Below are 57,671 nucleotides of genomic sequence, written 5' to 3' on the forward strand. Positions count from 1 at the left end.
GCGCGAATCCCCGCCACACCTTGAGCGCCGTGGCCCCAGGCTTTTTCGCGCTCCGCCGGGCCAACCCCACCCAACAGAAAAACCGGCTTACTAAAGCCTTCGATCAACGTCGAAGCCTGCTCCCAGCCCAGCGGCTGCGCATCCGGGTGAGTCAGCGTCGGTTGCACCGGCGACAGCGTGACGAAATCCACACCCATCTGCTCGGCGAGGGCCAACTCTTCAGCGTTGTGGCACGACGCCGCCAACCAACGCTCCGCCGGTAACGGCCGCCCCGCCGCGGCGTATTTGCGCAGCTGCGCAGAGGTGATGTGCCAGCCGGCAGAGGGGAAATCACCGAGCCATTCGAACGGCCCCTTGATCATCAGTTGCGCCTTGCCCGCACACAGCCCGGCCGCATCGACCGCCAGATCGCGATACTTGGGGTCATAGCCGTTCGGTGCGCGCAGCTGGATCAGTTTGATCCCGCCGGCAATCGCCTTCTGGATACCGCGCAGCAGAGCCGGGGTTTCCAGATCCTCAGGGGTAATCAGGTACTCCGCCGGCAAACGCGCCGCCGCAACGATCGGCTGGTTGGCGGCCGGGAACTCGTAGTTCGCCAGTTCTTTCGCGGTAACCCAGGCCAATGGCTGGCCTTCGGCACCGTGGGGCTCGCCGGTGAATGCCGAGACTTCCCAGACATCCAGCAACACCTGCTTGTCCGGATAGTCGTGACGGACTTTGATCAACGGCCGTGCAGCGCCAACGACGATGCCCAACTCTTCGTGCAGCTCACGGGCGAGCGCGCTTTCGACCGACTCGTCGGCCTCGACCTTGCCGCCGGGAAACTCCCACAAGCCGCCTTGATGCTGGGTGTCGGCACGGCGGGCGATGAGGATCTTGCCGCTGTCGTCACGGATGACAGCAGCGGCGACGTGTACGCGTTTCACGGAATCAACTCCTCCAGTCCAGCCTTTTGCCACGCTTTGAAGGCGGGCCATTGGTAGACGGTTTCAACATAGGCTTGGTCGGCGGCCGGCAGCTGCACTTGGTAGGTGCGCAGACGCACGGCAATCGGTGCGAAAAAGGCGTCGGCCAGACTCAAACGACCGAACAGATACGGCCCGCTCTCGGTCGCGGCGGCGCGGCATTCGGCCCACAGCGCGAGCATGCGCTCGATGTCGACCTTCACTTCTGGCGGCACCGGGTTCAGCGGCGCGTCATGGTTGAGGTTGAACGGCATGTGATTGCGCATGGCGAAGAAGCCGCTGTGCATTTGTGCGCAGGCGGACCGGGCTTGGGCACGGGCGAAAATATCGTTCGGCCAGAGCTGTTCGGACGGGAACTGTTCAGCGAGGTATTCGGCAATCGCCAGGGAGTCGGCAATCGTGCCGCGCGCCGTTTGCAGCAGCGGGACTTTAGCGGTTGGCGAATGCTTGAGCAGCAACTCGCGGGTGTCGGGCTTGCCGAGTTTGATCAGTTCTTCGCTGTAGGGTGCGCCGGTCAGCTCGAGTGCCAGTGCGGCACGCAGGGACCAGGAGGAAAGCAGTTTGTCGCCGATGATCAGGTGCAGGGACATGGTGTGGCGCCTTTTCGTCAGAGGAGAATCCTGGAGACTTGCATTCTTTGAGCTGCCGTCTTCGCGAGCAGGCTCGCTCCCACATTGGATTGTGTTGCCACAAATCCCCTGTGGGAGCGAGCCTGCTCGCGAAAGAAGCGACCCGGTCTTGGATCAAGTGCGGTATTCAGCGTTGATCTTCACGTATTCATGCGACAGGTCGGTGGTCCAGATGGTTTCGCTGCAATCGCCGCGACCCAGTTCGATGCGGATAGTGATTTCTTCCTGCTGCATCACCGCCGAGCCCTGGGCTTCAGTGTAGGTCGCCGCACGGGCGCCACGGCTGGCGATGCACACGTCACCGAGGAACACGTCGATCTTGCTCACGTCCAGATCCGGCACGCCGGCACGGCCGACAGCGGCGAGGATACGGCCCCAGTTCGGGTCAGAGGCGAACAACGCGGTCTTGATCAGTGGCGAGTGGGCCACGGTGTAGCCGACGTCGAGGCATTCCTGATGGTTGCCGCCGCCATTCACTTCAACGGTGACGAACTTGGTCGCACCTTCGCCGTCACGCACGATGGCCTGGGCCACGTCCATGCACACTTCGAACACCGCTTGCTTCAACTTGGCGAACAGCTCGCCTTCAGCGCGGGTGATTTCCGGCAGTGCGGCCTTGCCGGTTGCGATCAGCATGCAGCAGTCGTTGGTCGAGGTGTCGCCGTCGATGGTGATGCGGTTGAACGACTTGTTCGCGCCATCGAGCATCAAGTTGTGCAGGACGTCACGGGAGACTTTGGCGTCAGTGGCGATGTAGCCGAGCATGGTCGCCATGTTCGGGCGGATCATGCCTGCGCCTTTGCTGATGCCGGTGACGGTGATGGTCACGCCGTCATGCTCGAACTGGCGGCTGGCACCCTTTGGCAGGGTGTCGGTGGTCATGATCCCGGTAGCAGCGGCTTCCCAGTTGTTTTCCGAGAGGTCGTCCAGCGCGGCTTGCAGCGCGCCTTCGATCTTCTCGACCGGCAGTGGCTCGCCGATCACGCCGGTGGAGTACGGCAAAATCTGCTCGGCAGCAACGCCGGTCAGCTCGGCCAGTTTGGCGGTGGTACGTTCGGCAGCGGCCAGACCCGGCTCGCCGGTGCCAGCGTTGGCGTTGCCAGTATTGGTCAGCAGGTAACGCACGGCATTCTGTACGCGTTTCTTCGCCAGGATCACCGGTGCGGCACAAAAGGCGTTCAAGGTGAACACACCCGCCACGGTCGAGCCTTCGGCGCAGCGCATTACGACAACATCTTTGCGCCCGGGGCGCTTGATGCCGGCCGAGGCGATACCGAGTTCAAAACCGGCAACCGGGTGCAACGTTGGCAAAGGACCAAGACCAACAGCCATGAATGCGCTCCTTACTCAATGATGTCAGCACCGCCACGCGCAGTGACGGTGGTTTAAATGGCAAAACGCCGCGACGGCAGGAGCCGGTCGCGGCGCGGGTATTTCAGCGATTGAAACGGGTTTTACTGGATCTGCCCGTGGCAATGCTTGAATTTCTTGCCCGAACCGCAGTAGCACAGTTCGTTGCGGCCCAGCTTCTGCTCGTTGCGAACCGGGGCGGTGGCGAGGGCCACATCGACCTCTTCACCCAATACTTCCGGTTGCTCCAGACCTGGCGCTTCGGCGTGTTCGAATTGCATGCGGGCGGCCAGTGCTTCGGCTTCCTGACGCAGGCGTTGCTCTTCGGCTTCCGGATCTTCGCGGCGAACCTGAACGTGCGACAGCACACGGATCGAGTCGCGCTTGATCGAATCGAGCAGTTCGGAGAACAGCGTGAACGACTCGCGCTTGTATTCCTGCTTCGGGTTCTTCTGAGCGTAGCCACGCAAGTGGATACCGTGACGCAGGTGATCCATGGTCGACAGGTGGTCTTTCCACAGGTCGTCCAGCACGCGCAGTACGATTTGCTTCTCGAACGAGCGCAGTGCGTCGGCACCGGCCTGGTCTTCTTTCTCGTTGTACGCCGCCATCAGCTCGGTCATGAGCTTCTCGCGCAGGGTTTCTTCGTACAGGTGATCGTCTTCGTCGAGCCATTGCTGGATCGGCAGCTTCACGCCGAAGTCGCTGGCAATCGTCGCTTCCAGACCGGCCACGTCCCACTGCTCTGGCAGCGATTGCGGTGGAATGTGTGCGCTGACGGTGGCGTTGAGCACGTCCTGACGGAAATCGGCAATGGTCTCACCGATGTTGTCAGCGGCCAGCAACGTGTTACGCATGTGATAGATCACTTTACGCTGTTCGTTGTTGACGTCGTCGAACTCGAGCAGTTGCTTACGGATGTCGAAGTTGCGGCCTTCAACCTTGCGCTGCGCCTTCTCGATCGCGTTGGTCACCATGCGGTGTTCGATCGCTTCGCCCGGCTGCATGCCCAAGGCTTTCATGAAGTTCTTCACCCGATCAGAGGCGAAGATACGCATCAGGCTGTCTTCCAGCGACAGGTAGAAGCGGCTCGAACCGGCATCACCCTGACGACCGGCACGGCCACGCAGCTGGTTGTCGATACGACGGGATTCGTGACGCTCGGACGCGATCACCTGCAAACCGCCGGATTCCAGCACTTGCTGGTGACGCTTCTGCCAGTCGGCCTTGATCTGGGCAATCTGCTCAGGGGTCGGGTTTTCCAGCGACGCGACTTCAACTTCCCAGTTACCGCCCAACAGAATGTCGGTACCACGACCGGCCATGTTGGTGGCGATGGTCAGTGCGCCCGGACGACCGGCCTGCGCGATGATCTCGGCTTCTTTTTCGTGGAACTTGGCGTTGAGAACCTTGTGTTCGATGCCTTCCTTCACGAGCAATGCGGACATGTGCTCGGAGGTTTCGATGGTCGCAGTACCCACCAGCACCGGACGACCGGCAGCCATGCTTTCCTTGATATCCGTAACGATCGCCGCGTATTTCTCTTCGGCGGTCAGGAACACCAGGTCGTTGAAGTCTTTACGCGCCAATGGTTTGTTCGGCGGAATGACCATGACTTCCAGACCATAGATCTGGTGGAATTCGAACGCTTCTGTATCGGCCGTACCAGTCATGCCGGACAGCTTGGTGTACAGACGGAAGTAGTTCTGGAACGTGGTCGAAGCCAGGGTCTGGCTCTCGGCCTGGATGTTCAGGCCTTCTTTGGCTTCGATGGCCTGGTGCAGGCCTTCGGACAGACGACGCCCCGGCATGGTACGGCCGGTGTGTTCGTCGACCAGTACGACCTGGCCGTCCTGCACGATGTATTCGATGTTGCGATTGAACAGTTTGTGCGCACGCAGACCGGCATACACGTGGGTCAACAGGCCCAGGTTATGTGCCGAGTACAGGCTCTCGCCTTCAGCCAGGAGGCCGACGCGGGTGAGCATGTCTTCGATGAACTGGTGACCGGCTTCGTTGAGTTCGACCTGACGGGTCTTCTCGTCAACGGTGTAGTGGCCAGCCTTGGTGACTTCGCCTTCGACTTCTTCAACGTGCAGTTCCAGCTGCGGGATCAGTTTATTGATCTCCATGTACAGCTTGGAGCTGTCCTCGGCCTGACCGGAAATGATCAGCGGGGTACGCGCTTCGTCGATGAGGATGGAGTCGACTTCGTCGATCACGGCAAAGTTGAGTTCGCGCTGGAATTTTTCTTCCATGCTGAACGCCATGTTGTCGCGCAGGTAGTCGAAACCGAATTCGTTGTTGGTGCCGTAGGTGATGTCGGCGGCGTACGCCAGACGTTTCTCTTCCGGCGGCTGGAACGGCGTCACGACGCCGACGGTCAGGCCGAGGAATTCATACAGCGGACGCATCCAGTTGGCGTCACGACGCGCCAGGTAGTCGTTCACCGTCACAACGTGCACGCCCTTGCCGGACAGTGCGTTGAGGTAAACGCCCAGCGTTGCCACGAGGGTTTTACCCTCACCGGTGCGCATTTCGGCGATCTTGCCTTCGTGCAAGGTCATGCCACCGACGAGTTGCACGTCGAAGTGGCGCATACCCATGATGCGCTTGCCGGCTTCGCGGGCGACCGCAAAGGCTTCTGGCAACAGCTTGTCGAGGGTTTCCCCTTTGGCGATGCGGGCCTTGAACTCATCGGTCTTGGCGCGCAATTGATCGTCCGAAAGGGCCACCATTTGCTCTTCGAAGGCATTGACGAGCTGCACCGTCTTGAGCATGCGTTTGACTTCACGCTCGTTCTTGCTTCCAAAAAGTTTCTTTAACAAAGGCGCAAACATATCGGCAGGATCTTCCACACTAAAGGGATGGAGGGCGGCCCCGTGAGCGTCGCCCGTGCAGCCCTCATGGCCGCATGCGAACGAGCATTCTACCCGGAAACGGAAGTGAGGAAAGTGGCGATGTTCCACGATGCTGGCACTGCGCTTTGACGGGGCTCACTTAAAATAGGGGCGTTTTGCTCAACTTCAAGTCATACAAGGCAGAAGTTAGTCGTTGATTTAATGGGTAAAGCGGGGGCAAAAGCAATGGGCGAGTGATTTCGGCCTTTCTGCTACCATGGCGTTTCTGTTACTTCAGGTGTTCGATCATGGCATTTCGCCCTCTTACGGCCAGAGCACCCGCCGTTCTCCTGCGCGAAGCCAAGCCGCTCAAAGCCATCCTCGGCCACGCCCAGCGACTGGGTCATTTGCAACGCCTGCTCGAAAGCCAATTGCAACCTGCAGCCCGCGAACACTGCCATGTAGCGTCGTGGCGCGAAGGCAGTCTGTTGCTGATCGTCACTGATGGCCACTGGGCCACACGCCTGCGTTACCAGCAAAAACGCTTGCAGCGGCAATTGCAGATGTTTGATGAGTTCGCCAGTCTGACGCGGATTCTGTTCAAGGTGCAGCCGGCTACAGTGCAGCGCGGGGCGGCCGGGCACACGATGGATTTGTCCACGGATGCGGCGGCTACGATTCAGGCCACGGCGGACGGGATCAGTGATCCGGGATTGCGCGCGGCGTTGGAGCGCCTGGCGGCGCACGCCAAAAACAAATCCTGACAGCTATCAATAATTGTAGGAGTGAGCCTGCTCGCGATAGCGGTGAAACAGTCGACATTGTCGTGACTGGCATACCGCAATCGCGAGCAGGCTCACTCCTACATTAGATCAGCGGCGTTTGCTGCCACCGAGCAATGAGCCCATCAAGCCGCGCACCAATTGCTTACCGAGGTTATTGGCAGCCTGACGCATGGCCGACTTCAACGCCTGCCCTGCCGCCGTACCGAGAAACTCCCCTGCCCTGTCGGCAAGGCTTGGCTCTTCAACCGCTGGCTTGCCGGCGGGTGCCTCGGCCTCAGGCGCCAGGCCTTTACGGCCCATGAGAATTTCATACGCCGATTCACGATCAATCGGCTTGTCATAGCGCCCCTTGAACGGCGAGCCGGCGATCAATACCGTGCGCTCGGTTTCCGTCAGCGGCCCGATCCGCGATTGCGGTGGCGCCACCAGCCCGCGCTGAACCATTTCCGGCGTGCCTTTCTCGGTCAGCGTGCCGACCAGCGCTTCGCCAATCCCCAACTCGGTCAGCACCGACAAACTGTCAAACGCCGGATTCGGCCGGAAGCCGTCCGCCACCGCGCGCAGGGATTTCTGCTCTTTGGCGGTAAAGGCGCGCAAGCCATGCTGGATACGCAGGCCAAGCTGCGCGAGCACGTCATCGGGCAAGTCCGCCGGCGACTGGGTGACGAAATACACGCCAACACCTTTGGAACGAATCAAGCGCACCACTTGCTCCAGCCTTTCCTGCAAGGCCTTCGGCGTATCGCCAAAAAGCAAATGCGCCTCATCGAAAAACAGCGCCAGCAGCGGTTTATCGGCATCGCCGCGCTCCGGCAACTGCTCGAACAACTCAGCCAGCAGCCACAACAGGAACGTCGCGTAGACCTTCGGCGCCTCGTGTACCAGACGACTGGCGTCGAGCAAGTGAATGCGCCCACGGCCATCGGCGGTCGGCTGCAAAATGTCTTCAAGTTGCAGTGCCGGCTCGCCAAACAATGCTTCGGCGCCCTGCTGCTCAAGAATCGCCAGGCGGCGCAACAGCGCCTGACTGGAACCGGTGGTCATCAGCGCCGCGTCTTCGCCCAACAGTTGCGGGTTGTCCTTGAGGTGATTAAGCAGCGCCTTCAGATCTTTCAGATCGAGCAGCAACAGGCCTTCGCGGTCGGCAACTTTGAACGCTGCGTAGAGCGCTGACTGCTGGCTGTCGGTCAGCTCCAGCAGACTGCCGATCAGCAGCGGGCCCATTTCGCTCAACGTGGTGCGCAACGGATGACCGGACTCGCCGTGGATATCCCACAAGGTCACCGGGTACGCCTGCGCTTTGTAATTGAGCCACGGCATCCCGGCAATGCGCTCGGCAACCTTGCCCTGCGGGTTGCCGGCCGCACCGAGGCCGCACAGATCACCCTTGATATCAGCGGCAAACACCGCGACGCCGGCGTCGCTGAACGCCTCGGCCAAACGTTGCAAGGTGACGGTTTTACCGGTACCGGTGGCGCCGGCGACCAGTCCGTGGCGGTTCGCCAGGCGCATGGCCTGACCAATCTGTTGCCCCGCGAGGTCGGCGCCGATTACGAGTTGCGATGAGTCAGGCATTTTGTCACCCAATGGTTAATCTTTGATTCTGCATGGCCGATAAAGAAGAGTGAGAGACCCGACCACAAGTCAGGCCGGACATTTCCCTAAGGAGAGACGGAAATATCAGCTTGTTTTCACCCTTGCCCATTTCGCGCGCCTCTATAAAAGCACGCCCTGGACATTAAGACCTTAGCGGAACCCCAAGCCATGAACAAAAATCTGCGCTTCAGCCATAAAATTTTGCTTGCCGCCGCCCTTATCGTCATTGCCGCCTTCGCCTCGTTTACCTTGTACAACGACTGGCTACAGCGCAACGCGATCCGCGATGACCTGAACAACTATCTCAACGAGATGGGTGAAGTCACCGCCGGCAATATCCAGACCTGGCTCACCGGTCGCATTCTGCTGATCGAGAACGCCGCCCAGAACATCGCCATCAACCCGGAACCGGCCAATGTCGCCAGCCTGCTGGAACAGAAAGCCCTGACGTCGACGTTCATGGCTTCCTACCTCGGCGATGCCACTGGCCACTTCACCATCCGTCCTGATGCGAAGATGCCCGACGGTTTCGATCCACGCGTGCGCCCTTGGTATAAAGGTGCCGAGAGCAGCAGCACCTCGACTTTGACCGAACCGTACATCGACGCTGCCACCGGCCAGTTGATCATTTCCATCGCCACTGCCTCGAAGAAGGCCGGTCAGAGCGTCGGTGTGGTTGGCGGTGACCTGAGTCTGCAATCGCTGGTCGACACCCTCGCCGCGCGGGATTTCGACGGCATGGGTTATGTGTTCCTGATCAGCGCCGATGGCAAGATCCTCGTGCACCCGGACAAGGCTTTGGTGATGAAATCACTCAAGGAAGCCTATCCGCAGGATACCCCGCGCATCAGCAGCGACTTCAGCGAAGTCACCGTTGACGGCAAAACCCGCATCGTCACCTTCGCGCCGATCAAAGGCCTGCCGTCGGTGAACTGGTACATCGGTCTGTCGGTGGACAAGGATCAGGCGTTCGCAATGCTCAGCGAATTCCGCACCTCCGCAGTGATCGCGACAGTCATCGCTGTAGCGATCATCCTCGCGCTGCTCGGTATGCTGATCCGCATTCTGATCCAGCCGCTGCACGTCATGACCCGCGCCATGGAAGACATTGCCGATGGCGAAGGCGACCTGACCAAACGCCTGACCATCGTTAACAACGATGAGTTCGGCGTGCTGGGCACCGCATTCAACCGCTTCGTCGAACGTATTCACGGCTCGATCCGCGAAGTGTCGTCGGCCACCGGGCAAGTCAACGAAGTAGCGCTGCGTGTGGTCGCTGCGTCGAACTCGTCGATGTACAACTCCGATCAGCAAGCTTCGCGCACCAGCAGCGTTGCCGCCGCGATCAACCAGCTCGGCGCCGCCGCGCAGGAAATCGCCCGCAATGCAGCACAAGCGTCGAATCAGGCCAGTGATGCACGCGGCCTCGCCGAAGACGGCCAGCAAGTGGTGGATCGCAGCATCAAAGCGATGAATCAGCTGTCGAGCATGCTCAGCGCGTCGAGCAGCAACATCGAATCGCTGAACAGCAAAACCGTGAACATCGGCCAGATTCTCGAAGTGATCACCAGCATTTCCCAACAGACCAACCTGCTGGCGCTCAACGCGGCGATTGAAGCGGCGCGTGCCGGTGAGGCCGGTCGTGGCTTCGCGGTGGTGGCCGATGAAGTGCGCAACCTGGCGCACCGCACCCAGGAATCGGCGCAGCAAGTGCAAACCATGATCGAGGAGCTACAAGTCGGCGCCCGTGAATCGGTAAGCACGATGAGCGACAGCCAGCGCCACAGTCAGGACAGCGTCGAGATTGCCAACCTCGCCGGGGAGCGCTTGAACAGCGTGACGCAGCGCATTGGCGAGATCGACGGGATGAACCAGTCGGTGGCCACCGCGACCGAGGAGCAGACCGCCGTGGTTGAGTCGATCAACGTCGATATCACCGAGATCAACACGCTGAACCAGGAAGGCGTGGAGAACTTGCAGGCGACATTGCGCGCGTGTTCGGATCTGGAGCAGCAGGCTTCGCGTCTGAAGCAACTGGTTGGCAGCTTCCGTATCTGAAGATCAAGAGCCTTACCCCCTCACCCCAGCCCTCTCCCCCAGGGGGGCGAGGGGAAAGGGAGCCGATCTTCGTGCTGTTCAAAACCTGAGTTCGACTCGGTATTGCACGTCGGCGTAATTCGCTCAAACACCTCGGTCAGTCCCCTCTCCCTCCGGGAGAGGGCTAGGGTGAGGGTGCTCTTCAGCTCTACCGCGCAATCCCGACCGAACATCTATTCTTGATAAAGGTCAACCAAGGGAGAACCACGCAGCGGAGGGATGATCACCGTGCATATCGCCGACATCACCATGTTCTACGCCCCGGCCAGCGGTGGCGTGCGCACTTATCTGGATGCCAAGCATCGCCGGCTGGGAGTCAAACCCGGCATTCGTCACAGCCTGCTGATTCCCGGCGCGCACTTCGGTGAACACGATGGCGTTTATACGGTTCCCGCCCCCGCCCTGCCCTTCGGCAAAGGGTATCGCTTCCCGCTGCGCCTCGCGCCTTGGCGAAATGTCCTGCAGGATTTGCAGCCCGATCTGATCGAAGTCGGCGACCCTTACCTGACGGCCTGGGCCGCACTGGATGCGCGGCGACAACTGGATGTGCCGGTGATCGGCTTTTATCATTCGGATCTGCCGCTGCTGATCGGCAATCGTATGGGGCATTGGGTCACGCCGAATATCGAGGCGTATGTCACCCGGCTCTACGGCAACTTCGACCGGGTACTGGCGCCAAGCCAGGTGATGGCTGACAAACTCAGCGGACTTGGCGTGCGCAATGTCTTCGTGCAGCCCTTGGGCGTGGACCTGCAAACCTTTCATCCTGAAGCGCAGGACCGCAATCTGCGCGCAGAACTGGGCATCGCCGAGGACACGCGCCTGCTGATTTTCGCCGGACGCGGCTCGAAAGAGAAAAACCTGCCAGTGCTGCTCAACTGCATGCGACGCCTCGGCCCGCGTTATCACCTGCTGCTGGTCGGCTCATCGATGCCCGCCGTGGTGCCGGAAAACGTCAGTGTGATCGACGAGTTCTGCCCTGCCTGGCGAGTCGCGCAGTTGATGGCCAGTGCCGACGCACTGGTGCATGCCGGTGATCAGGAAACTTTCGGGCTGGTGATTCTTGAAGCCATGGCCTGCGGCATTCCCGTGGTCGCCGTGGCCGCGGGAGCCTTTGAAGAAATCGTTACTGAGTCATGCGGCCTGCTCTGTGCGCCGAACAACCCGCAGGCGATGGCCAATGCCGTGCGCGAGCTGTTCAGTCGTGGCTGCGTGAGACTTGGCCAACAGGCGCGCGAACATGTAGAGCAGCATTACGCGTGGGATGCGGTGGTCGACAGCCTGCTCAGTCACTATCACGCCGTCCTCGGCCACGCACTGCCACGGGTGGCCAATGGCTGAGTCGATGAATCACCCTGCCGTGTTGCTGGTGCTGCACGATGTGGCGCCCTCGACATGGACGGATTACCAGCCGTTTGTCGCGGCCGTCGACGCAATGGGTCATGTGCCGATGACCTGGCTGGTGGTGCCGGACCTCCATCGACGCAACGCCCTTCAGGCTCACCCGTCGTTTCGTCGAATGCTCGATGAGCGCATCGCCCGTGGCGATGAACTGGCTCTGCACGGCTATTTCCATGACGACCTGGAGCCCGGCCCGACAACCCCGCGTGACTGGTTCATGCGCCGGATCTACACCCATGAAGGCGAGTTCTACGGTCTGCCCCCTGAAACCGCCCTCGCCCGCCTGCGCGCTGGCATCGAGTTGTTTCAGCGCTACGACTGGCCACTGCACGGCTTCGTCGCCCCGGCGTGGCTGATGAGCGACGGCACACGCCAGGCACTGCGCCAATTGCCGCTGAGCTACACCAGTGATCCGCAGTATCTCTACCGCTTGCCGGACTTCACCGCCATCAATGCCCCGGGCCTGGTCTGGAGTGCCCGCAGCGCCTGGCGCCGTGGCTTGTCAAAAATAGTCAGCGAGCAGCGGCAGCAGCGCTGGCGTCAGGCGCCGGTAATTCGGCTAGGCTTGCATCCGGTGGACATGCGCCATCGTTTCTCTCGTGATTACTGGTTGCACACCCTTGAACGATTGCTGGCGGAAGGACGCGTACCGATGACCAAAATGCACTGGCTCGCTCAACAGCGCGGTCTATTGGAACGCGCCGCATGAGTCGCGGCATCCTGTTATTGATCGGCCTGCTCGCGGCAGTGCTGATTCCGGTTGTGCTCGGCGGCAGCGAAACCTGGGTGCGCCTGCAAAGCTTTCCGTTGCAATGGTTGCTGGTGATGTTCGGCATGATCCTGCTGTGCTGGGGCATCAATACCTTGCGTTTGCGTTTGTTGCTCGGCGATCAACGCGACCGCGTCACGCCGCTGAAAAGTCTTGGCGTGGTCATGGCCGCCGAATTCGCTTATTGCGCGACACCCGGTGGCAGTGGCGGGCCGCTGACGATCATGGCCCTGCTGGCCCGATCGGGCGTGCGCCCGGCGCGGGGCAGCGCGGTGTTTGCCATGGATCAGCTCAGCGACTTGCTGTTCTTTCTCTGCGCCCTGAGCGGGATTCTGATTTATGCGCTGTTTCAGCATCTGAGCGATCGACTGGAGTGGCTGCTGACCGTCAGCGCCGTGTCGTTGTTTGGCGGCCTGTTCAGTTGCGTGTTGGTCGCGCGCTACCACCGCGCGTTGATTCGACTGAGCGGGCGTCTGTTGGCAAGGGCCAACGTCAAGGTCAGCACCCGGCGGCGCTGGGCGCGCAAGTTGCTGCACTTTCTCGCGGCTTTTACCGACACGCTGAAGTTGCCCTGGCAGACACTGATCAAGGTCTTTGCGCTGACGTGCGTGCATTGGCTGCTGCGCTACAGCGTGTTGTATCTGGCGGTACGCGGTCTGGGCGCAGACTTGCAGTGGGCCTGGAGTTTTCTGGTGCAGATGCTGTCGCTGGGCGCCGGACAATTCAGCCTGCTGCCGGGCGGCGCGGGGGCGGCGGAACTGACATCGGCGGCACTGTTGGCGCCGATGATCGGGAAATCCACCGCAGCGGCGGCGATTCTGATCTGGCGGGTGGTGACTTACTACTTCTATCTATTGGTGGGTGGCCCGGTGTTTCTGTTGATGTTGGGGCGCCCGTTGCTGAAGAAACTGATGAATGTCAGGCAGGCTTCTTAGCTTCGTCCTGATCCTCTTTGAGTTGTTCCCACAACTCGGCGGCGCCGGGAAATTCGGTGCCATCTTCCGGGCTCATGTCTTCCGGATCGTAGCGGCTCAGGCAACCTTCACCGAGGGTCGCCGGGGCTTTGGATGTGGCTTTGTCCAATGGATCGCTCATGAGCTTTTCCTCGGGTCAGAAACGGCGAAGGGCCTGGAACGATTGAACGCCCAGACCCTTCGTTTTTCAAGCCTGTGTGATTTGAATCAGAACACCACAGTCTTGTTGCCATGCACCAGCACGCGGTCTTCGAGGTGATAGCGCAGGCCACGAGCAAGCACCATCTTCTCGACGTCACGGCCGAAACGCACCATGTCTTCGATGCTGTCACTGTGGCTGACACGGACCACGTCCTGCTCGATGATCGGGCCGGCGTCCAGCTCTTCGGTCACGTAGTGGCAGGTCGCACCGATCAGCTTCACGCCACGCAGCGACGCTTGGTGATACGGCTTGGCGCCGACGAACGACGGCAGGAAGCTGTGGTGAATGTTGATGACTTTATGTGCGTATTCACGGCACATGTCCGGCGGCAGGATTTGCATGTAGCGCGCCAGCACCACCACTTCAGCATCGTGCTGTTTGACCAGCCGCGACACTTCATCGAAGGCCGGTTGCTTGTCCTGCGGATTGACCGGGACGTGGTAATAAGGAATGCCGTGCCATTCGACCATGCTGCGCAGGTCATCGTGGTTGGAAATCACGCAAGAGATTTCGCAGTCCAGTTCATCGCTGTGCCAGCGGTGCAGCAAGTCAGCGAGGCAGTGGGATTCGCGGCTGGCCATCAGCACAACGCGCTTTTTCTGCTCGGTGTCGGTGATGCGCCAGTCCATCGAGAACTCTTCGGCGATCGGCGCAAACTTCTCGCGCAACACTTCAATACCGAAAGGCAGCGAATCGGCACGAATCTCGTGACGCATGAAGAACCAGCCCACTTGATTGTCCGAGTGGTGGCTCGCTTCGGTGATCCAGCCGTTGTGGGCTGCCAGAAAATTACTGACTTTGGCAACAATGCCAACGCGGTCCGGGCAAGAAATCACCAGGCGGAAAGTGCGCATGAGGGGGAAACTCCAGAACTTCGCAAAGGCCGCCATTCTAGCGGCTGCGCGGGAAAACTGCAGTATTGATCAGCACGGCCCCGCTCAGGCTCGGCGCTACGGATGCTTGACGGGGTGATCGTCCACCTGACAGTGATCCCGTGGTATCGCTTGATCAGACAACTGTGAATATCTGTGATGACTGGGTCACACTATTTAACTGAATATTCAATAGATGGCAGTTTCTCGTAACTAATTTAAATAAAAACTCCGGTTAAATGTTTACTTGATGAAACAGCCTGACTATTATTGCGGCACTGTCCCCCTGCCATTCAGCACTCTACTAAGGTAGTAATCATGTCCTTGATCAACGAATACCGCGCCACCGAAGAAGCTATCAAAGAGCTGCAAGCCCGTTTGAAGAACCTGTCGCAAGACGACAAACTGCAAGCCGAGCTGGAATTCGAAGGCAAACTGCGCACCCTGATGGGCGAATACTCCAAGTCCCTGCGTGACATCATCGCGCTGCTGGACCCGGAAGCAAAAACCAAAGCAGTACGCGGCGGCGCAGTAAAAACTACCGGCACCAAGCGTGCCCGCAAAGTTAAACAATACAAAAACCCGCACAACGGCGAAGTCATCGAAACCAAAGGTGGCAACCACAAAACTCTGAAAGAGTGGAAAGCCAAGTGGGGCGGTGACGTGGTTGAAGGCTGGGCTACCCTGCTGGGCTAAGCCGCAACGCTTTCGCAGAGCGATCCGCGAAAAAACAAACGCCAGCGAATGCTGGCGTTTTTTTATGCACGGCATTTAAGCCCGGTCATGTTCGATTTCAAAGATTCAAACGTTTGCGCAATGCCTGGACATAATTCTGCCATTCATTGAGCACCTCACTCTGCAGCGGCGTGGCATTAAGTGACCATTGCTCTGCTGCCTCGCTAAAAGACTTCAAGGTATTCGGCGCGCCGTATTCAGGTGCGGACAACCGCTGCTGACAAAATATTCTCCAGCGTTCTTGCTCTTCGAAATTCAACGTCTCGGGAAAGTTACGCGCGCGATATCGAAAGAGTAATTCGGGCAAACGTTCGTCATCGAAAGGCCATTGCTCTTGCGCTAGTTGTGCCGGGTCGGCGCTCCTCACTTGCTCACATAGACGGCGGTCGCGATCACCGATAAATCCGTCGTACAACTGTTGTTCGGGATCCTCGCTCGGCGTGAAATCTTCGCTGGCATAAATTGCCGCAACTTTATCTTTCCAAACTTGTTGTGCGTCAGTTAGCCGCAGCGCTCGCTGTTGATACAGCGCCATGTCCAGCCCCAGACGCTGCTGATCCTGCGCGCGCAAAACCGCAAGCGGCGCCACCACCGGGCAACGGTTGATGTGAATCAGCTTGAGCGGCACCGGCAACTCGCCTTCCAGCAAGTCATCGCTACGCGTGTACAAACGCTGGCGCAGGGTTTGCGCGTCGAGATCCAGCAAACCCTGTGGGTCGAGGTGCAGGTCACAGACGATCAGTGCATTACGGTTTTTCGGGTGCCAGGCCAGTGGCAGCACCACGCCGACATAACTGCGTGCCGCCGAGAAACGCCCTGAAATATGCACCAGTGGCTGCAACAGGCGAATCTGGTCCATGACTTTCTGCTTGCTGCGCAACTGAAACAGCCAGTCATACAGCTTCGGCTGCTTTTCGCGGATCAACCGCGCCAGTGCGATGGTGGCGCGCACGTCTGACAAGGCTTCGTGGGCGTGACCATGATCGATATTGTTCGCCGCCGTCAGGCGTTCGAGCTTGAGCGTCACCCGGCCTTCGTCATCGGTCGGCCAGACCAGACCGTCAGGACGCAACGCATAGGCGGCGCGTACCACATCGATCAGATCCCAACGGCTGTTGCCGCCCTGCCACTCCCGCGCGTAGGGGTCGAAGAAGTTGCGATACAGGCTGTAGCGGGTCATCTCGTCGTCGAAACGCAGCGTGTTGTATCCCGCGCCGCAGGTGCCGGGGGCGGCCAGCTGAGCGTGAACCCGCGTCATGAAGTCCGCTTCGCTCAAACCCTTTTCGGCGAGCTGGCTCGGGGTGATGCCGGTGATCGCGCACGCCGCCGGATGCGGCAGGATGTCTTCACTGGGCTGGCAGTAGAGATTCACCGGCTCGTCGATCTCGTTGAGCGCATGATCGGTGCGAATCCCGGCCACCTGCAACGGGCGATCGTTGCGCGGATTGATGCCAGTGGTTTCGTAGTCGTACCAGAAGATTGAAGTCACGGGCGGTTCCTGAACTGAAGATCGGCGAAGTCTAGGCGCTCGACCGCCGTCGCGGCCAGCCTTGAAACATTCAAACACCTTGCGGCAATCACTGTGCAATACATAGTTATGTCGTTTCCCCCCGAGAGGCTGCTAGCATCGGCCTCACTTGCACTCCGAACAGGCGAACATCAGGTAGCCCATGCTCGAGCCCACAGCACCGCCAAGGAAAGCACCGCTGGCCCCGCCGCTGGATACGCGGCATCAGGTCGAAACGCCGGAAGGCATCGATCTGCCGTTGCGTCCCGCCGGGTTGATGGTGCGTGCCGTGGCCTTTGCCATCGATCTGGGTATTCGCGGCCTGATCATGGGCGCGCTGTTCATCGCGCTGGCGTTTCTCGGCAAGCTCGGCATGGGTCTCGGTTCGCTGCTGCTGTTTGCGATCAGCTGGTGGTACATGGTGCTGTTCGAAGTACTGCGTCAGGGCCGCTCGCCGGGCAAACAATGGATGGGGCTGCGTGTAGTGCACGACGACGGCACACCGGTTGGCTGGTCGGCCTCGCTGCTGCGCAACTTGCTGCGCTTTGTCGATCTGCTGCCCTTCGGCTACTTCCTCGGCGCGCTCAGTTGCCTGCAACACCCGACCTTCAAACGCCTCGGCGACATCGCGGCCGGCACACTGGTGGTCTACAGCGAACGCCCGTTGACCCGACCGCAACTGCCTGATGCCGAACCCCGGCGATCGCCGGTCACCCTGACTCTCGCGGAACAACGCGCCGTGCTTGGCTTTGCCGAGCGCCAAGGTGAATTATCGCCAGCGCGGGTCAATGAGCTGGCTGCCTTGCTCGCCCAGCCACTGCATATTTCCGCACCCAAAGCAGTCGTTGAGCTCAACGGCATTGCTCGCGGTTTGTTGGGCCCGACATGAAACAAAGCCTTTTCGAGACGCGTCACAAGGCCGAATGGGAGCGTTTTGCGCTGGCCCTCGAACGCCTCGAACGTGGCAAGGACACCTCACAAGTAGCCGGCTTCCCCAAGGCCTATCGACGGCTTTGCCAACATCTGGCATTGGCCCGGGAACGTGGCTACAGCAGTTTCCTCATTGATTCGCTGCAACAACAAGTACTGCGCGGACATCAACAGCTGTACCGTCATCGCAGCCGGCTCGGCGCCAACCTGCTGAGTTTCATCCTCGCCGACTTTCCGCGTCTGGTACGTGCCGAATGGCCTTTTGTGCTGGCCGCGGCTTTGCTGTTCTTCGGCAGCCTGATCAGCGTCGGCGTGTTGGTGTATGTGTTTCCCGAACTGGTCTACAACCTGATCCCCGCCGATCAGGTGCGTGAGATGCAAGGCATGTATGACCCGGTCGCCGGCCACCTCGGGCGCCCCGCCGAACGCGCGGCCAGCGAAGACTGGGTGATGTTCGGTTACTACGTGATGCACAACATCGGCATCGCCTTTCAGACCTTCGCCAGCGGTTTGCTGATGGGCGTGGGCAGTGCGTTCTTTCTGTTCTACAACGGCATGGTCATCGGCGCGGTCGCCGGGCATCTGAGCGAGATCGGTTTTGGCCAGACCTTCTGGTCATTCGTCATCGCCCATGGCGCCTTTGAACTCACCGCCATTGCCCTCGCCGGGGCGGCCGGCCTGGAACTCGGCTGGGCCTTGATCGCGCCCGGGCGGCTGACCCGCAGCGAAGCGCTGAAACGGGCGGCGCGCAAGAGCGTGTTGCTGGTCTGCGGGGTGATGTTGTTCCTGTTGATTGCCGCGTTTATCGAAGCCTATTGGTCATCGAAAACCAGTGTCACACCTTTGACCAAATATCTGGTCGGCGCCGGGCTTTGGACGTTGGTTGCGCTCTATCTGTCGTTCGCCGGAAGGACACGCCATGCGCCTGAGTGACGCCACCGTGGTGATCCGTCCGCGCACGACCTGGGAAGCCATGGACCTCGGCGTGCTGATGAGCCAGCAACATCGCCGTCTGCTGATGACCAGTTGGGCGATCGTCACCTTGCCGCTGTTCGCTTTGCTCAGCCTGTTGTTCTGGGATTCGCCGTCACTGGCGGTGTTTATCTTCTGGTGGCTGAAACCGGCGTACGAACGCCTGCCGTTGTACATCCTGTCGAAAGCGCTGTTTGGCGAAACGCCGACACTTAAACAAGCCTTGCGCGAATGGCCACGCCTGCTCAAACCGCAACTGCTGGCCAGCCTGACCTGGCGCCGCCTGAGTTTGAGCCGCAGCTTTCTGCTGCCGGTGGTGCAACTCGAAGGCCTCGACGGCAATGCCCGGCAACAACGCCTGCAGGTGCTGCTGCAACGCAACGCCGGCGCCGCGCAATGGCTGACCCTCATCGGTGTGCATCTGGAGACCGCGTTGTGGATCGGCCTGATGGTGTTGTTCTACATGCTGTTACCGCAGCAGATCGAAACGGATTGGGACTGGCAATCGCTGATATTCGCGGCGGATCACGATTGGCGCTGGCTCGAACACCTGACCAATGTTTTCTATGCGCTGGTGCTGGTGGTGTGGGAACCGATCTACGTCGCCTGTGGCTTCAGCCTTTATCTGAACCGCCGCACACAGCTGGAAGCATGGGATATCGAGCTGGTGTTCCGCCGCTTGCGACAGCGCCTGAACAACGGTGTATTGGGGGTGCTGCTGGCGGTCTGTCTGCTGCTGCCGAATGTGCCTTCGGCGTGGGCAGCCGAGCCTGATGACAGTCCACAGGCACCGCGACTGTTGAATCAGCCGCTCACCAGTCAGGCCTCCCGAGACAGCATCAAGGCGTTGCTCGAACAACCGCCGTTCAAGAACAAGGAATCCGTCACCCGCTATCGCTTTGGCGACGACCCGGCGAAACCTGCCGAAGCGCAAACACCGGGTGAAGCGCCGCAGTGGTTGAAAACCCTGCTGGGCTGGCTCGACGGGCAACACCTCAATCTGCTGGCGAAGATCATTGAAGTGTTATTGTGGGGCGCGCTCCTGGCGGCAATCGGCTGGCTGCTCTGGCGTTATCGCGAGTTCCTGCAAGCTTTCGTCAGTCGCCGCCCGAGACTGCCTGCCAAACCGAAACGCGCGTTGCCGCAGCAAGCCTTCGGTCTGGACTTGAACCGCGACACCCTGCCTGACGACATCGCAGCCAGCGCCGAGCAACTCTGGCAAAGCCAACCCCGCGCAGCGTTGGGCTTGCTGTATCGAGGGCTGCTCAGCCATCTGCTCCACGATTTCGATCTGACCCTGAAGCCCGCCGACACCGAACTCCAGGTGCTCGCGCAAATCGAGCATTTACAACGTCCCGAACTGCTCGCCTTCAGCCGCAGCCTGACCGTCCACTGGCAGAACATGGCCTACGGGCATCGCGTGCCAGCGGCGCCTCTGCAGCAGGAATTGTGCGATGGCTGGCGCGCCTTGTTTGGCCCCGGAGCTGCCCGTTGAGTCGCCGGACACTGTGCTGGGGCGCTGCGTTGATCGCCCTGTTGCTGGGCGCGCTGAGCGTTTTCCTCTACCTCAAGGCCAAGCCTTATCAGGAAGAAGTCGATCACGGCCCCTCGCCCGCCGCGCAAGCCAATCCTTATCTGGCGGCCGAGATCTTTTTACGTGAGCGTGGGCTCATGGTCAGCCATGCCGAAAGCCTCGCGGCGCTCCCCGATATCGACCCACGCCGTCATACATTGCTGTTGTTCAACGACCGCTCGCAAATGACCCCGCGTCAGGTCGATCAGGTATTGAACTGGGCACGGGCCGGCGGGCGCCTGGTATTCGTCGCAGAATCACTGTGGGATGAGCAGACCAGACAGAGCAACGACCTGTTGCTCGACCGGGTGCAACTGCATCAATCCCTGAGCAAGGACCTGAAAGACTTGCCTGCAGACGTCGAACCAGAACGCTTTCCGAAACTGACCCGACTCTATCTGGAAGACGAAGACGCACCGGCCTACGCCGGCTTCGACACCGATTTCCACCTCGACGACCCGAAGAATCTGGCGCAAGCCTGGGCCAACAGCGCCAAGGCCACGCACATGATGCAACTGCCCTACAGCCTCGGCTCGATCACCGTGGTCACCGACGCCGAATTGTGGAAAAACAAAAGCATCAGCCAATACGACAATGCCTGGCTGCTCTGGTATTTGAGCGCCGACACCGACGTCACCTTGATCTACAACACCGCGCACGATGGCCTGCTGACCTTGCTCTGGCGCTACTTCCCGCAAGCCATCGTTGCCCTGCTGGCGTTGATCGGTCTGTGGCTGTGGCATGTCGGTGTGCGCCATGGACCACTTCAGACGCCGGCCCCGAGCGGGCGGCGACAGTTGCAGGAACACCTGCGTGCCAGCGCCGATTTCCTGTTGCGTCACAACGGCCAACAGGCACTCCTGCAAGCCCTGCAACAGGATGTGCTGCGCCGCGCCCGCCGTCGCCATCCCGGCTTTGACCAATTGAACGTTGCCGAACAATGGCTGGCGTTGTCGCGCCTGACCCGGCAATCCACTCGCGCTATCAGCCAGGCCTTGAGCCCGGTGCCGAACCGGCGGATCTCCAGCGCCGATTTTTGCCGCCAGGTCGCCCACCTGCAAACCTTGAGGAACACGCTATGACCGAACAGATCGAGCCCGGCAGCGCCAGCCACGCCGCCCAGCAACGCCAGCGTGCCAGCCAGTTGGCGCAAGCGGTGCGCGGCGAATTGCAGAAAGCCCTGATCGGCCAGAATCAGGTGATCGACGACGTGCTGACAGCGCTTATCGCCGGTGGCCACGTGCTGCTCGAAGGCGTGCCGGGGCTGGGCAAGACCCTGCTGGTGCGTGCACTGGCCCGCTGCTTCAGTGGCGAATTCGCGCGGATTCAATTCACTCCGGATCTGATGCCCAGCGATGTCACCGGCCACGCGGTGTACGACTTGCAAACCGAGCAGTTCAAACTGCGCAAAGGCCCGTTGTTCACCAATCTGTTGCTGGCCGACGAGATCAACCGCGCACCGGCGAAAACCCAGGCCGCCTTGCTCGAAGCGATGCAGGAGCGTCAGGTCACGCTCGAAGGTCGCGCCCTGCCCATCGCGCAACCGTTCATGGTTCTGGCCACACAGAACCCGATCGAACAGGAAGGCACCTATCCCCTGCCGGAAGCCGAGCTCGACCGGTTCATGATCAAGGTACGCATGGACTACCCCGACGCCGATCAGGAGCTGAACATGGTGCGTCAGGTCTGTCGCTCGACCCGTGCCGACATGCTCGATGTGCAACCGCTGCGCACCGTGTTGCAAGCCAAGGATGTGCAAGCCTTGCAACGCATCGCCAGTGATTTGCCGCTGGACGACCAGGTCCTCGACTACGCCGTGCGCCTGGCGCGCAGCACGCGCACCTGGCCGGGGCTGACCCTTGGCGCCGGACCACGCGCCTCGATTGCCTTGGTGCGTTGCGCCCGTGCCCGCGCATTGTTGCGTGGCGGCGAATTTGTGATTCCCGATGACATCAAAGGCTGCGCGCTGGCCGTGCTGCGCCATCGCGTGCGCATCGCCCCGGAGCTGGACATCGAAGGTTTGCAGGTCGATCAGGTGCTCCAGCAACTGCTCGACCAGATTGCGGCGCCGCGTCTGTGAAACCCTCACGCCTGCTGTTGATCTGGCTGGCTGTGCTGCTGGTCATCGGCATTGTGCTGGGGACATTGCGGGCACTGGAGACCGATATCCCGGCCAGTCTGATCTCGATCAACTGGGGTTTGCTGCTGGCACTGTTGGCCCTAGCGGTGCTGGATGCGCTGCGCCTCAAACGTCTGCCGACGCCGCGCATCACACGTCAGATGCCCGGTAGTCTCGCCCTCGGACGTTGGGGCGAGGTGCACCTGGAAGTCGAACATGACTTTACTGCGCCGACGAACATTGAACTGTTCGACCACCCACCGGAAGGCTTGAGCTTCGAACACCTGCCGCTCTCCATTGAATTGCAACCGGGCCAGCGCAGCCTGCTCGGCTATCGCCTGCGCCCGCTCAAACGCGGTCATTTCAGCTTCGTCCACTGCGAAATCAACCTGCCCAGCCCCTTGGGATTATGGTCAGGCAAACGCCTGCTCAGCGTCAGCGACCAGACCCGCGTCTATCCCGACTTCGCCCGGCTCTACGGCGGTGAACTGCTGGCTGTGGACAACTGGCTCAGCCAGCTCGGCGTACGCCAGCGGCAACGTCGCGGTCAGGGTCTGGAATTCCATCAACTGCGCGAGTTCCGCGAAGGCGACAGCCTGCGCCAGATCGACTGGAAAGCCACCGCGCGCCAGCGCACGCCGATTGCCCGCGAGTATCAGGACGAGCGCGATCAGCAGATCATTTTCATGCTCGACTGCGGCCGGCGCATGCGCAGTCAGGACGATGAACTGTCGCACTTCGATCACGCACTCAATGCCTGTTTGCTGCTCAGTTATGTGGCCTTGCGTCAGGGCGATGCAGTGGGGTTGAGTACGTTTGCCGGCGAGCAGCCGCGCTATCTGGCGCCGGTCAAAGGTAGCGGCCAACTGAACGTGCTGCTCAATGCGGTTTACGACCTTGAGAGCACTCAGCGTCCCGCCGATTATCAGGCTGCCGTCAATCAACTGCTGGCCCGACAAAAGCGCCGGGCACTGGTGGTGCTGGTGACCAATTTGCGTGATGAAGATGACGATGAACTGTTGAGCGCGGTTAGACGCCTGAGTGCGCAACATCGGGTGCTGGTGGCAAGCCTGCGCGAGGAGGCGCTGGATTCGATACGCCAAAGAGCGGTGCAAAACTTGCCCGAAGCGCTAGCTTATTGCGGGACGGTGAATTACCTGAACGAACGGGCAGAACTCCATGAGCGGTTGAGTGCTCATGGGGTTCCGGTGGTGGATGTTCGGCCTTTGGAGCTAGGGGCTGAAATGGTAACGCGATATCTAACCTGGAAAACAGCTGGCACTTTATGACGCAGAGCGTGACGAACTCCATGCTCAGAGGGGGCGCACACGTCAACTTCCAACAACCCGCTACAAGTCTATAAAAGTACCATCATAACTATTTACAACCCTAAAGTTTAAAGTCTGCGTCCCAAGCGGCCAGGTCGCAGTACCATCTGCCTGGGTATGCGTAAAATCAGCCCCCTCCGGCCAAGTGATGGCGATAAATACGCCGGGGGCGGGCTGATCCAGGAAAACCGAAGTAGCGCTAATAACATACTTGGAACCATGACCATCCTGAATTAGTTTTTTAGTTGCAGTGACCAGATTATGGCCCAACGACATCCGCAAATCCGATGAAACCCAATCAAAATCCTGAATCTCCAGTTTCAAAAAAAACTCCGTATTTTTAGAGGTCTTATTGAAGTCCAACTTCCAGGACAACCCTCGCTGGTCAAGTTGATGTATTACCTCCAGACCAGGTGTAACCTCAACACCTAGAATGTCAGGAGGCTCGCCTTCCCATATGAGTCTTACACGGCGACCAACCAAGGGAGAGTCAGGTTCCAACGATAGATACAGAGTATGCGTGGCGCCGTGACAGGGATTGGCACCTTCGGGAAATTTAAAGGGAAACGTATCGAACACAAAACCAAGCTCATCGTGACTTATCACTTTGACTGGAAACGATGGCGAACTCGAAAACTCTGGAAATTTCGGCAAGGAAAATTGCAATTCAAAAGTACCGCTGTCGGCCTGATCACTCGTGATAACCCAACTCAACGAGGTCGTCCCATCCGCCATCGCACACGGTTGGCCCAATGGCGGATCAAAAACCAACCCTTGCCCCTCTGCACCAGGCGTGTATTCCAGAGCAAGAAAGCCACCCGGATCACCAATTAAAATGCTGTCCTCATAACTCAGGGTCAATGTACAGGTCTGCCCGACCATCAAGTCCGGTTTCACATCGGGCCATGCCATCCGCTGTCCATTAACGAGTGGGACGAAAGCATCTGACCAGTGTTCAATCAAACGCCCCTGCAATGACGGCGACGTCTCTAGTTCGGGAATTTTGGGAAGAGCAAACTGCAACGCGAAATGCCCGGCATCCGCTTGTTCGCTAGTGACTAGCCAGTTTAATGACGTTGTCCCCACAGCCATCGCACGCGGCAGCCCCAAGGGTGGATCAAATACCAGCCCCCGTTCCTCTGAGCCCGGTGCGTATTGCAGAGCAAGAAAGGCATCGGGCTCACCAATCAGTCCACTGTTTTTATACTCAAGGGTCAGCGTGCAGGTGTCTCCCACCATTAAATCCAGTTTGAGTGCAGACCAACTGACCGGCTGGCCATTGATCAGAGGTGTGAAACCGTCTGACCAATCTCTGATTAAACGCCCAGGTATGACCGGTGATTTCGATACGTCGGGTAACTTGGGAAGGGAAAACTGCAAAGCGAAAAGACTGATATCAGTGGGGCTGATCGTGATTTGCCAGCTCAATGAAGTAGTTCCCTCCTCCATCGCGCACAACTGCCGCAACGGCGGATCGAAAACCAGATCCCTGCCCTCTGCGCCTGGTACGTAATCCAGAGCAACAAAGCCGGAAGGATCACCAATGAGAAGATTATTTTCGTAACTCAGCGTCAGTGTGTATATCCGCCTCATCATTGAAATGAGTCTGGCTTCGGGCCATTCTACTTGCCGGTCGTTGAGGAGCGGAATGAAGCCGTCTGACCAGTTGCTGATCAATCGCCCCGGTATTAACGGTGACTTCGATAACTCAGGATACTTTGGAAGCGCGAACTGCAATTCAAAAAGACCGATGTCAGATGAGTCGCTCGTGATACGCCAATTCAATGAGGTAGTGCCCGCAGCCATCTCACATTCCTGTCCCAACGGCGGATCAAAAATCAAACCCCGCTCCGTGCCCGACTTGCACTCCAAAGCAAGAAAGCCTTCGTCCGTGCCAATCAACCAACTGTATTTATAGTCCAGCCCCACTGTGCAGGTTTCACCCTTCATCAGATTCAGTTTCACCTCATCCCAGTCGACTTTCTGGCCATTAACGAGAGGGGTGAATTCTTGCAGCCAAGTATTGGAATCAATAGATTTAGACATTTGATGGCACCAATTCAAATTCGAGAGCTTTTAATTCCCACCCGCTACATCCATAGTAACCGCCGTTAATTGCATGCGACGAAATGGAGCTAACCGGTTTCGAAAACTACTGACTTACGCTACACATTCACATAAGTAGAGTTATATCTATTCCAGACTCTGAATCTCAGATCCGTGAAGAAATGCTCCCAAATTACATTACCATCCACTCCGGTAACAATATATTGCTCGCCGCTCGACCATGTTACCCAGATAACTACACCGGGGGCCGGCTTGTTTAGATGGACCGAAGTAGCGGATATAGCATAGGCAAAGCTGCCATCAGCTTGTTTCTTTGTTGCAGTCGCCAAATTATGACCCAAATCCAAAGGCAATCTTTCCGAGACCCATTCAAGATCCAGAACTTGCAATTGGAGGTAGATCAGTGCTTGCTTGGTAGCTTTGCTAAAATCCAGCTTCCAGGACACCCCTGTTTGATCAAGTTCAATTACATCCTGAAGACCCGGTGTAATCTCGACGCCCAGAACATCATGGGGCTCACCGCTCCATATCAGCTTCGCACGGCGCCCGACCAATGGAGAGTCAGGCTTCAAAGACAGCTGCAGATTATGTACGGCGCCGAGACATGGATAAGAAACCTCGTAAGAGGAAAGGGGCTCTGTACGCAAACTGCTCTGGCGAGGCTTGATGAGGAACGTATCGAACATAAATATGAGTTCGTCGTGGCCTATCACTCTTGATGGCAATGACGGCGACTCCGAAGCCATAGAAAATTTCGGCAGGACAAACTGCAACTCAAAACCACCGATATCAGCATGGTCACTCGAAATAACCCAACTTAAAGACTGCGTGCCCTCTGCCATCTCGCACGGTTGGCCCAATGGCGGATCAAAAACCAGCCCTCGCCCCTCTGCACCTTGCTTGTATTCCAAAGCAAGGAAGCCATCGGGCTTCCCTACCAAATCGCTATTTTCATAGTGCAGCCTCAACGTGCGGGTCTGTCCTACCAACAAGTCCAGCTTCACATCTGGCCAATCGACGGGCTGCCCATTGATGTACGGAATGAAGCCGTCTGACCAGTTACTGATCAATCGCCCCGGTATTAACGGTGACTTCGATAGCTCAGAATACTTTGGAAGCGCGAACTGCAATTCAAAAAGACCGATGTCAGATGAGTCGCTCGTGATACGCCAATTCAATGAGGTAGTGCCCTCAGCCATCTCACATTCCTGTCCCAACGGCGGATCAAAAATCAAACCCCGCTCCGTGCCCGACTTGCACTCCAAAGCAAGAAAGCCTTCGTCCGTGCCAATCAACCAACTGTATTTATAGTGCAGCCCCACTGTGCAGGTTTCACCCTTCATCAGATTCAGTTTCACCTCATCCCATTCGACTGTTTGGCCATTAACGAGAGGGATGAATTCTTGCAGCCAAGTATTGGAATCAATAGATTTAGACATTTGTTGGCACCAATTCAAATTCGAGCGTTTTGAATTCCCAGCCGCTGTATCCGCCCGGGACATAAGCATCCAGCCAGCCACGTCTAAGGCCAGGCATCCTGAACTCTATCCGTGCGTTCCCGTCGACATCTGTAGTAGTGGGAGCAAGATTCAATGTCGGGTATTCCCATTGCACCTCGACCCCCTCCAAAGGCTCAGAGGTCAAGGCCGACACTACGTTGACGGTCGCTGAAACCCGCTCGCCCAGGTGACCACCGGGCTTGGGGCTGGTGAGCGAGAGGATTTGCCGAGGTTGATTGAGGTAAAGCGGTATGGCGATGGACTCCGAATGCAGTGCCTCGCCCACCGTTGCGGTCAGCTCAAATGCACCAGGTGTCGTCGGTACAAACCGCACGCGCGCCACACCGTAGTAATTGGTGGTGGTTGTCACTTCACCAAGATCCGGGCTGAACCATGTCACGATCACCCCGGCCATCGGTCTGCCGCTGATGACTGAAACAATGGTGATCTGTTCCGAAACCGCCTCGCCCCACAACAAGGTCTGGCTGATTCGCGAACGCTCGGCAATTTTCACTACCTGCGCGCCCTCTCCCAAAGACATCGCATTAACGGGAGACAGGCTCGCCAGCCGTTCAGACGCAAAGCACAACCCGAAGCTGCCGTTCTTCGCGTTACCGACCGAGTAATAGTTGAAGGTTAATTTCTCTTCCTCGTTGAAACGCCTGAATTCGCCGAGCTTGGGTTCATCGAAGCGCATTCCCAGCTCCCCTGGCCCGGCTCCCGTCATTCCCAACGCCAGACCGTAATTCAGCAAATCGCTGTCGGACGGGACTTTCAGGTCAATCCGGTGCTGCCCGTTATGACGCGGGAAGTAGGTTCTTTCACCCCATGGCTGTTCCCGTTTGCCGTCAAAACTGACCATCAAACCCGCCCACGGGTCTGTTTTCAGCGCATTGACGGTTACCATGCGACTGTCTTCGTTGCCGTCAAAGTAGCTATCTACCAGCGCAATAACCGAATGCGTGCCGCCGGCAAGCGGCCGAAAACCAAAACCGCTCCAGCCCTCTGAATCGGTCCACGTGGTCGGGCTATTCACGCCGTCCCACCAATTCACCGGAACCTGTTCCACCGGGCGCTGGGTAAAATGCGAATACACCTGAACCCAAAGCCAGGCAGGAGCCGTGGATCCGGCCGTAGCGACGACCGGATCCACGGCTGCTTCGCGCACAGCGTGAATCCTTACTTTGTTATGAGCCAACACCATGGGCTTGGCAGGAGCGACAAAATCCAGTTCGGGCAAGGCAACGACCAGCTCGAAGCGAGCCGGTTGCTCGCTTGCAGAAAAGTCCAGCGTCCAGATAGCGCCGCCGTCGGTCAACGTTTCTGAAGTATCCAGCGTCGATACAACGGGAGCGCCCAAGGCATCAATCGGGGCGTCGGAGCGGGTCAGCACGGCCTGCAAACCCACCAGCGGGCTCAATGCGCCGGGCATTACATTGAAGCTGTGGGTGGCCCCCAGACACGGATACAGCGCTTGTTCGTCCGGCTCAGCCCGAATCTGATCCAGCAGAAAGCTGAATTCCGTACTCAACTGAGCAGAAAGCAAGCGCCCGGACAACTCCCGGACAACCTCGACACTTTCCAGACGCAGTTCCAGCTCAAACAGACTGCTGATGCTGCTGACCGCCTCTGAACTCAGCGTCCATTGCACGCCTTCTTTCGACAAGGGTTTGCCTACTCCCGGCTCCGAGAGCTGCAGACCGATACCGGGATCATCGCCACGCCAGTGCAAGCTGATGTTTTTATCAAGCCAGGAACTTTCCTCGACGGGTTTGACGATCAGGGTATGCGAATGTCCTCTTCGGCAGACCACTCCGAGCGTATTACGCTTGACAATCTCCCCGTCCAGCAGGATCTCGACCTCGGTTTTCCAGGGACTGGAAGCGAGCGCCCGGACGTCGAACGGCCGGGTGATCGGCACGGATTCCGAGTGCGCCTTGACGTGAGCCGTGACCTTCAGATTGCCGGCTTCAATCGGCGTATAGAGCACGCTCGCCCAACCACCATCGCCACTGCACGCATTAATGACGCCTTGCGGCGTGTGCCATTCGACCGACGCGTTGCGAACCGGATCACCGTCACCGAATGCCGTCTCATGCAACACTTGCAAGCGCAACAACACACTTTCCTGCTCATCGACCACGGGGCATTTGTTGGCTTCGTGCACTTCACCGATCCTGACCCGGTTGCGCGCCAGCGACATCGGTCTGCCCGGGGACGGCAGCAGCAAGTCCGAGCAGACCAGTGATAGTGTGAATTTACCGTCAAGGTCCCCCCCGCTAGCCAGCGTCCAGACCATATCCCGCTCTGTGACGGGCACTGCGCTTTCAAGCTCCGGGCTGATGTCCACACCGAGCTGTCCGTGATCATCGCCACTCCAGTGCAATGACAGCCGGGTACCGAGTAAAGAACCATCGGCAGGCAGTCGTACCTGAACGTCATGGCGGCTGTCACGGTTCGGATAGCCTTGCGAATCCCAAGCAGTCTCTTGCCCATCGACAACGGCAAGCAGTTCGTCCCACGGATCAGTTTCCAGTACCCGTACTGTGAACGATTCCGTGTAAACGCCACTGGCATAATATCGACTCGTGACCGAGGCCACGATGTGCGCGTCTCCCGCCGTCTCCGGCTGAAAGTCGCAGTAGGCCCAGCCATGTTCATCCGAAACACTGGCAGAAAACACGTGCTCTGCCGTCGACCAGTTCACCGTCAGGCCTGCGAAGCTCTGATTGGTGTAATAAGACGCCACTTGCACCCCCAGACGCACGCTCTGCCCGTGTTTCAGTATCGGGTAATACGCAGCGTCCAGCCTCTCGCGAAACTTCAGACGGTGGTGGCCCAGCGATGCGTCGATCGTAAAAGGTTCGGCGTTGTAGCGGCTGTGCAGGTTCACCGTTAACGGATAACAGTCCTTGCCAGGCACCACTGGAGCGTGGAGCAACCAGTGCTCTGTCAGCAACTGGTCTATCTCCGGGCCCGGCATGATACCAATCGCTTTCTGTGGATTATCGACAAGCATCAACGAGGCCTCGGTATTCTCCCAGGCGTTGCCCGGCTCTGGCTCGAAGGTCAAATCATGTGAGTCGCTGTCTGTTGCTCCCATGCAAAGGTAAAGCGTGCCACCTTCGCCCAGCACTTGTTTATCGAGTTTCACTGTTTTCAGCTTCAACTTATCCAAATACAACTGGAGGTCGATACGGGCAATCCGGACTTTCGAATAATTGTCGTTTTCTTCGTTCGGCGGGCTTCTGATCTCGATGCGAAGCTTATCGCCAGCCTCGAACAATGCACTCAGCGTTTGTACGTATGGATCCGGATCAAAAATCAAAGGTTGTCCGGCTGCCAACCGGGCCAGATCCTGCTCAAGGTTGCGGTCAGGTTTGGGTATCAGCTCTATTTCGTCAATCAACTGCTTACCGTTGAAAATCCGTAGCCAGCCCGACTGCTCGTGGATCGTCTCGCACTCGAAGCTCAGTCGATATTGCGCTTGATCGGCGGGTTTCTTGGGGACATCAAATTCCTGACTGACCCAGCTTTCTTCAGCAAGATGCAAAAGTGTGATCCGCTCGCCAGTGACATACTCATCTTCCACCGTGCCGACTGCAGAACCGATCTTTGTCCAGCCCCTTGTCCCTTCGAGGAAATCACCATTGAGTATCAGACTCTGGTCCGCTTGAATGATCGGTTCACTCATGATTACCCGCTCCTTTGACTTGCCGGTTGCGCCAGGCAGTTTCAGCTTCGTTGACCAGGTCTTTGACTTTGCTGGCGAAGGTCGTCTCGCCGATCTTTGCGCTGTAGCGGACACGCACGATGACGTTGGTCATGGAGCGCAGCATGTCTGCCTGCGGCCGCTTCCCATGCCAGGGAAAAGACAGTTGCCACTTCGACACGGCACCCGTGTATTCGAATGGATTGAGCAAGCCATCATCGGGCTTCATGGCCGTCAGACCGTTGTCGGCAATCCCTGCCGAGAGGACGATCTGCTGGCCGCTGCGCAAGTTGATCAACACATCGCTCGGCGCCACTTTCCCGGGGTTGTGCAAGTACTGCACCGACTGCGTGGTAGCACGGGTCGCCGTCTTGCTTTCGATCTGCAGCAAGACGGCCCGCACATCCTCGAACGGTCCGGTCAGCACCGGCAGGTCGATTTCCACCGACTGGATCTGCCGGCAGAAGAGTCCCGGATGATCACGATCGAACAGCAACTGAGTCAGCTGGAACTCCAGCGTGCCGTCTCTCTGTAGCAGACCCAGCGCAGTCTCCCAACTGTCGACACCTGGCTGCGGGTCGAACTCGTCGTTGAACAACTCGCGCAGGGAAATGGTTTTCACCAATTCCGGTCGCCGCTCGTAGCGTTGTAAATATTCGCGCTCCATACGCAGCAAGTGCGCACGCAAATGCTCGCCTGCCGTCAAACCATGACGCTGATCCAGCCACACCTGTGGCAACGGAATCTGCGTGTCGTAATCACCGGTTTCGGCATTCAGCGATGCCTGGGCGCTGAGACACAAACTGATGACGGCATCGTATGCCTGATAATGCAAAGCCTTGAGCTGGCCAAGCATCCAGCCGAACAGTTCGGCATTACCCGCGCGATTTTTCAGATAGCTGTAAATCGTCAGCGCCTGAGCGTTGGCCCGCAGGGTTTGGGCAAGGTTTGAGCGAGCGGCGCTGACCGCATGGCGCTGCGCCTCGATCTGCGCGTTGAGGGCGTCCACCTCGGCCAAGGCCTGATCACGCTGCAGTCCCCATTCGTTACGACGGCGACGGTAGCCTTCAGTAGTGGCCTGATCGTCGGCGTCGATTTGCAGCATCGACGAAGCGATTTCCAGTCCGAAGCACACGGCATCGATTGCATTTTCAGGCTTCATACCGCCATTGGACATGCCAAAAATCTTCGGCAGCGCCGCGATAACCGCCCCGGTGGGTTTGAGGACTTTGGCGGTCAAGGCAAGTGTTTTCGACCCTTTCAGGCTCGCCATCACCTGATACTCTACCGCCGACACGTTCTCGTCATAGCGCTGCGCGTACGCATCCGCGCGCTGTAGCGCCACGACCCGGCTCTGCTCAAGCGCCGTGACGCCAGCCTCGAGTTGAGCGATGGACTGCTCCTGCACGGTTTGCGCGTAATTGCCCAGTTCGACCAAATGCGTTTGCTGCAATTCTTCCTGCTCGGCACGATCACGTCGTTCGAGCAGATTGAGCACTTGAGTGCCGAAATCCTGGAGCACCTGCACCGCACGCAATGCAATTTCGTGAACGGCACGCCAGCGGAACGCGCCGACGACCAGCCGGCCGCCCATCGGCCGTGGCCCACCGACACCACCCGACGCCAGGAAACGCAGCAACTCGTTCGGGTCGGTGGGCGGGCTGAATAGCGGGATATCCAGCGGCTTGCCATCGAGGGTGAGGTTGTTGCGCAAGTTGTGCAAACGCCGGCCGGGGGCCGCAAACAAATCCACCAGCGACGAATCGATCGGAATCCTGAACGGCCCGGAAGACAACAGACCAAGGCTCGCCGCAATATCGGACCCGGCGGGGACATCCGCCAGACTGAAGACATGCGTCTGTTCAAACGCCTCCAGCGCCGGACGGCGGCGGCTTGCATCCACAAGGCTTCCCACCGTGGCGGTCTGCCAACGGTTCACCGCACGGGCCAAAGGCGCCGGGCCCATCAGGAACTCGGCTTGCACGTAACACAAGCGGGCCGCCACCAGGCTGTCGCGGGTCAGTTGCCGGTAATACCAGTCGCCCCAGATCATCAGATTTTTTACGTAGTCGCAGAACATCAAAATCTTGAAGTGCTTGGGTGTCGAATAGCCAATCGCATCCGGATCGGCGGGGGCCAGCGCCTCACAGCCGGGATTGCCGGCTTCGTTTGCCAATGGCCGGCAGCGCCAGTACGACACTTTGGGAACGGCTCTGGCGGTGTCTGCAATGGCTTGCGGGTCGAACACGAAATGCAACCATTTCTGCGCTTCGACAAAACGTTCTTCATCGCGCATGCGGGTGTACACCAGGTGCGGCAAATGGAAAAACAACTCCCAGTAGAACAGACCGTTGGCGCCATCGAAGGCGCCGTTGGGTTCGTGAATCTGAGCGCCGGTCGGCGGTGGTTCCGGAAGGAACTGCGTGTCCCAGTCGAGTACGGCCTCCACGGAGCGATTGGAGCGCAGCACCAGTTCAGGACCGAACTGTGAGTTCAGGCGGCTGTAATTGAGGTACGGTTCCGGCAACTCATAAGACAGAAACTGCGCCGCATTGGTGATGTTTTTTACCAGCTTTGGCGGAGTGAAGTTCGTCAGGTTGCCGATCTGGAGTTTGAACTCCTTGCCGCCATACCCGGTCGTTTCTGCGGTTAACGCTAACGTGGTGTCTGGCGGCCATGAACCTTTGTCACGTTCGAACCTCAACGAGGCCGTGGTCCAGCCTCCGGCTTGCGAATGCGTTTCTTCTAAAGAGGGATCCGCCACCGTGCCGTTCAGCAGCTTCAATTCGAACACTTCAGAAACGCCAGGGGGCAGCGCCGTAGGTCTGCAAAACCCATTGACGATCAGTACATCCTTTTCGCCTTCACGTATTGCTATAGCGTGAAGATCGAGAAAATCCGACATCGTGCCTTCAGGCTTTTCAACGCTGGTCATCGGGACCTGGTAATTGAAGGAATGCTGCACCGTTTCCGGAGTTTTGAAGCGTTCCCTGGCGCTATCCAGCCAGCCACCTGCGTCAGTGAGGTCGGGGCGTAGCAGTACGTCGTAAATCCTGCGTGTCACGTCTGATGCATCCGATGCTTGTTCCGCGTCCTTTACCGGGATCGACACCCCCAGCTTCCCCTTGGGAGACATCCCATCGATCCACACCGAAGCAATCAGGTGAAAATCCTGGTCATCGCCTTCCGCGGCTTGCGCGCCGTATAGACTCAGCGGCGCCGACCATTGACCGTTCTGCTTCATGAAGGACAGGTTGACGTCGAGTCTTTCGGGGATGCTTTCGCGGATGCTTTCGTCTTCTGTTTTGCCTTCTACTTTGTCTCTCCATTCGGCCCAGACCAGGCACAACCGTCCGTTCCAGAACACCGGGCGTATATCCAGCACCCGATGCGCCGGCTGAATTTCCACTGCCTGCCATTCACCCCAGGCAGCCGGATTGACCGCGACGCAGGTCGGCGTGAGCTCGATCTCGGCTTTGCGCCAGAAGTACTGGAAAGGCGGCACCCGCTCACGGCCGACAAAGTAGTAGTCGGCGCGGTCAGGCGTGGGACCGTCCATGTAGCAACTCAGCACATCCAGATCACAGGTCTGCTCAAACCTTTGCAAGTAATTATGCAAGGCAGCCAGCACGGAGTCGTCATTCAAGCGGGTGTGGTTCAGGTCATTTTCGAGGGCCTTGAACAGGCTGGTCTTGCGTTGGCGAACAAACGGGTTGATGTAGTTTTCCGGGTAGAGCCTGATCAACTGCACCGCAGCCCAATCGGAATAGTTGCTGCACAATTCCCACTCGCTCAGATCGCTGGCGGGAAACTGATGCTTGTCGTAGCCGCGCTCAAGATTGCGGTATATCCGATGAATGTACTGCTGGGCGCAACTGGTCGCTTCGGCCACCCAAGAGCTTTTCACTGCGAAAGTTTCCAGCGGGTCCATACACAGCAGTTCGAACAAGCCTGCCGGCGTTTCCACAAAGGAGTATTTCTCCCGGCTGGCGTGCCCGATGCAGTATTCAAGCAAAGCGGAACGCCGTTTTTCCTGCAGATCGCCAATATGATTCAGTGCCATGATCCTTGCTCCTCGATGGGAATAGACGGTGGATGGAGGTCATCTCACGTTGGTCGCCCCCCCCCCTCGAACGTAATCTCATCGAAGATCGCTTTTTGCTTGCTACGCTGGCTAAGCACACTCAGCGCGAATGTGCCCCCTGTGTCGCTGGAAACGAACACCCGCGTGAGCCCTTCCTGATTGGTAAGGTCCTGTTGTCCCCTGAGAATCACCCTGGCTGTTTCTCCTGCCCCCCTTTCGACAAACCAGTTCACCAGCTCGTTTGCACCAAGGTTGTTAAAACGATCCATCAACGTGGCGTAGAGCTCGACTTCCTGGCCCCGTGCGACGACGCCCGATGGCACCGGCGACTTCAGTTTCAGTACAAATTCCAGAGTCTTCTCGTCGGAGGTGAGGATGATCTTCGAGGCATTTTCAGGTTCGAACAGGTCCAGCCAGAAAACAGGTACGTCCTCCCCCATTCTGGTGCCAGGCGTGTAGATGGCCTCGAGCACTCCGTCGTAATTGGTATGGCCGGTTCGGATATCGCCCAGGCTGGCGCGAAAATGCACCCGGATGCCACTCAAGGGTTTTGGTTCGGGACCTGTCGGATCTGTGAGCTTGACCGTGTAAGTAGCGGTTTCGCCGGAACCGGCGACAATCTCGGTGGGGCTCACAGCGACACTCATCGTCACAAGTTGCCGCAGATCCCCCGGCACTTGAGCAAGCGGCGCACGCGCTTCGGATTGGCTGAGCAAGGCCAACTCGGCGGCATCGGCATAGGCCTTCGTGTCGACCTCTTCAGACAAATCGCCCATCAGGAAAATTGTCAGCGCGTCCATCCCGGTTTTCGCCGACATCTCACGAACGCGGATAAGCAGAGCCAGTTGGCTGAGATTGCTCAGAATCGGTCGCTCTGAATCCATGCGATTGATGCATTCACGCACCTCCTGCACGCTCCAGTCGAAAAACTCGGCCAATCGGATAGTAGAAGCCTGATGCGCCAGCCGCTGCGCATGCTCGCCGAGGAAGGTTTCCAGCGAGTTGACTTCGCGCAGGTAGTCGAGCAGCTTTTGCGCCGGCAGCGAGCTCATACTGAATGCCCGGGTAAGCGTGGTCAGGTGGTAAAGCGTATTGATCGTGAGTGCATATTGGCTGGTCTGCCCCATCCAGGCGCGGTAACCGTAATCCAGATAATCCTGCAGCAGGACTGCACTCAGACCCAGCGTTGCAACCACCTCGCTGCGACGCCGAACGTCGGCCAACAGCAAAAGCAACACATCGGAATCCGGGGTGCGGCTGGATTGCTCGGTGCTCGAATCGATACGTGTTTTCACCTCGCGCAAAAACTGGTAAACCGTTTTGTTGGCCCAGTTCAGCACCGGGATTGCCTGATCCGGTCCGATTCCGGCATAAACCGCCAGGGTTTCCTTGACCAATGACACCTGGGCATCCCTGGCATCCAGCAGCACTTTCAACAGGGTGTTGGCCAGACTTGTGCGCAACTCCGGTTCCAGGGAACCGAGCGCTTGATCAATGGCCCACTCCACCCTTTTCTGCGCATCAATCAGGTACTGTTCGAGCGTCCCTTTCGGCGCCAGCACTAACCCATCGACATCGACAACATCCTTCAACCCATCGGGATTCGCCACCAGAAAGTCCAGCCAGCTGGCGGCACCGGCAGGCGGCAAACCGGCCATCAGAACGGCCGCATTGGAAAACTGCGCCGTCGGCAGCAGATTGCGTATCTGCTCAAACAGTTGCCGGTCTTGCTCGGACGCCTCGCGGGCAGGTTGAGGGGCTGCCGCGTGTTGCAACACCCACAGCACCGGCAAGTTACTTTGCTCGCACCACCGCACACACGATTGCAGGGCGTCGATAATGTTCAGAACGTCCGCTGTCTTGCTGTCGGTCGAGTCGATTTTCGGAATACCGGCCAGACCATTGAGCCAGTCTTCTCCACCCGTCAGCAGCAGCATCAGCACGCCTTCGACCGGGGTGATGCTCAGCAATCGGGACAAGCGCACCAGTCGATAAAAGCTGGAAAGAATCGGCAGGCTGCGCTTGAACTTGTTGTCACTGATGTTGTGAGCCTTGGCCACTTGCGAAGCCAGATACTGGTAAGTCTGCGTATCAATCCCCAGGCCACTGCACAATTGGCTGATAGTCAGATTGACCTCGCCCGGTGCGGGTATCACCGGAAACTCACCATTATCCAGCAACAAAGGTTCGCCATAGCTGGCTTGACGGTTGAACACCTGATCGAATTGCGATAACGCTTCGCCGCGCCCGTAGATGCCCAACTGGTCGATGAACACCGCGAAGTCCGCCGCCGTGCAGTTGTAGCGTTCGCGCAACGTCTGGAACAGCCCGAGGGCGTGTACGACATTGTCAGTTATCCACCATTGCGTGTTATCCGCACCGCCGCGTCCTTCCGCCCTGATCGCTGCAGCCAGCAAGGCGTCTACCTGATCACTGGGCAGTTCCATCCAGTTGCACAGGCGCACCATGCGGTTCATTCGGTCGAAGGCGGCAAGCCCCGCCTCATCGCTGGCGACAATGGACAACCGATGGATTGCCGCTGGAACGTCATCATCCGCAAGGGTGATACTTACGCCTGGGTAAGTATTGGCATTGATGTAAATCGACCCCGATCGTCCGCTTTCCGGCTGCGTGGACGTATCTTCAACGTACTTGAAATTGGGCGAAAGCTGCGGTGCAAAATCGCGAACGGAAAGCAAACGTTCAATCGCCAGTGTGTCTAGCTTTGTGCGTTCAGCGAAGTGCGGGATCTGACTCAGATTCTGATACGCCCCCGGCCCCTCCTCTATGTCTTCACCGTAGTTATCCCGATAAAACGCGCTAAGGTCCGCAAACTTGACAGCAGGTTCCGTTAACACGGTGCGTTGATACGGTCCAAATCGCGAGGAATGCGCCAGCGCACGTTCGGCATCATCGAACCAGGTCGCGGTTTTCAAAAAATAGGGGTAGGCCAACTGAACCGTGTGCGCAAAATCACCCACTGACAAGTTGTTGAGTTGCGCAACTCCGTCAAGGGTGACCCAGTGTTGATAGTAAGGCAGACCATTGGGGTAACGTGCGTCAATCAAAACCTCTTCGATTGTCTTTCTCGGCGGTTCTCCTATCGGATGTTCCGTAATGAAACGCTCAAGCACCGAGACAATGATGTCCACCGCGGACACCGACCGGAACACTGCATTGAAATCCACGGACAGGTCCATCAGATCAGCACGACGCCCTTTAAGCGGGAAGCTCGACTCGTCCGCTGCAGGCTCGATGCGGTCTTGAATCCAGAGCAATAAAAAGATCAGGTAGGCCACCGGGGATATGAGGGACTCCAAAGAGTCCGGTGGTGCCAATTTGTTGAAGCCGGTCTGAAACAGCCGCTCATATTGCGGACCAACTCCCATTGACAACAATCCACTCGAGGGCCCGGACACGCCATCGCCATCGCGCAGTTGCTCCTCGATATACTCACGGCTCAGGTACGTGGCCATGCTGTTGGCACGCCGCAAAAACTGCTGGGCGTCCGTCTGGGTCAGTTGATATTTGCTACTCAGGTGCGCCACGCCTTTTTCCACCAACGGCAAAATTGAACCGCCGTCTTTCAGGTAGGTTTTGAGCTGTTGCAAACCAGCGTCTTGAGCGTATGTCTCATCGGGAAACAACTGTTCGTAGAGTTGCAGACCGGGACGGCGCGGATCAGCCATGATCAGATTCCTTGAGGCGAGAGCTGGCCTGAACTGCCCGACATAGTGGTCAGGCAGCCCATTTGTTCAAATCGATTTGGCGCTGAATTGCCTTAGACGTCTACTGTCAGAAATGACAGGTTTATTAACCGTTCGTCGGATCTTTTCGACTGGATATCGCGCCGGGAATCGGCATGACTTCGAAGCGTGCACTATTCGCCCAATCAGACAACCTTGTGCCCAGTGTGAGAGTTTGCCGGAACCGGCACCAATTACCGCCGGGGCGCAGAACTTCCCCTGATGCGCCACGCCACTGCTTTGCTTCAACGGTCAGCAACGGCGTCCATTTCAACTCCGTGTTGAACCAGCTCGTGACTTGCCCGATGCCTTCCTCGCCCGTGCCGGCAAAGACCACCGGATCATGCACCCAACGCCCTTCTGCCGGCTCCGTGATGATGGGCAAGTACACGCCCGCCACGACACTGCTCGTGGCAGGTTCCGACTCGAAGCCATCAAGCATTGCTCTCACCTCCAGAACCAGGTTGCCGTCAGCCTGAGCCTCCACTGCGACCGACCAGGTTCGATCCTCCTGCACGAGCGCGCTATTCGAGGCGATCCCCAACATCGCCGTAACGGTGTCACCCGGAACACCGAAACCTGACACGACCACCTTCCGGCCGACGTGTTCGCCTTCGATCGGGGTCTCGATAGTAGGCGCTGCCGGGGTCACGTCGTAGGTCAGACTTTCCGTGAAGTTGGACTTGTGTGTAACGTTACCGTCTGTAAAAAGTTGCCGGGCGCGGATCGTGTAGGTGCCCACAGGCTGCGTCACTGTTCCTTGCCAAAGACGACCTGCGCTCACTGGAATATCGCTCAACCACGGTTCGTCAGCCCCCTCGAACCAGATCTCGACCCGCGCGGAAGGCAGACCAGTGCCTCGAAGTATCTCCGTGCGAGTTAGCTTGCCGTCTGCACCTGGCGTAGTGATTTTCGGCGTCGGCACCATCACGTTGAAGCTACGACGTTCACTTTCTTCGGACGAACGCCCATTGCGCTCCTGTTTCGCGTAGATCGTGAACGGGCCGAATTTCAAACCGGTCAGTCGAATTTCCCATTCACCGTCCTCGCCCAAGAGCAGCGGATCTCCCACTTTTTGTTGAAACTGCGCCTCGTACAACTGCATCGTGGCCCCGCTCACGCCGTCGTTGCCTTTGATATCCACATCCGCCCCTACATCACTCTCGGCCGGGTGGGTGATGACCGGTTTGAGCATGACCGGATAAACCGTGAAATCTCTGGACTGCGGATCCGAGGGCTGCTCGACAAATTTCTGGGTGACGAGGATCGTTTGGGCAATATCAGCGGGGAACGCCACAGGACGCTGGAACGTCCATGTGCCTTTGACCACAATCCCGGAATAGAAAGTGTTGTTACCGCTAAAGGTGATGCTCACCGTGGCGCCCTCTATACAAGTGCCACGAAACATTGGTTTCAAGCCTTCCTCAGGTGGTTTCTCCACCGTTGGTGGCAGGGGCGGTATCGACACGAGCAATTCACAGGGTGGTTTTGATGAATGGTCCCCCAGACTCTGGGTAATGTGAACTTTCCGCTGGTTGGTTGGCCCCCATGGCTCCAGTGCCCGGCTCGACCATTGGCCATTGCGGACCTCCACGCTTGGTGCAATTTCGTTTGCGCCCGAGTCTTTGAGCGAGACGGTAGCCCCGTTGTAACCTTTGCCGCTGAAAGTTGGCTGGTAGTCCTTGGTGTAATCCACATCGGTGACAGGCGGCATGTCGTTGTTGATCGTGAATTCACGGGGCTGCGACTCGATCCAGCCACTGTCGTTGTCCGCGATCTCCTGCACAACCTGGACTGTATACTTGCCCAGCCCCCAGCCTGTTGCTGTTACGTCCCAAGAACCATCGTTTCGCACGGTGACGATGGAAGGCGTATCCGGTGGCGTGACGTCTGGGTAACTTTTGACGATGAACCGGATCCGCGTGGCGAGTCTCGAGTCGTAGTGGCCGGTGCCGGAGAACTGCACTGTTTCTGCGACAGGAAATTCGAACTTTGGCGTTTCAAGTTCGGGAGGACGAATGCGGAAAGCATGGGCTTTGATTGCCTCGGAAGAGAGACCTACGAGCGTCTGTTCAGCAACAAGAGAGAGCGGACCCGGTTTCAAGCCTTTCAACTTGACGAGCCAATTACCGTTTGCCAGCACGTCACTTACACCTAATGGGATGCGGGTCAGATCCTCAAAAACTTCGACCTTGGCACCAGGCAATCCATTATCGCCTTCAAGGTCGAACGTCGCCTCTTGCACAAATTCGGAATCGCCGATGGCGGGAAAACCCAACATCGTCAAGGCCACCTCGTTTGAATAAGAGTATTGACCGTCCGAAATGTTTTGCGCTCTAACTAAAAAGTTACCGGAGGGGAAGAACTTCCCTGACTTAAGGGGAAGCACCCAAGTGAGGGTGTTGAAATTATCGCTTGCGGTCAACGTTTCATTATTATTGCGCGCGTCCTGTACCGAAATTTTTGCTTTCGTGTTACGGATTCCCTTGAAAATCAACTGAGAGTGATTCACCAATGTATTTGCCAAGGGTGACGTTATCGCAGTCTGCGATTTTCGTATCGTGACGACATCGGATCCAACCGATATCTCGAAACCTATATGCTGACGCGCAAAAAAAGACGTAATGTTCGATGGCAATGTGATAGGTGCAGTCCAACCACCATTACTTGTCGGACTCGCGGTGGCCAGTGTAACCGTATAGGTGCCACTCACACCTAACAGATAGATAACACCCCTTGGCAAATAACCTGTGCCCTCAACATCGAAAGGCATACTGACTAACTGACCTGATGACGGACTTTTTATGAGGGGTGGCTGTGCGGGAATAACTTTATCACTCCAACCCTCCCAATCTTCGACATCATTATCAGTTCCGTCATATTGAATACGCATCTGCAGATAAACTTCTACGCCATACGTGCCAAGTGGCACGCTCAGGATAACTTCATAGTTATGCCACTGTGCGTCCTGCCTCATCGTGTCCGGTGAGTTTTTTCGTTCATATTCACCAGCATTAAGAACCACATCAATATTAGCGCGATCCCAGTTCCCACCGCGGGTAGTCATCTTGTACTTTACGGTCCTCACATGAATCTTGCCACTTTCAAACTTGTATTGACATTCCAGTAAGGTTGTCAGGGACGGCACGCGTGGGTGAATCTGATAAAGGGTCGTGGTGACAGCGTTGTCCCAAAACACTTCGGAATATTGTTCGCCCTCGCCCACACCGACGAAGGAGGCCTTATCAGCGAGAGACTCGTCCGGTACGCGGTTGGTCTGAGCTTTACTCTCGCTCTTCTGCTCATCCCCACTCTCGGATTCTCCAATCTCGTCGTCCATTTCAGTGCTCCTGCGCAATTAGACAAACTTGCACCGAAACTACGGGATGGCGGGATGAGCGACCACTGTCAGATCTGACAGTCAACAAGAACTTATTGACATTAAAATCGCGGTATCAATAGCGAAAACAACTTCTCAATCGGCGAACGTATGCTTGATACCTCACCGCCCAGCATTTGGCGCTATCGAATCAAGCCGAAGCCGGCAACGGCTGAAAACTGAAATACTGCCGCAGCGCCTGCACCAACTGGCCAAACTCCACCGGCGGCTGCAGCAGAATGAACCCGGCGTCGTAGTGCAGTGGCGTGGCATCTTCATGGCACCAGACGCAACACGCGGTGAAGTCGATGACTTGCTGGCAGCCATCGCTGGCGGGGATTTTCAGGCGTAGCTGGAAGTCCACGCCCACCATCATCGGCAACTGGCTGATCAGCATCAGCCCGTCTTCGGAGACGTTACCCAGAAAGCCGATCGGTTTGTCGGTGACGGTATTGAACACTCTGAGGAAGTACGGCAGCTGATGCCGTTCGATCCGTTCGGTAAACATGCGCAGTTCGCCATGCAAGGCTCCATCACAGAGCCGCACCTTTGCTTCGGAACGTACCGGTATCGCCGGCCCGCTCTCCCCGCTTCCGGTGTGACGGTCGCTACGTCGCCGTCACCTTACAACTGCCAGTCGCAGGTGTTGCTCCGGATTCAGCAACGTGGCGCTGAATCCGGGTTCTTCGACTATAGCTCAGCTTGTACACACGGCCAGATTTTGTATGACAACTGTCATCAGAAGCGGGTCGGGCGCACCACGGCAGCGGCGCTGCGGGTCGGGTAATGGCCCAGGCTCTGCAAGGTTTCCAGACGGGCGCGGGCGCGGTAGGCGTATTCGCTGTTGGGGTACGAGGCAATGATGAACTGGTAGGTCTGCGCCGCGTCGACAAACATTTTCTGCCGCTCAAGGCACTGGCCGCGCATCATCGACACTTCCGGCCACACATACGGGCGGGCGCGGCTGGCGCGTTCGACCTTGGACAGCTCGAGCATGACCTGCTCGCAATTGCCGCGATCATAGGCGCTGTAGGCGTTGTTCAAATGATGGTTCATCGACCAACGGGTGCAGCCCGTGACGGCGAGGACGCTGAGGGCAAGGGCGGCAATGGGTACGAATCGCATGAGGGTTCTCCTGTCTTGAGCAATGTATCGACCCATGGTCGGAAATCTTCAGGCGCGTTTGTCCCAAAGTTGTCGTGTTCAATAAAGAAACCATTAAGTAGTGCAAACGAACAATGACTACACCCTCCGAGCATAGTAGCCTTCGCTAGCGCTTGAACTCAGGAGTCTTTGCATGTCCGTCCGTCGTACCAAAATCGTCGCTACCCTTGGCCCGGCCAGTAACTCGCCGGAAGTTCTCGAACAGCTGATTCTGGCTGGTCTGGACGTTGCCCGTCTGAACTTCTCCCACGGCACCCCCGACGAGCACAAGGCTCGCGCGAAGCTGGTGCGTGACCTGGCTGCCAAGCACGGTCGCTTCGTCGCCCTGCTGGGTGACCTGCAAGGCCCGAAAATCCGTATCGCCAAATTCGCCAACAAGAAGATCGAGCTGAAGATCGGTGACTCGTTCACCTTCTCCACCAGCCATCCGTTGACCGAAGGCAACCAGCAAGTGGTCGGCATCGACTACCCGGATCTGGTCAAGGACTGCGGCGTGGGCGACGAGCTGCTGCTCGACGACGGCCGTGTGGTGATGCGCGTTGATACCGCCACCGCAACAGAATTGCATTGCACCGTGACCATCGGCGGCCCGCTGTCCGACCACAAAGGCATCAACCGTCGCGGTGGCGGCCTGACCGCACCGGCCCTGACTGAAAAAGACAAGGCCGACATCAAGCTCGCCGCCGAAATGGAAGTCGACTACCTCGCGGTGTCCTTCCCGCGTGACGCTGCCGACATGGAATACGCCCGTCAACTGCGCGACGAAGCCGGCGGTACTGCCTGGCTGGTAGCGAAGATCGAACGCGCTGAAGCCGTGGCCGACGACGAAACCCTCGACGGCCTGATCAAGGCATCCGACGCGGTGATGGTTGCCCGTGGTGACTTGGGTGTGGAAATCGGCGACGCCGAGCTGGTGGGCATTCAGAAGAAAATCATTCTGCACGCACGCCGCCACAACAAGGCGGTGATCGTCGCGACCCAGATGATGGAGTCGATGATCCAGAACCCGATGCCAACCCGCGCCGAAGTGTCCGACGTGGCCAACGCCGTGCTCGACTACACCGACGCCGTGATGCTGTCTGCTGAATCCGCCGCTGGCCAGTACCCGCTGGAAGCTGTGCAGGCAATGGCGCGCATCTGCGTCGGCGCTGAAAAGCACCCGACCGGTAAAACCTCCAGCCACCGCATCGGCAAGGAATTCACCCGCTGCGACGAAAGCATCGCACTGGCGACCATGTACACCGCCAACCACTTCCCGGGCGTCAAAGCGATCATCGCCCTGACCGAAAGTGGCTACACCCCGCTGATCATGTCGCGCATCCGTTCCTCGGTGCCGATCTACGCGTTCTCGCCGCACCGTGAAACCCAGGCGCGCGCAGCCATGTTCCGCGGCGTGTACACCGTACCGTTCGACCCGGCTTCGCTGGAACCGCACGAAGTCAGCCAAAAGGCGATCGACGAGCTGGTCAAGCGCGGCGTTGTGGAAAAAGGCGACTGGGTCATCCTGACCAAGGGCGACAGCTACCACACCACCGGCGGCACCAACGGCATGAAGATCCTGCACGTGGGCGATCCGCAGGTCTGAGTGACACGCTGAAAAACAAAGCCCCGCTGTTATAACAGCGGGGCTTTTTTATGCCTATTGGATTGGTTTGACTGTCAGTTGTGTCAGTAGGCCGGTGATTTTTTCCTCGTTAACGTTGAGGTGCGTAACCCACTCACGAAGAACTGGACACATTGCGTGGTCAGGGAGGATGCATAAATGAACTTACAGCAGACACAGACAAGCATTTCACAAGGCGAACTGGATCCCGCATTCGGCGACAATGGCAAGGTCTTTTTGAAAACACCTGATCCACAAGATCAGGAATTCAGCATGCGGGGACTATTCGTCGATGAACTGGGCACCACTTACATCACCGGAGATGTTCTTCGCTCGACCCGACGTTCTGACTATTGCTGCGTAAAACTGGACGCCCGAGGCAACCTCGATGAATCATTCGGCGCTGCGGGTTACGTCACCGGCCGGTTTGATGATGACACGGGCGGAATGACGCATTCGCACGCTCACGAAATAGTGACACTGGACGATGGAAAGCTGCTCCTGATTGGCATTTTCTTTGACGGTAGCTTGAAAAAGTCCAAGGCACTTGTACGCCTGAATGCCGACGGCAGCCTGGATCCGGAATTTGGCAAACAAGGCAAAGTCATCATTGAACTTGAGGACGAGAGCAAGCTACTGCGCAAGTCACGCGAGCCTTCCAGGTTTGCTGCGCAAACACAGGGTGAAAATCCCCGTTCGACTGTGTTGCAAGATGGCCGGATACTTCTACATGAACCGGTGGGTTGGGGCTTCGAAAAAACGACTACCGCAGTTATTCGCCTATCGGCCACTGGGGTTCTGGATGACAGTTTCGGCAAGAAGGGAATCGTGCACATTTCCCACCCGGATTTTGCCCACACAGCGTTGAATGATTTGTTAGCCAAACAGGACGGCTCTTATGTACTGGCAGGTCACGTTCACAATGATGACCTGAACTCTGTCTCGGCCTTACTGACTCGCTTGACTCACGCGGGGGAGATCGCCACCTCATTCGCCGACCATGGTTATCGACTAGTAACGCCAGACCAAAATCACTTGGATTTCCTCATCGAAAAACTTGTCGCGCAAACCAACCGGCGCCTTCTTGCCGTGGGGAGGACTTATGGTGTCGACGTGGCGGGTTTGCTGATCAGCCGAGAAGCAGACGGCAGCAAAAATATCCAGTTCAACGGTGGCGAGCCGTCGCAGACCAAACTGGACGGATACCAAACCATCTGGCATTGCGCGTCAATCAAGCCCGATGGAAAAATTCTGGTTTTCGGGCTAGTACGGACATCCGATACACCCAGCTATGTTGTCGCCAGATTCATCGATGACGGCACTCTCGACACTTCATACGCGAACGGCAAGGGTTGGCGGATGTTCCCCATTGGCCAAGCGTTTCGGGATGCAGCCAGTTTCACCGAGGACAAAGTGACGTTTCTCGGCCACGTCATTGTTGCAGGAAGGCGTGAGTATTGCGTTGCCCGTGGACTGATCGGGTGACAGCAACCCCATGACTGATCGCTAAAAAACCGAAGCCCCGATACGTGAGTACCGGGGCTTTTTTGTTTTCTGATCCAGGAGATGTGTCGACTGATCCGACGCCATCGCGAGCAGGCTCACTCCTACAGTTGAAATGCGTTCCCCTGTAGGAGTGAGCCTGCTCGCGATGGCGTCAATCCAGTCAGCGAACCTATCAATGCCGTTTGATAAACCCGGTCAACGCCGCCAACGCTTCCGGCGAGCGCAGTCTTTGAGTGAACAATGCGCCCTCCTCCTCGATCACCTTACGAATCAACTCGCGATCCGGCGCCTTCATCAATTGCTTGCTGATACGCACTGCCTCAGCCGGCAGTTCGTCGAAACGCAACGCCACTTCCCGCGCCTTGCGCAACGCTGCATCGCCGCTGCCCAACGCCTCCGTAGCAATGCCCCAGGCCGCGGCTTGTTCACCGGTAAAGCCTTCGCCCAGTAACAGAAGCTCCGCCGCTTTGGCCTGCCCGAGCAAACGCGGGAGGATCAGGCTCGAACCGAACTCCGGGCACAAACCAAGATTGACGAACGGCATGCGCAATCGCGAATCGCGGGCCACGTAGACGAGATCGCAATGCAGCAACAACGTGGTGCCAATGCCCACCGCCGCGCCGGCCACAGCGGCGATCACCGGTTTGCGGCATTCGAGCAGATTGAGCATGAAGTGAAAGACCGGGCTGTCGAGGTCGCTCGGCGGTTGCTGGACGAAGTCGGCAATGTCGTTGCCGGCGGTGAAGCATTCGGCGCTGCCGGTGATCAGTACGGCGTTGATCTCAGGATCGCCATCGGCTTGCTTCAGCGCCTCGGCGAGGCGGCTGTACATGGCGCGGGTCAGGGCGTTTTTCTTGTCCGGGCGATTAAGCCGCAGGGTCAGTAAACCGCGTTCGCGTTCCAGCAGAATGGCTTCGGTCATGGCGTGTCTCGCGTCGGAAATTCAGCGCTCAACCACGGCTCAAAAATACGTCGGCCAGCAGTTGATTGCGCGGCAGTCCGGCTAGGTACAGACGCCTTGCGAAAGCGTCGACACTGGCCGTCGAGCCGCAGACTAAGGCCAGGGTTTGCCGGGAAACAAGGCGCAGTTGCGCCAAAGCGGCGGCTGACTCGGCCGCCGTCCACAACTCGACGCTGAGGTTTTCGCGCTGCGCGGCCAGTGCGGCAAGGGGTTTGGCCAGATAGTGCTCGTGATCGTCATGGGCCACGTGAATGATGCGGATCGCGCCTTGGTGATCCTGGCGCAGGGCTTCACGCAACACGCCGAACAACGGGCCTAGACCGGTGCCGGCAGCCAGCAGCCACAGCGGCCGGTTGTGCCAGTCGGGGTCGTAATGCAAGGCGCCGCCGCGCAGTTCACCGAGGCGGATAGAGTCGCCGATCTGCAAGCGCCGCGCGGCGTCGCTGAACTCGCCGGGCTGGCGGCAATCGAGGTGGAATTCGAGAAAACGGTCTTCTTCCGGCAGGCTCGCCAGCGAATATGGCCGGGCGATGTGATCGATCCACAACACCAGATGTTGCCCGGCGCTGTAGCGCAAGGGCCGCTGCGGGGTCAGACGCAAACGCAGGACGCTGTCGCTGAGCCAGTCCAGCGCCTCGACCACTGCCGGGCGACCGTCGGTGATCGGGTCGAAAGTGTGCACCTGCAAGTCTTCGACAACCTGACACTGACAGGCCAGACGCCAGCCTTGCTGACGCTGTTCGGCGCTCAAGGCGTCCGGGCGATTGTCGGCGGGCAAGCCTTGCACGCATTGCACCAGACAGGCATGGCAACTGCCGGCGCGGCAGCTGTAAGGCACGGCCACGCCATTCTGATTGAGGGCATCAAGCAGATTGCTGCCCGCTGCCACTGACCATTGTCGCTCACCGACGCGAAGTTCAGGCATCGACGTTCTCCCACGCGGCCGCACACCGATTGCGCCCGTCACGCTTGGCCCGATACAGCGCCTGATCGGCGCGCTGCAAGGCGTCGTCCAGATCATCGCCCAACGCCAGCAGGGTCATGCCGGCCGACAGGCTGAGGTTGCGCACATTCAGACCCACCAGTTCAACGTCGGTGAAGGCGATGCGCAGACGCTCGCAGCACGCGGTCAGCCGTTCGGCGTCGCAATCGGGCAGCAGCACGACGAATTCCTCACCACCATAACGCGCCAGCACATCGCCGTCGCGCAGGCATGCCTGTGCGACGCCGGCGAAGGCCTGCAGCACCTGATCGCCCGCCGCATGGCCGTGCAGGTCGTTGATGCGTTTGAAGTGGTCGAGGTCGATCAGCGCCAGACCATGCACGATATCGTCGTCCATTTCGTTCAGCTCTCGCGTGGCCAGACGCAGAAAATGCCGACGATTGAACAACCCGGTCAACTCATCGGTGGCGACCAGATCTTCGAGCTGCCGCATCATCCCGCGCAGGGTGTCCTGATGCGCCTGCAAGGCAAACCGGCGTTGACGCTGGCGTTGTCGAGAAACCTGGACGAAACGCGCGTAAAGCACCAGCCACGCCAGCACCATCGCCAGAATGCACACCTGCAAGGCTGCGAGCGCCGGTTCGCGCAAGCGGAAGTGGTAGCCGTCCCACAGCGTGATTGCGCAGAAACTGAAGAACACCAGCAGTGCGCAACGCACGAAAGCCCGTCGGCTGAGGTGGAACAGGCCGAACAGCAGGATCAGCACGTAGAACACCAGAAAGGCACCGCGGGCTTCACCCAGATGGGCGATCAGCCAGGTCTGCCAGCCGAGGCCGAGCAGCACCTGCACTTCGGTCAGGCTGGGATCGGCAAAGCGCAGGTTGCGCCCGCTCCAGAACAGCGCGAACAGCGCCGACTGGCTGATGACGACCAGCGCACTGCCAACGGCGACAGAAGTCAGGGACTGCTCGTAATGCCCCGTGAAAAACGCCAGCCACAGCAGCAGCAAAGCCAATCCATAGGTGGCCGCAGCGAGGGCAAAGCGTTTGAGCAAAAGACGTTGAATGGCGTTATGGGTCAATCGTTGACTCACCGTGCGATAAGAGGCTGACCGAGTGTCCTACTCTACAGACCGGCTGCCACTTTAGAGGCCCAGTCGATAAATGACCACCGATTTTCGGGCTCGAAAATTGACGTCAAAAGTGTGGCCTGCGTATACCGTCAAAAGCCCCTCACCCTAGCCCTCTCCCGGAGGGAGAGGGGACTGACCGAGTTGTTTTTCCGAGCTACACCGACCTGAAGCATCACGTCGAACTCTGGTTTGCAAACGGCACAAATCAGCTCCCTTTTCCTCAGCCGAACCGAGTTTTTGAATACCACGAAAATCGGCTCCCTTTCCCCCTCGCCCCCCTTGGGGGAGAGGGCTGGGGTGAGGGAGTAGCTCTTGAAGTGCAAACCCGCTGGCCGATATTCGCCCACCCATGCGACCAACGAATGACTGCCGGCGCGTGTACGCCCCATCGAGGCGCGGTATACTGCCGCGCCTTTTTAGCGTCGCGCCAGCAGCCCCGGCGTGCCCGGCCCAAAGGGCCAGCTTCAAGTTGCAAGCTCCAAGCCGCAAGCTCGAACAGTCCGCGTACTGCTCCAACTTGCCGCTCGAAGCTAGAAGCTCAAAGCTGCCCTATTAAAATGTTCCCGTCTTTTAGAGGAGCGCGACTCATGACCGTGATCAAGCAAGACGACCTGATTCAGAGCGTTGCCGACGCCCTGCAGTTCATTTCCTATTACCACCCCGTGGATTTCATCCAGGCGATGCACGAAGCCTACCTGCGCGAAGAATCGCCAGCGGCCCGTGACTCGATGGCGCAGATCCTGATCAACTCGCGCATGTGCGCCACCGGCCACCGCCCGATCTGCCAGGACACCGGTATCGTTACCGTGTTCGTGCGCGTCGGCATGGACGTGCGTTGGGATGGCGCCACCATGGGCCTGGACGACATGATCAACGAAGGCGTACGTCGCGCCTACAACCTGCCGGAAAACGTCCTGCGTGCCTCGATCCTCGCCGACCCGGCGGGCGCTCGCAAAAACACCAAGGACAACACCCCTGCCGTGATTCACTACTCCATCGTCCCGGGCAACACCGTGGAAGTGGACGTGGCGGCCAAGGGCGGCGGCTCCGAGAACAAGTCGAAAATGGCCATGCTCAACCCGTCCGACTCGATCGTCGACTGGGTACTGAAGACCGTTCCGACCATGGGCGCCGGCTGGTGCCCACCGGGTATGCTCGGCATCGGCATCGGCGGCACCGCCGAGAAAGCTGCGGTCATGGCCAAGGAAGTGTTGATGGAATCCATCGACATTCACGAGCTGAAGGCCCGTGGCCCACAGAACCGCATCGAAGAAATGCGTCTGGAGCTGTTCGAGAAGGTCAACCAGTTGGGCATCGGCGCCCAGGGTCTCGGTGGCCTGACCACCGTGCTCGACGTGAAGATCATGGACTACCCGACCCACGCCGCCTCGCTGCCGGTGTGCATGATCCCGAACTGCGCCGCCACCCGTCACGCACACTTCGTGCTCGACGGTTCCGGCCCGGCCTCGCTGGAAGCGCCACCGCTGGACGCCTACCCGGAAATCGTCTGGGAAGCCGGCCCGTCGGCCCGTCGCGTCAACCTCGACACCCTGACCCCGGAAGACGTGCAGAGCTGGAAGCCGGGCGAAACCGTCCTGCTCAACGGCAAAATGCTCACCGGTCGTGACGCTGCGCACAAGCGCATGGTCGAGATGCTGAACAAGGGTGAAACCCTGCCGGTGGATCTGAAAGGTCGCTTCATCTACTACGTCGGCCCGGTTGATCCGGTCGGTGACGAAGTGGTTGGCCCGGCGGGCCCGACCACCGCGACGCGGATGGACAAGTTCACTCGTCAGATCCTTGAGCAAACCGGCCTGTTGGGCATGATCGGCAAATCCGAGCGCGGCCCGACCGCGATCGAAGCGATCAAGGACAACAAAGCCGTGTACTTGATGGCCGTCGGCGGTGCTGCTTATCTGGTCGCTCAGGCGATCAAGAAGTCCAAGGTGCTGGCGTTCGCCGAACTGGGCATGGAAGCGATCTACGAGTTCGAGGTCAAGGACATGCCGGTCACCGTTGCGGTGGACAGCAAAGGTGAGTCGGTGCACATCACCGGTCCTGCGATCTGGCAACAGAAGATCAGCGAAAGCCTGGCGGTAGAAGTGCAGTAAGCCCTTCGCCCTCATAAAAACGGCCGGTTCATCCCTTGGATGATCCGGCCGTTTTTGTTTGTGCAAACCGATCGCGATAAAAACGTCGTCAATGCACACAAAATGATCTTGCGCACCTGTCAGATCTGACAGGTTCATTTAATCGCGGTTCTTGTTAGCGTCAGTCCATTCACGCCCACCTTCTGCGCAATGGATTCGACCATGGCCGAGCAACAAGAACTGAGCATCACCACGCCCTCCATCGCCAAAAGCGCATCGATCGCCACCATCGGCAAAAGCTGGGGCGCTGTGGGCCCGACCGGAGCGGCAGCGTTCGAACTGCCGATTCCAACATCCGCCGGGCGAGGCTGGGACCCACAGTTTTCCTTGAACTACAGCAGTCAGAGCGGCAACGGTCCGTTCGGCCTTTCGTGGAATCTGAGTGGCGTGGGTCAGATCAGCCGCCGCACCAACAAAGGCGTGCCGCGTTATACCGAGCACGACGAAATCATCGGCGTAGATGGCGAAGTATGGATGCCGGAGCTGGACGAAAATGGCGAACTCAAATCACGTGATGCCAACAGCTACAACGGCGTCGACATCGGTCCGCACAAAGTGGTGCGTTACTGGCCTCAAGTCGAAGGCGACTTTGCTTTGCGTGAGCGCTGGCAGCGCCAGACCAGAGAAGCAGATCCACCGGTGTTCTGGCTGATACATGGCGCCGATGGTTCACTGCACATTTACGGCAAAACCGCAGCGACAAGGCTCGCCGATCCCGATGCACCTGGACGCGTCGCCGCATGGCTGATCGGCGAAAGCATGAACGCCCGTGGCGAACATATCTGCTTTGAGTACAAGGCCGATGATCAGGATCCTGACCCGACACATGACTACCGCGCCCAGCGTTATCTGTGCCGCGTGTGCTATGGCAACTTCACCGCCAGCAGCGATCTGTACAGCTGGAAAACAGAGAATCCCACTGACCTGGACTGGCACTTCCACCTGCTGTTCGATTACGGCGAGCGCAGTACGTCGCTGACCGATATCCCGGCCTATGACGGCTCCCCCCGAACCACTGGACAGTCCGCCCCGACCGCTTTTCAACCCATGGTCGGGGCTTTGAACTGGGCACGCGCAGACTGTGCCAGCAAGCGTTGCTGTTTCATCACTTCTCCAAGGAAAAAACCGAGCGACCGAAACTGGTACGCCGCCTGCTGCTGGAATATCACCAACCGCAGAACATCGCGCAATGGACCTACAGCCAGATCAGCGCGGCGCACTATCAGGCGTTCGATGCCAACGGCGTTGTCGAGAACACGCCGCCGATCGAGTTCGACTACGCCGCCTTCGATATCAATAAAAAACCGCTTCAACTCTTCGAGTTCGAGGTGCAACCGGGCATCGAAGACAACAATTTCTATCAATGCGTCGATCTCTTCGGCGAAGGCGTGCCGGGGTTTCTTTGCCGTTATGACCAGAGTTGGTATTACCGCGAACCGCTGCGCGCGACGAAGGGCGGCGATGAAATCGGTTATGGACCCTGGACCGCATTGCAGAAAATTCCGGTCGCCGATCGCAACCGTCCGGTACAGCAATTGTTGACCGATCTTACCGGTGACGGCCGACTCGACTGGGTCAGCGCGCAACCGGGCAGCAGTGGCTTTCGCACATTCACCGCACAGCGTCAGTTTGACGATTTTGTTGCCTTCGGCCATTTCCCGCCGGAGTTCTTCTCCGCACTCTCGACACTTGGCGACCTGAGCGGTGACGGCTTGAGCAGCCTGGCCTTGATCGGACCGAATTCGGTACGGCTGTATGCCAACCAGCGCGAACAAGGTTTCGCCGCGCCTGAAGAAGTGCCGCACAAACCCGACGACGACAGCTTGCCGGTATTCAGCAACTCTCCGACAGAACTGGTGCTGCTGGGCAATCTTCTCGGCAGCGACATGCCCGAGCTGTGCCGGATACGCCACGATGAAATCCGCTGCTGGCCGAACCTCGGTCACGGCCGCTTTGGCCAAGGTCGCAAGATCAGCGAACTGCCCTTCAACTACGCGCAATTCGATTCGTCACGCGTACGCCTTGCCGACCTCGACGGCTCCGGTGCCGCATCGCTGATTTACCTGAATTCAGACACTTTCGATATCTACCTGAACCATGGTGGCAACGGCCTGGAGCAGACGCCGATCAGCGTGCCGTGGCCCGACGGCGTACGTTACGACCGTTTCAGCCAAGTGAGTTTTGCCGATCTGCAGGGCCTGGGTTGTGCCAGCCTGATCCTGACGCTCACGCACATGCAGCCGCAGCACTGGCGCTACGATTTTGTCTCGGCCAAACCGTATCTGCTGACCAGCAGTAACAACAACATGGGTTGCAGTACCCGCGTGATCTACCGCAGTTCGGCGCAGGAATGGCTGGATGAAAAACACCGTCTGCTCACTCTCAAATGTTTGCCGGTATGCAACTTGCCGTTTCCGGTAGCAGTGGTGAAGAAACAACAGCAACTGGATGAAATCACCGGCAATTGCCTGACGCAGACGTTCACCTGGCGGGAAGGTTTCTACGACAGCCGTGATCGTGAGTTCCGCGGTTTCGGCCATTTGCAGCAAACCGACAGTGAGAGCGCCAGCGGCGCTGATGACGTCGGCTTCAGCGAACCGGTGCGGGTGTATACCTGGTTTCACACCGGACAATCGATGGACCGGCCGCGCACCGGCTACTTCAATCAAGACACGCAAGCGGTCCCCCTCGGCAACACTCTGTTCAGCCGGCATCACCCAGACGACGACGTTGATGAAATCATCCCGGCGCACGATGACGATACCCGGTACCAGATTTCCCGGGCGCTGGCCGGCGCGGTAATCCGCAGTGAAACCTATGCCGATGCAGAGGTGGACGGCCCCGGGATCGCCACGCCTTATGTGGTCGAAGAATGGCGTTATCAGGTGCGCGAAGTACGCCCGCAAGGTGCTTGTGCCGCTGCTGTATTACTGCCGCTGGTGGTGGAAAAAATCAGCTGTCAGTACGACCGCTTTGTCGATGATCCTCTGTGTCGCAAAGAGCTGAATCTGCGCTGGAGCGCATACGGTCAGCTGACGCACGCAATGAAGGTGAGCTACGCCCGGCGGCTTACCGAAGAGGATTTGCCGCCATTCGATGATACCGATGAACAACAATGGTGGCTCGACGCTCATGACCCGGCGCAGCAATCGTTCTACCTGAACGAAAGCCGTTCAGCGTTCATCGAGCTGGACAAGGACTTGCAGCATTGGCGTCTGGGTTTGCCTTATCAACAGCGAGATAACGCGCTGGTCTTGCCAAAAGGTATTTTGCCCACAGGGCTCGACGCAGAGCAGGTGTCTTATGAATACCTGATGGCGCATGAGGATTCGGCGCACTGGAATGCCGAACGCGTGCTGACGACACAGTCCGTGCAGCGTTACCTGGGTACCGATGGCAAGCAACTGGAAGACGGTGTTGCCGGGTTCGAAGCCCTGGCCGGCCCACTGGAAATCGCACAACTGGACAAGACCGCGCTGGACGCTTACAGCGAAGTGCGCCCTCCAATCAACGTGCGGGACGAACTGCGAAAGATCGGATATCTGCCGATGCCGTTTCTGTTCTGGGTGAATCCATTGGGCGGTACGGAGCACGACCTGTGGTCGGCCAATTTCGGCTATGCCGAATACGCTGGCCTCGACGGTTTCTACAAAGTACAGCGTTATCGCGAAACCCTCAGCCACGGCTACACCCGCGCCGAATACGACGCTCACGCGCTGGCCGTGACGCTCGTGGTGCTGCCGGATGGCTGTACCACGCGCATCGAGTACGACTACCACGCGCTGCAACCGCTAAAGATATTCGACGCCAATGACAACGTTCAGGAAGCGATCTACGAGCCTTCCGGCCAGCCAATTGCCAGCAGCTTTCACGGCACAGAGAACGGCCAGCCTGCCGGCTTCAGCCCGCTGGAAGAGTACAGAGTTCCAGAAGACCGGCGCCCGGAGACGGCCATCGCCAACCCGGGAAAAGCCGTGCAGGAAGCCGCCACCACCTTGCGCAAGGATCTGTTCAGCTGGATGGGACAGGTGACCAATGACAGCCGGACAACCCGCGAATGGATCGCTCGGAGGGATCTCTTGCCCAGCGGCCACATCAGGGCCAGCGCACGGCGGCGACTCGCACAGCGCAGCAGCGCACTGACACCTGCTGAGCAAGCCCTGCACGAGGTCATCAGCACGGTGCATCGCGAACCGGTGCACAGCGTCATCCTCAGTGCCGACCGCTACCCCGACGTTGCGACAGATGCGCAGATCCAGATCATCAAAGCTTGCGTCGATGGCTTTGGCCGGCCCCTGCAAACCCAGCAACGGGTTGATCCGGGCATGGCCTATGCCGTAAGCGACGATGGCTCGCTGATCGTCGAGGATGGTCAATTCAAACAAGTCGATGCCAATCCGCGCTGGCGCATCAGCGAGCGTGTCGAATACAACAACAAAGGCTTGCCGGTGCGTCAGTTCCGGCCGTTTTTTGCCAATATCCACCGCTACGTCAACGACCAGTCACTGCGCGAGCTGGGCTACTTTGATCAGGTGTTCTACGACGCGTTGGGGCGCCAGACCAGGCTGGTCAACGCCAAGGGTGACTTCTCCCGCGAGACCTACCACCCGTGGTATCGCGCCAGCGAAGATTTCAATGACACCGCCGAGCCGCCACCACCGCCAAAGGTACAGCGGTCATGATCGCCAACCTGCATCGACGTACGCCAGCGCTTGCCGTCAGCGATGCGCGTGGTTTGCGGGTGCGACAGGTGGCGTACCTGCGTGCGGTGGCCGATGACACCGCTACTGCCCTGGTTACCCGCCAATATCACGACCACGCAGGACGGTTGGTCGAGCAATGGGATCCGCGTCTCTCGGTGCCGTCTCTGACCTCGGTCCACAGCCTGGCCGGGGCGCTGCTGAAATCTGCCAGTGTCGACGCCGGCTGGCGTTTCAACTTGCCGGGGCTGGCCGGTGAGCCACTGCAACGCTGGGACGCGCGCCACGCGCATTGGCGCACGACCTTCGATGGGCAACTGCGGGTGGTGACGCTCGCCGAAAACGATGAAGTTATCGATAGGTTTACCTATGCCGATGCATCGGCCGACGCCGGGCATAACCAGCGCGGCCAGTTGCTGGAACAGAAAGAATCTTCGGGTTCATTGCGCACCGACAGCTTTGCCCTGACCGGCCAGCCGCTGAAGGAAACCCGCACCTTTACCGATGGCCAAGCGTTCACCAGCCAGCGCCGATTCAGCCCGCTCGGCGTGGTGCTGGAGCAGACTGACGCCGGCGGCCACCGACAACAGTTGCGCTACGGTCTGGCCGGACAGCTCAAGCAAACGCACCTGCAAATCAACAGCAAGTCCCACTCACACCCGGTGCTGCTCGACGCGCAGTACAACGCCGCCGACCAGATCATCGAACAACTGGCCGGCAATCAGGTGCGCAGTCAGTGGACGTACGACCCGGCCGACGGCCGCTTGCATACCCAATCCAGTCGCAAGGACAGCGGCGCTGTGCTGCAGGATTTCGAATATTTTTACGACCCTGTCGGCAACATCACCCGCATCGAAGACCACGCATTTCAACCGCGCTACTTCGCCAACCAGCTCATCGACGGCCATCGCGACTTCACCTACGACTCGCTCTACCGACTGACCAGCGCAACGGGTTACGACGACGCCCCGCCCTCGGACATTCCCGGCCTGCCGCAACCGGCGAACAATCGCCTCAACTTCACCCAGACGTACCGGTACGACCGCGGCGGCAACCTGACCGAACTGTGCCACGTGCGTGCCGGCAACAATTACACCCGGCAAATGCGCATCGACCCCAACAGCAATCGCGGAGTGCTGTGGACGGAGGGCGAGGAACCGGACTTCGACAAGCTGTTCGACCGCCACGGCAATCAACAAGCCATCCACGTGGGCAAACCCCTGAAGTGGAACGCCCGCGACGAACTGCACCAGGTGATTCTGCTGGCCCGCGAGAACCACAACAGTGACGCCGAACGCTACGAATACAGCCAGGGTATGCGGGTGTTCAAACGCCACGACTATCTGGCCGCCAACGTCGAACATTTCCATCAGGTGCGTTA

Annotated in this window: 36 protein-coding genes and 2 pseudogenes (2 of these 38 only partly in view); 19 read left to right on the plus strand and 19 right to left on the minus strand. The window is 58.5% G+C overall.

All coding sequences use genetic code 11. From position 1 onward, the window contains the following. From AB4N44_RS10690 to secA, 4 genes are all read right to left on the minus strand, one after another. Positions 1-926, minus strand: partial view of a Nudix family hydrolase gene (locus tag AB4N44_RS10690; RefSeq protein WP_127929524.1) — the 5' portion only. Its footprint begins 22 nt before the window's first position; only the first 926 of its 948 coding nucleotides appear in the window; its start codon is at positions 924-926; the stop codon falls past the left edge of the window. After that, positions 923-1,555, minus strand: a complete 633-nt coding sequence (locus AB4N44_RS10695; RefSeq protein ID WP_150750363.1) for a glutathione S-transferase family protein — start codon at positions 1,553-1,555, stop codon at positions 923-925. The genes AB4N44_RS10690 and AB4N44_RS10695 overlap by 4 nt, the downstream gene beginning before the upstream one ends. Before the next feature lie 153 nt (positions 1,556-1,708). Further along, entirely contained in the window at positions 1,709-2,926 is a 1,218-nt protein-coding gene (argJ, locus tag AB4N44_RS10700; RefSeq protein WP_397482330.1) for a bifunctional glutamate N-acetyltransferase/amino-acid acetyltransferase ArgJ, read from the minus strand. A 122-nt stretch (positions 2,927-3,048) separates the two neighbouring features. Beyond that, entirely contained in the window at positions 3,049-5,784 is a 2,736-nt protein-coding gene (gene secA / locus AB4N44_RS10705; RefSeq protein ID WP_127929527.1) for a preprotein translocase subunit SecA, read from the minus strand. Between the two features lie 308 nt (positions 5,785-6,092). On the opposite strand from secA, the gene AB4N44_RS10710 reads away from it, so the two are divergent. After that, positions 6,093-6,548, plus strand: coding sequence for a DUF721 domain-containing protein (locus AB4N44_RS10710; RefSeq protein ID WP_460108978.1), 456 nt, complete (start codon positions 6,093-6,095; stop codon positions 6,546-6,548). Between the two features lie 108 nt (positions 6,549-6,656). Here AB4N44_RS10710 and AB4N44_RS10715 read toward each other — a convergent pair whose 3' ends face one another. Continuing rightward, positions 6,657-8,144: a helicase HerA-like domain-containing protein gene (locus tag AB4N44_RS10715; RefSeq protein ID WP_127929529.1), complete on the minus strand. Its 1,488-nt coding sequence runs from the start codon at positions 8,142-8,144 to the stop codon at positions 6,657-6,659. A 333-nt stretch (positions 8,145-8,477) separates the two neighbouring features. Here AB4N44_RS10715 and AB4N44_RS10720 point away from each other — a divergent pair. From AB4N44_RS10720 to AB4N44_RS10740, 5 genes and pseudogenes are all read left to right on the plus strand, one after another. Next, positions 8,478-9,317 (plus strand): annotated as a pseudogene (locus tag AB4N44_RS10720) (HAMP domain-containing protein); the annotation flags it as partial. Positions 9,318-9,458: 141 nt separating this feature from the next. Beyond that, positions 9,459-10,223, plus strand: coding sequence for a methyl-accepting chemotaxis protein (locus AB4N44_RS10725; RefSeq protein ID WP_371043227.1), 765 nt, complete (start codon positions 9,459-9,461; stop codon positions 10,221-10,223). Between the two features lie 267 nt (positions 10,224-10,490). Continuing rightward, entirely contained in the window at positions 10,491-11,603 is a 1,113-nt protein-coding gene (locus AB4N44_RS10730; RefSeq protein ID WP_150750520.1) for a glycosyltransferase family 4 protein, read from the plus strand. Then, positions 11,596-12,372 carry a DUF2334 domain-containing protein gene (locus AB4N44_RS10735; protein WP_150750366.1) on the plus strand — a complete coding sequence of 259 codons (777 nt, stop codon included), beginning with the start codon at positions 11,596-11,598 and terminating at the stop codon, positions 12,370-12,372. The genes AB4N44_RS10730 and AB4N44_RS10735 overlap by 8 nt, the downstream gene beginning before the upstream one ends. Continuing rightward, positions 12,369-13,367, plus strand: a complete 999-nt coding sequence (locus AB4N44_RS10740; RefSeq protein ID WP_160041573.1) for a lysylphosphatidylglycerol synthase transmembrane domain-containing protein — start codon at positions 12,369-12,371, stop codon at positions 13,365-13,367. The genes AB4N44_RS10735 and AB4N44_RS10740 overlap by 4 nt, the downstream gene beginning before the upstream one ends. Here the strand turns inward: AB4N44_RS10740 and AB4N44_RS10745 are convergent. Both AB4N44_RS10745 and purU read right to left on the minus strand, forming a co-directional pair. Beyond that, positions 13,351-13,527 (minus strand): hypothetical protein, encoded by a 177-nt coding sequence (locus AB4N44_RS10745; protein ID WP_174245079.1) that lies wholly within the window; start codon positions 13,525-13,527, stop codon positions 13,351-13,353. The two genes, AB4N44_RS10740 and AB4N44_RS10745, sit on opposite strands and share 17 nt — an antisense overlap. Positions 13,528-13,613: 86 nt before the next feature. Further along, positions 13,614-14,462 (minus strand): formyltetrahydrofolate deformylase, encoded by an 849-nt coding sequence (purU, locus tag AB4N44_RS10750; protein WP_007912774.1) that lies wholly within the window; start codon positions 14,460-14,462, stop codon positions 13,614-13,616. Positions 14,463-14,798: 336 nt separating this feature from the next. Here purU and mvaT point away from each other — a divergent pair, with 336 nt between their 5' ends. Then, positions 14,799-15,176, plus strand: a complete 378-nt coding sequence (mvaT, locus tag AB4N44_RS10755) for a histone-like nucleoid-structuring protein MvaT (RefSeq protein ID WP_007912775.1) — start codon at positions 14,799-14,801, stop codon at positions 15,174-15,176. Between the two features lie 97 nt (positions 15,177-15,273). Here mvaT and sbcB read toward each other — a convergent pair whose 3' ends face one another. Next, on the minus strand, positions 15,274-16,704 hold the full coding sequence (gene sbcB, locus AB4N44_RS10760) for an exodeoxyribonuclease I (protein WP_460108975.1): 1,431 nt from the start codon (positions 16,702-16,704) through the stop codon (positions 15,274-15,276). Positions 16,705-16,885: 181 nt separating this feature from the next. On the opposite strand from sbcB, the gene AB4N44_RS10765 reads away from it, so the two are divergent. Genes AB4N44_RS10765 through AB4N44_RS10790 form a run of 6 tightly spaced genes read left to right on the plus strand, consistent with a single transcriptional unit; the run spans position 16,886 to position 23,605 of the window. Beyond that, on the plus strand, positions 16,886-17,611 hold the full coding sequence (locus AB4N44_RS10765; RefSeq protein ID WP_460108974.1) for an RDD family protein: 726 nt from the start codon (positions 16,886-16,888) through the stop codon (positions 17,609-17,611). Continuing rightward, complete coding sequence (locus AB4N44_RS10770; protein WP_460108972.1) at positions 17,608-18,585, plus strand: stage II sporulation protein M; 978 nt, start codon at positions 17,608-17,610, stop codon at positions 18,583-18,585. Before AB4N44_RS10765 ends, AB4N44_RS10770 begins: the two co-directional genes overlap by 4 nt. Next, positions 18,572-20,119: a DUF4129 domain-containing protein gene (locus AB4N44_RS10775; protein ID WP_460108970.1), complete on the plus strand. Its 1,548-nt coding sequence runs from the start codon at positions 18,572-18,574 to the stop codon at positions 20,117-20,119. The genes AB4N44_RS10770 and AB4N44_RS10775 overlap by 14 nt, the downstream gene beginning before the upstream one ends. Further along, positions 20,116-21,279, plus strand: a complete 1,164-nt coding sequence (locus AB4N44_RS10780; protein WP_127929537.1) for a DUF4350 domain-containing protein — start codon at positions 20,116-20,118, stop codon at positions 21,277-21,279. The genes AB4N44_RS10775 and AB4N44_RS10780 overlap by 4 nt, the downstream gene beginning before the upstream one ends. Then, positions 21,276-22,277, plus strand: a complete 1,002-nt coding sequence (locus tag AB4N44_RS10785) for an AAA family ATPase (protein WP_127929538.1) — start codon at positions 21,276-21,278, stop codon at positions 22,275-22,277. The genes AB4N44_RS10780 and AB4N44_RS10785 overlap by 4 nt, the downstream gene beginning before the upstream one ends. Further along, positions 22,274-23,605, plus strand: coding sequence for a DUF58 domain-containing protein (locus AB4N44_RS10790; protein WP_460108968.1), 1,332 nt, complete (start codon positions 22,274-22,276; stop codon positions 23,603-23,605). The genes AB4N44_RS10785 and AB4N44_RS10790 overlap by 4 nt, the downstream gene beginning before the upstream one ends. Before the next feature lie 60 nt (positions 23,606-23,665). Here AB4N44_RS10790 and AB4N44_RS10795 read toward each other — a convergent pair whose 3' ends face one another. From AB4N44_RS10795 to AB4N44_RS10830, 8 genes are all read right to left on the minus strand, one after another. Beyond that, positions 23,666-25,690 (minus strand): hypothetical protein, encoded by a 2,025-nt coding sequence (locus tag AB4N44_RS10795; RefSeq protein WP_460108967.1) that lies wholly within the window; start codon positions 25,688-25,690, stop codon positions 23,666-23,668. A 119-nt stretch (positions 25,691-25,809) separates the two neighbouring features. Continuing rightward, entirely contained in the window at positions 25,810-27,150 is a 1,341-nt protein-coding gene (locus AB4N44_RS10800) for a hypothetical protein (RefSeq protein WP_316916997.1), read from the minus strand. Further along, positions 27,143-30,904: an Ig-like domain-containing protein gene (locus AB4N44_RS10805; RefSeq protein WP_460108965.1), complete on the minus strand. Its 3,762-nt coding sequence runs from the start codon at positions 30,902-30,904 to the stop codon at positions 27,143-27,145. Before AB4N44_RS10805 ends, AB4N44_RS10800 begins: the two co-directional genes overlap by 8 nt. Next, a complete protein-coding gene (locus tag AB4N44_RS10810) occupies positions 30,897-34,985 on the minus strand; it encodes a Tc toxin subunit A-related protein (protein ID WP_460108964.1) in 4,089 nt (1,362 codons plus the stop codon). Before AB4N44_RS10810 ends, AB4N44_RS10805 begins: the two co-directional genes overlap by 8 nt. 44 nt (positions 34,986-35,029) lie before the next feature. Beyond that, positions 35,030-38,695 carry a Tc toxin subunit A gene (locus tag AB4N44_RS10815; protein WP_460158213.1) on the minus strand — a complete coding sequence of 1,222 codons (3,666 nt, stop codon included), beginning with the start codon at positions 38,693-38,695 and terminating at the stop codon, positions 35,030-35,032. Positions 38,696-38,819: 124 nt separating this feature from the next. After that, on the minus strand, positions 38,820-42,092 hold the full coding sequence (locus AB4N44_RS10820; protein ID WP_460108961.1) for a hypothetical protein: 3,273 nt from the start codon (positions 42,090-42,092) through the stop codon (positions 38,820-38,822). Positions 42,093-42,282: 190 nt separating this feature from the next. Further along, positions 42,283-42,639 (minus strand): PilZ domain-containing protein, encoded by a 357-nt coding sequence (locus tag AB4N44_RS10825; protein WP_150774451.1) that lies wholly within the window; start codon positions 42,637-42,639, stop codon positions 42,283-42,285. 230 nt (positions 42,640-42,869) lie between these two features. Continuing rightward, positions 42,870-43,256, minus strand: a complete 387-nt coding sequence (locus AB4N44_RS10830; RefSeq protein WP_007951249.1) for a tetratricopeptide repeat protein — start codon at positions 43,254-43,256, stop codon at positions 42,870-42,872. 172 nt (positions 43,257-43,428) lie between these two features. Between AB4N44_RS10830 and pyk the strand changes: the two genes are divergently transcribed. Together pyk and AB4N44_RS10840 are read left to right on the plus strand one after the other, a co-directional pair. Beyond that, entirely contained in the window at positions 43,429-44,880 is a 1,452-nt protein-coding gene (gene pyk, locus AB4N44_RS10835; protein WP_460108959.1) for a pyruvate kinase, read from the plus strand. A 177-nt stretch (positions 44,881-45,057) separates the two neighbouring features. Continuing rightward, positions 45,058-46,383, plus strand: coding sequence for a delta-60 repeat domain-containing protein (locus AB4N44_RS10840; RefSeq protein ID WP_460108958.1), 1,326 nt, complete (start codon positions 45,058-45,060; stop codon positions 46,381-46,383). A gap of 193 nt (positions 46,384-46,576) precedes the next feature. Here AB4N44_RS10840 and AB4N44_RS10845 read toward each other — a convergent pair whose 3' ends face one another. The 3 genes from AB4N44_RS10845 to AB4N44_RS10855 are packed head-to-tail and all read right to left on the minus strand — an operon-like array spanning position 46,577 to position 49,389. Continuing rightward, entirely contained in the window at positions 46,577-47,326 is a 750-nt protein-coding gene (locus AB4N44_RS10845) for an enoyl-CoA hydratase-related protein (RefSeq protein ID WP_316917003.1), read from the minus strand. A gap of 28 nt (positions 47,327-47,354) precedes the next feature. Then, on the minus strand, positions 47,355-48,290 hold the full coding sequence (locus AB4N44_RS10850) for an iron-sulfur-binding ferredoxin reductase (protein ID WP_460108956.1): 936 nt from the start codon (positions 48,288-48,290) through the stop codon (positions 47,355-47,357). After that, positions 48,283-49,389 carry a GGDEF domain-containing protein gene (locus AB4N44_RS10855; RefSeq protein WP_127929550.1) on the minus strand — a complete coding sequence of 369 codons (1,107 nt, stop codon included), beginning with the start codon at positions 49,387-49,389 and terminating at the stop codon, positions 48,283-48,285. The genes AB4N44_RS10850 and AB4N44_RS10855 overlap by 8 nt, the downstream gene beginning before the upstream one ends. A gap of 638 nt (positions 49,390-50,027) precedes the next feature. Here AB4N44_RS10855 and AB4N44_RS10860 point away from each other — a divergent pair. From AB4N44_RS10860 to AB4N44_RS10875, 4 genes and pseudogenes are all read left to right on the plus strand, one after another. Next, positions 50,028-51,551: a fumarate hydratase gene (locus AB4N44_RS10860; RefSeq protein WP_007916251.1), complete on the plus strand. Its 1,524-nt coding sequence runs from the start codon at positions 50,028-50,030 to the stop codon at positions 51,549-51,551. Positions 51,552-51,752: 201 nt separating this feature from the next. Next, positions 51,753-52,505: pseudogene (locus AB4N44_RS10865) on the plus strand (SpvB/TcaC N-terminal domain-containing protein); the annotation flags it as partial. A gap of 179 nt (positions 52,506-52,684) precedes the next feature. Beyond that, on the plus strand, positions 52,685-56,272 hold the full coding sequence (locus AB4N44_RS10870; RefSeq protein WP_460108954.1) for a toxin TcdB middle/N-terminal domain-containing protein: 3,588 nt from the start codon (positions 52,685-52,687) through the stop codon (positions 56,270-56,272). Further along, a protein-coding gene (locus tag AB4N44_RS10875) for an RHS repeat-associated core domain-containing protein (RefSeq protein ID WP_460158214.1) crosses the window boundary here: on the plus strand, positions 56,269-57,671 show its 5' portion. It continues 1,381 nt past the right edge of the window; only the first 1,403 of its 2,784 coding nucleotides appear in the window; its start codon is at positions 56,269-56,271; the stop codon falls past the right edge of the window. Before AB4N44_RS10870 ends, AB4N44_RS10875 begins: the two co-directional genes overlap by 4 nt.

The organism is Pseudomonas sp. S3_C06 (assembly GCF_054667675.1).

Coding starts and splice junctions, on each gene's coding strand:
- AB4N44_RS10695 (WP_150750363.1), bottom strand. CDS start 1,555: ATGTCCCTGCACCTGATCATCGGCGACAAACTGCTTTCCTCCTGGTCC.
- argJ (WP_397482330.1), bottom strand. CDS start 2,926: ATGGCTGTTGGTCTTGGTCCTTTGCCAACGTTGCACCCGGTTGCCGGT.
- secA (WP_127929527.1), bottom strand. CDS start 5,784: ATGTTTGCGCCTTTGTTAAAGAAACTTTTTGGAAGCAAGAACGAGCGT.
- AB4N44_RS10710 (WP_460108978.1), top strand. CDS start 6,093: ATGGCATTTCGCCCTCTTACGGCCAGAGCACCCGCCGTTCTCCTGCGC.
- AB4N44_RS10715 (WP_127929529.1), bottom strand. CDS start 8,144: ATGCCTGACTCATCGCAACTCGTAATCGGCGCCGACCTCGCGGGGCAA.
- AB4N44_RS10725 (WP_371043227.1), top strand. CDS start 9,459: ATGTACAACTCCGATCAGCAAGCTTCGCGCACCAGCAGCGTTGCCGCC.
- AB4N44_RS10735 (WP_150750366.1), top strand. CDS start 11,596: ATGGCTGAGTCGATGAATCACCCTGCCGTGTTGCTGGTGCTGCACGAT.
- AB4N44_RS10740 (WP_160041573.1), top strand. CDS start 12,369: ATGAGTCGCGGCATCCTGTTATTGATCGGCCTGCTCGCGGCAGTGCTG.
- AB4N44_RS10745 (WP_174245079.1), bottom strand. CDS start 13,527: ATGAGCGATCCATTGGACAAAGCCACATCCAAAGCCCCGGCGACCCTC.
- purU (WP_007912774.1), bottom strand. CDS start 14,462: ATGCGCACTTTCCGCCTGGTGATTTCTTGCCCGGACCGCGTTGGCATT.
- mvaT (WP_007912775.1), top strand. CDS start 14,799: ATGTCCTTGATCAACGAATACCGCGCCACCGAAGAAGCTATCAAAGAG.
- AB4N44_RS10765 (WP_460108974.1), top strand. CDS start 16,886: ATGCTCGAGCCCACAGCACCGCCAAGGAAAGCACCGCTGGCCCCGCCG.
- AB4N44_RS10770 (WP_460108972.1), top strand. CDS start 17,608: ATGAAACAAAGCCTTTTCGAGACGCGTCACAAGGCCGAATGGGAGCGT.
- AB4N44_RS10775 (WP_460108970.1), top strand. CDS start 18,572: ATGCGCCTGAGTGACGCCACCGTGGTGATCCGTCCGCGCACGACCTGG.
- AB4N44_RS10785 (WP_127929538.1), top strand. CDS start 21,276: ATGACCGAACAGATCGAGCCCGGCAGCGCCAGCCACGCCGCCCAGCAA.
- AB4N44_RS10795 (WP_460108967.1), bottom strand. CDS start 25,690: ATGTCTAAATCTATTGATTCCAATACTTGGCTGCAAGAATTCACCCCT.
- AB4N44_RS10800 (WP_316916997.1), bottom strand. CDS start 27,150: ATGTCTAAATCTATTGATTCCAATACTTGGCTGCAAGAATTCATCCCT.
- AB4N44_RS10805 (WP_460108965.1), bottom strand. CDS start 30,904: ATGAGTGAACCGATCATTCAAGCGGACCAGAGTCTGATACTCAATGGT.
- AB4N44_RS10810 (WP_460108964.1), bottom strand. CDS start 34,985: ATGGCACTGAATCATATTGGCGATCTGCAGGAAAAACGGCGTTCCGCT.
- AB4N44_RS10815 (WP_460158213.1), bottom strand. CDS start 38,695: ATGGCTGATCCGCGCCGTCCCGGTCTGCAACTCTACGAACAGTTGTTT.
- AB4N44_RS10820 (WP_460108961.1), bottom strand. CDS start 42,092: ATGGACGACGAGATTGGAGAATCCGAGAGTGGGGATGAGCAGAAGAGC.
- AB4N44_RS10825 (WP_150774451.1), bottom strand. CDS start 42,639: ATGTTTACCGAACGGATCGAACGGCATCAGCTGCCGTACTTCCTCAGA.
- AB4N44_RS10830 (WP_007951249.1), bottom strand. CDS start 43,256: ATGCGATTCGTACCCATTGCCGCCCTTGCCCTCAGCGTCCTCGCCGTC.
- pyk (WP_460108959.1), top strand. CDS start 43,429: ATGTCCGTCCGTCGTACCAAAATCGTCGCTACCCTTGGCCCGGCCAGT.
- AB4N44_RS10840 (WP_460108958.1), top strand. CDS start 45,058: ATGAACTTACAGCAGACACAGACAAGCATTTCACAAGGCGAACTGGAT.
- AB4N44_RS10845 (WP_316917003.1), bottom strand. CDS start 47,326: ATGACCGAAGCCATTCTGCTGGAACGCGAACGCGGTTTACTGACCCTG.
- AB4N44_RS10850 (WP_460108956.1), bottom strand. CDS start 48,290: ATGCCTGAACTTCGCGTCGGTGAGCGACAATGGTCAGTGGCAGCGGGC.
- AB4N44_RS10860 (WP_007916251.1), top strand. CDS start 50,028: ATGACCGTGATCAAGCAAGACGACCTGATTCAGAGCGTTGCCGACGCC.